The organism is Hymenobacter psychrophilus (assembly GCF_900107135.1).
Taxonomy (GTDB): domain Bacteria; phylum Bacteroidota; class Bacteroidia; order Cytophagales; family Hymenobacteraceae; genus Hymenobacter; species Hymenobacter psychrophilus.
In genome coordinates this window covers 282,060-339,730 of sequence record NZ_FNOV01000003.1, presented here as the reverse complement: position 1 = coordinate 339,730, position 57,671 = coordinate 282,060, and the positions used below count along the sequence as shown (strand labels likewise).

At 61.4% G+C, this 57,671-nt stretch carries 42 protein-coding genes, 1 pseudogene and 1 riboswitch (2 of these 44 cut by a window edge); of the genes and pseudogenes, 15 read left to right on the top strand and 28 right to left on the bottom strand.

The genetic code is table 11. The annotated features are described in order from the left end of the window. From sov to BLW21_RS06390, 8 genes are all read right to left on the bottom strand, one after another. Window positions 1-4,200 carry the 5' portion of a T9SS outer membrane translocon Sov/SprA gene (sov, locus tag BLW21_RS06425; RefSeq protein ID WP_245711825.1) on the bottom strand. 3,282 nt of this gene lie to the left of the window's left edge, so only the first 4,200 of its 7,482 coding nucleotides appear in the window; the start codon lies at window positions 4,198-4,200; its stop codon lies off the left edge, out of view. A gap of 154 nt (window positions 4,201-4,354) precedes the next feature. Further along, window positions 4,355-4,960 carry a Holliday junction branch migration protein RuvA gene (gene ruvA / locus BLW21_RS06420; protein WP_092738622.1) on the bottom strand — a complete coding sequence of 202 codons (606 nt, stop codon included), beginning with the start codon at window positions 4,958-4,960 and terminating at the stop codon, window positions 4,355-4,357. 260 nt (window positions 4,961-5,220) lie between these two features. After that, window positions 5,221-7,497, bottom strand: a complete 2,277-nt coding sequence (locus tag BLW21_RS06415; protein ID WP_092738621.1) for an NADP-dependent malic enzyme — start codon at window positions 7,495-7,497, stop codon at window positions 5,221-5,223. A gap of 157 nt (window positions 7,498-7,654) precedes the next feature. Continuing rightward, window positions 7,655-8,248, bottom strand: coding sequence for a hypothetical protein (locus tag BLW21_RS06410; protein WP_092738620.1), 594 nt, complete (start codon window positions 8,246-8,248; stop codon window positions 7,655-7,657). 245 nt (window positions 8,249-8,493) lie between these two features. Next, the gene (locus tag BLW21_RS06405; protein WP_092738619.1) at window positions 8,494-10,458 is read right to left on the bottom strand and encodes a LysM peptidoglycan-binding domain-containing protein; all 1,965 of its coding nucleotides are present in this window, start codon (window positions 10,456-10,458) and stop codon (window positions 8,494-8,496) included. A 178-nt stretch (window positions 10,459-10,636) separates the two neighbouring features. Next, on the bottom strand, window positions 10,637-12,076 hold the full coding sequence (gene gatA / locus BLW21_RS06400) for an Asp-tRNA(Asn)/Glu-tRNA(Gln) amidotransferase subunit GatA (protein WP_092738618.1): 1,440 nt from the start codon (window positions 12,074-12,076) through the stop codon (window positions 10,637-10,639). 134 nt (window positions 12,077-12,210) lie between these two features. Continuing rightward, complete coding sequence (locus BLW21_RS22035; RefSeq protein ID WP_092738617.1) at window positions 12,211-12,582, bottom strand: Sec-independent protein translocase subunit TatA/TatB; 372 nt, start codon at window positions 12,580-12,582, stop codon at window positions 12,211-12,213. Between the two features lie 12 nt (window positions 12,583-12,594). After that, the gene (locus BLW21_RS06390; RefSeq protein ID WP_092738616.1) at window positions 12,595-12,828 is read right to left on the bottom strand and encodes a Sec-independent protein translocase subunit TatA/TatB; all 234 of its coding nucleotides are present in this window, start codon (window positions 12,826-12,828) and stop codon (window positions 12,595-12,597) included. Between the two features lie 424 nt (window positions 12,829-13,252). On the opposite strand from BLW21_RS06390, the gene BLW21_RS06385 reads away from it, so the two are divergent. After that, a complete protein-coding gene (locus tag BLW21_RS06385; RefSeq protein ID WP_175470877.1) occupies window positions 13,253-14,110 on the top strand; it encodes a GAF domain-containing DNA-binding protein in 858 nt (285 codons plus the stop codon). 271 nt (window positions 14,111-14,381) lie between these two features. Here BLW21_RS06385 and BLW21_RS06380 read toward each other — a convergent pair whose 3' ends face one another. From BLW21_RS06380 to BLW21_RS06350, 7 genes are all read right to left on the bottom strand, one after another. After that, window positions 14,382-15,746, bottom strand: a complete 1,365-nt coding sequence (locus tag BLW21_RS06380) for a murein hydrolase activator EnvC family protein (protein WP_092738614.1) — start codon at window positions 15,744-15,746, stop codon at window positions 14,382-14,384. Next, complete coding sequence (locus BLW21_RS06375; RefSeq protein ID WP_092738613.1) at window positions 15,730-16,500, bottom strand: lipoprotein insertase outer membrane protein LolB1; 771 nt, start codon at window positions 16,498-16,500, stop codon at window positions 15,730-15,732. Before BLW21_RS06375 ends, BLW21_RS06380 begins: the two co-directional genes overlap by 17 nt. Then, on the bottom strand, window positions 16,493-18,307 hold the full coding sequence (locus BLW21_RS06370) for a tetratricopeptide repeat protein (protein ID WP_245711824.1): 1,815 nt from the start codon (window positions 18,305-18,307) through the stop codon (window positions 16,493-16,495). Before BLW21_RS06370 ends, BLW21_RS06375 begins: the two co-directional genes overlap by 8 nt. A gap of 119 nt (window positions 18,308-18,426) precedes the next feature. Further along, window positions 18,427-19,440 carry a sugar phosphate nucleotidyltransferase gene (locus BLW21_RS06365; RefSeq protein ID WP_092738611.1) on the bottom strand — a complete coding sequence of 338 codons (1,014 nt, stop codon included), beginning with the start codon at window positions 19,438-19,440 and terminating at the stop codon, window positions 18,427-18,429. A 132-nt stretch (window positions 19,441-19,572) separates the two neighbouring features. Then, window positions 19,573-20,007, bottom strand: coding sequence for a dUTP diphosphatase (gene dut / locus BLW21_RS06360; RefSeq protein WP_092738610.1), 435 nt, complete (start codon window positions 20,005-20,007; stop codon window positions 19,573-19,575). Window positions 20,008-20,086: 79 nt separating this feature from the next. Continuing rightward, on the bottom strand, window positions 20,087-21,586 hold the full coding sequence (locus BLW21_RS06355) for a polysaccharide biosynthesis C-terminal domain-containing protein (protein WP_092738609.1): 1,500 nt from the start codon (window positions 21,584-21,586) through the stop codon (window positions 20,087-20,089). 113 nt (window positions 21,587-21,699) lie between these two features. Further along, a complete protein-coding gene (locus tag BLW21_RS06350; protein WP_092738608.1) occupies window positions 21,700-22,488 on the bottom strand; it encodes an enoyl-CoA hydratase-related protein in 789 nt (262 codons plus the stop codon). A gap of 241 nt (window positions 22,489-22,729) precedes the next feature. Here BLW21_RS06350 and mscL point away from each other — a divergent pair, with 241 nt between their 5' ends. Together mscL and BLW21_RS06340 are read left to right on the top strand one after the other, a co-directional pair. Further along, window positions 22,730-23,155, top strand: a complete 426-nt coding sequence (gene mscL / locus BLW21_RS06345; RefSeq protein WP_092738607.1) for a large conductance mechanosensitive channel protein MscL — start codon at window positions 22,730-22,732, stop codon at window positions 23,153-23,155. A gap of 176 nt (window positions 23,156-23,331) precedes the next feature. Further along, window positions 23,332-23,811: a hypothetical protein gene (locus tag BLW21_RS06340; RefSeq protein WP_092738606.1), complete on the top strand. Its 480-nt coding sequence runs from the start codon at window positions 23,332-23,334 to the stop codon at window positions 23,809-23,811. A 113-nt stretch (window positions 23,812-23,924) separates the two neighbouring features. Here BLW21_RS06340 and infB read toward each other — a convergent pair whose 3' ends face one another. From infB to BLW21_RS06320, 4 genes and pseudogenes are all read right to left on the bottom strand, one after another. Continuing rightward, window positions 23,925-27,017, bottom strand: a complete 3,093-nt coding sequence (gene infB, locus BLW21_RS06335) for a translation initiation factor IF-2 (protein ID WP_092738605.1) — start codon at window positions 27,015-27,017, stop codon at window positions 23,925-23,927. 445 nt (window positions 27,018-27,462) lie between these two features. Further along, window positions 27,463-28,698, bottom strand: a pseudogene (gene nusA / locus BLW21_RS06330) (transcription termination factor NusA); the annotation flags it as partial. Window positions 28,699-28,829: 131 nt separating this feature from the next. Beyond that, a complete protein-coding gene (locus BLW21_RS06325) occupies window positions 28,830-29,309 on the bottom strand; it encodes a ribosome maturation factor RimP (protein ID WP_175470876.1) in 480 nt (159 codons plus the stop codon). A 294-nt stretch (window positions 29,310-29,603) separates the two neighbouring features. Further along, complete coding sequence (locus tag BLW21_RS06320) at window positions 29,604-31,292, bottom strand: T9SS type A sorting domain-containing protein (RefSeq protein WP_092738603.1); 1,689 nt, start codon at window positions 31,290-31,292, stop codon at window positions 29,604-29,606. 117 nt (window positions 31,293-31,409) lie between these two features. On the opposite strand from BLW21_RS06320, the gene BLW21_RS06315 reads away from it, so the two are divergent. From BLW21_RS06315 to BLW21_RS06295, 5 genes are all read left to right on the top strand, one after another. Continuing rightward, on the top strand, window positions 31,410-32,543 hold the full coding sequence (locus BLW21_RS06315; RefSeq protein ID WP_139255106.1) for an endonuclease/exonuclease/phosphatase family protein: 1,134 nt from the start codon (window positions 31,410-31,412) through the stop codon (window positions 32,541-32,543). Window positions 32,544-32,840: 297 nt separating this feature from the next. Continuing rightward, window positions 32,841-34,364: a cysteine--tRNA ligase gene (gene cysS / locus BLW21_RS06310; RefSeq protein WP_092738601.1), complete on the top strand. Its 1,524-nt coding sequence runs from the start codon at window positions 32,841-32,843 to the stop codon at window positions 34,362-34,364. A gap of 146 nt (window positions 34,365-34,510) precedes the next feature. Next, a complete protein-coding gene (locus tag BLW21_RS06305) occupies window positions 34,511-35,521 on the top strand; it encodes a M28 family peptidase (protein WP_092738600.1) in 1,011 nt (336 codons plus the stop codon). A 92-nt stretch (window positions 35,522-35,613) separates the two neighbouring features. Continuing rightward, window positions 35,614-36,939: an alpha/beta fold hydrolase gene (locus tag BLW21_RS06300; RefSeq protein WP_092738599.1), complete on the top strand. Its 1,326-nt coding sequence runs from the start codon at window positions 35,614-35,616 to the stop codon at window positions 36,937-36,939. Between the two features lie 181 nt (window positions 36,940-37,120). Further along, entirely contained in the window at window positions 37,121-38,413 is a 1,293-nt protein-coding gene (locus tag BLW21_RS06295; protein WP_139255105.1) for a MutS-related protein, read from the top strand. A gap of 46 nt (window positions 38,414-38,459) precedes the next feature. Here BLW21_RS06295 and BLW21_RS06290 read toward each other — a convergent pair whose 3' ends face one another. Beyond that, window positions 38,460-39,365, bottom strand: coding sequence for a S66 peptidase family protein (locus tag BLW21_RS06290; RefSeq protein ID WP_092738597.1), 906 nt, complete (start codon window positions 39,363-39,365; stop codon window positions 38,460-38,462). A gap of 76 nt (window positions 39,366-39,441) precedes the next feature. On the opposite strand from BLW21_RS06290, the gene BLW21_RS06285 reads away from it, so the two are divergent. Continuing rightward, window positions 39,442-40,602, top strand: a complete 1,161-nt coding sequence (locus BLW21_RS06285; RefSeq protein ID WP_092738596.1) for an alpha/beta hydrolase — start codon at window positions 39,442-39,444, stop codon at window positions 40,600-40,602. A 27-nt stretch (window positions 40,603-40,629) separates the two neighbouring features. Here the strand turns inward: BLW21_RS06285 and BLW21_RS21460 are convergent, their stop codons facing one another. From BLW21_RS21460 to BLW21_RS06265, 5 genes are all read right to left on the bottom strand, one after another. Then, window positions 40,630-40,806 carry a hypothetical protein gene (locus tag BLW21_RS21460; protein WP_175470875.1) on the bottom strand — a complete coding sequence of 59 codons (177 nt, stop codon included), beginning with the start codon at window positions 40,804-40,806 and terminating at the stop codon, window positions 40,630-40,632. Further along, on the bottom strand, window positions 40,761-41,903 hold the full coding sequence (locus BLW21_RS06280) for a homoserine dehydrogenase (protein WP_092738595.1): 1,143 nt from the start codon (window positions 41,901-41,903) through the stop codon (window positions 40,761-40,763). Before BLW21_RS06280 ends, BLW21_RS21460 begins: the two co-directional genes overlap by 46 nt. Next, a complete protein-coding gene (metX, locus tag BLW21_RS06275; RefSeq protein WP_092738594.1) occupies window positions 41,893-42,921 on the bottom strand; it encodes a homoserine O-acetyltransferase MetX in 1,029 nt (342 codons plus the stop codon). Before metX ends, BLW21_RS06280 begins: the two co-directional genes overlap by 11 nt. Window positions 42,922-43,012: 91 nt before the next feature. Beyond that, window positions 43,013-44,389, bottom strand: coding sequence for an O-acetylhomoserine aminocarboxypropyltransferase/cysteine synthase family protein (locus BLW21_RS06270; protein ID WP_092738593.1), 1,377 nt, complete (start codon window positions 44,387-44,389; stop codon window positions 43,013-43,015). Between the two features lie 357 nt (window positions 44,390-44,746). Beyond that, window positions 44,747-44,870, bottom strand: a riboswitch (SAM riboswitch). A gap of 347 nt (window positions 44,871-45,217) precedes the next feature. Continuing rightward, a complete protein-coding gene (locus BLW21_RS06265) occupies window positions 45,218-45,511 on the bottom strand; it encodes a LysM peptidoglycan-binding domain-containing protein (RefSeq protein ID WP_092738592.1) in 294 nt (97 codons plus the stop codon). Between the two features lie 234 nt (window positions 45,512-45,745). Between BLW21_RS06265 and BLW21_RS06260 the strand changes: the two genes are divergently transcribed. After that, a complete protein-coding gene (locus tag BLW21_RS06260; RefSeq protein WP_092738591.1) occupies window positions 45,746-46,165 on the top strand; it encodes a hypothetical protein in 420 nt (139 codons plus the stop codon). Between the two features lie 169 nt (window positions 46,166-46,334). Further along, a complete protein-coding gene (locus BLW21_RS06255; protein WP_092738590.1) occupies window positions 46,335-48,938 on the top strand; it encodes an erythromycin esterase family protein in 2,604 nt (867 codons plus the stop codon). A 30-nt stretch (window positions 48,939-48,968) separates the two neighbouring features. Here the strand turns inward: BLW21_RS06255 and BLW21_RS06250 are convergent, their stop codons facing one another. After that, window positions 48,969-50,057: a lysylphosphatidylglycerol synthase transmembrane domain-containing protein gene (locus BLW21_RS06250; RefSeq protein ID WP_092738589.1), complete on the bottom strand. Its 1,089-nt coding sequence runs from the start codon at window positions 50,055-50,057 to the stop codon at window positions 48,969-48,971. A 197-nt stretch (window positions 50,058-50,254) separates the two neighbouring features. Between BLW21_RS06250 and dxs the strand changes: the two genes are divergently transcribed. Further along, window positions 50,255-52,195, top strand: a complete 1,941-nt coding sequence (dxs, locus tag BLW21_RS06245; protein ID WP_092738588.1) for a 1-deoxy-D-xylulose-5-phosphate synthase — start codon at window positions 50,255-50,257, stop codon at window positions 52,193-52,195. Between the two features lie 213 nt (window positions 52,196-52,408). Further along, complete coding sequence (locus BLW21_RS06240) at window positions 52,409-52,957, top strand: YceI family protein (RefSeq protein ID WP_092738587.1); 549 nt, start codon at window positions 52,409-52,411, stop codon at window positions 52,955-52,957. A gap of 40 nt (window positions 52,958-52,997) precedes the next feature. Here BLW21_RS06240 and BLW21_RS06235 read toward each other — a convergent pair whose 3' ends face one another. Next, window positions 52,998-54,011 (bottom strand): SRPBCC family protein, encoded by a 1,014-nt coding sequence (locus BLW21_RS06235; protein WP_092738586.1) that lies wholly within the window; start codon window positions 54,009-54,011, stop codon window positions 52,998-53,000. A 79-nt stretch (window positions 54,012-54,090) separates the two neighbouring features. Between BLW21_RS06235 and BLW21_RS06230 the strand changes: the two genes are divergently transcribed. Beyond that, complete coding sequence (locus tag BLW21_RS06230) at window positions 54,091-54,846, top strand: alpha/beta fold hydrolase (protein ID WP_175470874.1); 756 nt, start codon at window positions 54,091-54,093, stop codon at window positions 54,844-54,846. 89 nt (window positions 54,847-54,935) lie between these two features. On the opposite strand, the gene BLW21_RS06225 is transcribed toward BLW21_RS06230, so the two are convergent. Beyond that, a complete protein-coding gene (locus BLW21_RS06225) occupies window positions 54,936-55,931 on the bottom strand; it encodes an aspartate-semialdehyde dehydrogenase (RefSeq protein ID WP_092738584.1) in 996 nt (331 codons plus the stop codon). Window positions 55,932-56,099: 168 nt separating this feature from the next. Here BLW21_RS06225 and BLW21_RS06220 point away from each other — a divergent pair, with 168 nt between their 5' ends. Continuing rightward, window positions 56,100-57,671, top strand: the 5' portion of a protein-coding gene (locus BLW21_RS06220) for a lamin tail domain-containing protein (RefSeq protein ID WP_092738583.1). The gene runs 1,035 nt beyond the window's last position; the window shows 1,572 of its 2,607 coding nt (coding positions 1-1,572); its start codon is at window positions 56,100-56,102; its stop codon lies off the right edge, out of view.

The window sequence follows — 57,671 nt, the reverse complement described above, 5'->3', positions numbered from 1 at the left end:
CAGACGCAGGCTCTGCTCGTTCTGCAGGCGGCTGGTGGTGCTGGAGCCGTACTCCTGGTCGCGCCGGATGTTGGGCGGCAGCAGGTACGGAATCGAGCCGGCGCCGGCCTGCTCCACGCGGCCGTTCTCCTCAATGCTCACCGTCGAAATGCTGAACTCGTCGGCGTCGGTGTCGGGGTTGAGGATGCCGCCGGGCTCGGCAATTTTGGTGAGGTAGCGGCGCCACTGGTTGGCCACAAATTGGGGCTGCACCACGCGCAGCACCACCGGCTGCTGCCAATTGGTCATGGCCAAGCGCAAAAACCGAATCGATTTAAAGCCGAACTCCTGGCCGCCGGGCGTGCCCACGGCCCGGTCGTACTGCCGGATCGGAATGCGGAACTGGTACCAGCTCACGGGCTCGCCGTTGGTGTCGGCGTTGGAGTTGGTCACCTTGTCCACGATGTAGTTCTGGCCCACGGTGAGGCTGCCGGGGCGCAGGCGCACGCGGTACTCGTAGTAGCGCTCAATCTCCGAAATCACGTTGTCGCGGTTCAAATCCTCCTTGTCGGGGTAGGCCGTCGAGCTCAGGCGGCTGCCCTCGGGCGAGTTGCCCTCCATGCCGTTGAAGTTCTTGTAGCGGGCCAGCACCTTGGCATCGGCCTGGTCGTAGCTGGGGTCGAGGTGGTGGCGGAAGTTGTCGCCGGCCGGGTCGGCTATGTCGGCGTAGCCGGGAGCAATAGTCTGCTCGGCCGCGTCAGCAATACCGTCGAGGCCCACATCCTGCTTGGCGCGGGCGCCGGCGGCGGGGTTGAAGGCATCGGTGAGGAAGGGCTGGCGCGACACCCGGCCCCAGACCGTGGGCGTGGCGTCGGGGCTGGTGTCGTCCACCGGAATGCCGTTCTCAAACTCGTACTGATTCTTGTCTTCCAGCACATCTTCCGACACCGAGCCCAGGTTCACGAACAGGTCGCCGCCGGTAGTGTTGTTGGCGTTGTGGCCGTCGTTGTCTAGCACGCGGCCGTTTTCGCCGGGCAGGAAGGGGTCCATGAGCCAGAACTCCAGGTACTCCACGTTGGCGTTATCGAAGTCGGTATCGAAGGTGATTTCGCGCGAAATAGCCGCCTGCCGGGTGGCGTTGGCGCCCGGAGTGGTATCGACAAAGAAGGTGGGCCGGGCCCGGTCGAACTGGGGCGTGTAGTTGTACTGGCCCCGCTGGTCGGGGAAGTAAGCCAAGTCGAAGGCCGTTTCGAACGAGTTGCCGTTGGCCCCCAGGTTGCGGTTCGGGAACACCTCGTCGCGCTTGATGCCGCGCACGTAGTGGTTCTTCAGGTCGTTGGCCCCGATGTTGCCCGGCTTGCTCTGGCCGTTGGTGTAGTAGGTCTGGTCAACGGTGTACCAGGCCAGCTTGGCGCGGTTGTAGCCCGACTCCAGGCCTGTAACCGGGCCCGTGGCCGTCGTCTGGCGCAGCGGCAGCGGGGTGCTGCCCAGGCGCCAGGCCACGGCCACGTTCAGGCCGCCCAGCGTGTAGGGTGTGCGGGCATTCTCGAAGTCGTCGAGGTACGACACGCCGTTTTCGCCGCCGCTGTTGCCGCTGCCGAGCTTGCTCTGGCTGGGCAGCAGCTGGGCAAACTCGCCGCTGAACGAGACGGTAGAAATTTCCTTGGTCGAGATGAAGGGTAGCGCGTTGAGGTAGCGCGTCAGGGCCCGCGACTCGCGCCGCATGTTCACGTCGAAGCCGTAGATGGTATTGTTGCCCGGCTCATCGCCAATGTTCACGCGGTTGATGCCGGGGGCCTGATTCTCGCGCAAGTGCAGTACCGTGGCCCCGAAATACATATCCGACGACACCCGGTAATCGAACCGAGCGCCCAGCAGCTTGCGGGGCTGCACCTGCACCAGGGCGTTTTTCTCGAACTCCACCCGCAGCTCGTTGGCCGAGTTGAGGTAGGCCGGGTTCAGGATTTTGACCTTGGACTGGTCGTAGAAAACCTGGTAATCGACGCCCTCCTGGAGCAGCGTGGAGCCCGAGCGCACGCGCACCGAGCCCTCGGCCACGCCAATGCCGGGCAGGTTAATCTCGTCGGTGCTGGTGGCCTGGAACCGGCCGCGCAGGTAGAACTTGTCCTTTTCCTGGCGTTGCTGGGCGTCGCTCTGCACCTGGTTGTACAGCTCGCGGTAGGCGTATTTGCGGGCCAGTTGCTGCTCGGTGGGCGAGGCAACGGTATCGAACTTGCTGGCCAGATAGCTGCCAAACGGCTCAATTTCGGGGAAGATGATGCGGCCCAGCTCGGTGTCGATGGTGATGCCGGGGAAGAAGTCGAAGTTGCCGTCGGGGTTGCGGTCGTTGTTGGGGTTCACGTTGTCGAGGTTGAAAACCTCAATCAGCGGCCGGTTGGCAATGTTCTGGCCTTCCTTGAGCGAAATCAGATCCACGCCCGTCACGTCGTCCTTGTATACAATCTGCAGCTCGAACTTGTCGCGGTTGAGCTGCTGGGCATTCAGGGGATAGATGTTTTTCATCATCAAATCCCAGGTTGGCAGGTTGCGGGTGAGCAGGTTTTTGTTCAGCGGGTTCTGCGTCGGGTCGGCCAGGCCCACGGCGGGGTTGGTGGCCTTGAGCATCTTCAGGAAAATTACCTGGTCGGTGCCCACCTGCGAGTAGTCGTTCTGAATCTCGCCAACGGTGTAGGTTTTGCCGTTGTAAATGTACTGGTACGACACGCCCAGCACCTGCTCGGGCAGCAGCTGGGTGTTCAGCGAGAGGTAGCCCAGCTGGGCATTGTAGGTATACTCGCGCGGGTCGAGCTTGCGGGCCCGCACGTGCTCAAAGTCGGTGTTCTTGTCCAGCCCCAACGCGCGCAGATTGTCGTCCACCTGCAAATCCTGCCGGAAATTGGGCAGGCCGCGGATGACGCTCAGCTCGGTGTTGGCCGGGTTGTCGGCCAGCGCGTTGGGGCCGGCCTGCTTGAGGAATTGCTGGCGGTACACGCGCGTGGGCTCAGCCACGTCCATGAGCGTGACCACGTTGCGCAGGTTGTCGCTCTGGCGGTTGTCGTTGGTCACCCACACTTCGAGGTAGGTGATGTTGATGCCGCTCTGGATGGTGGGCAGGTTGCGCAGCGAGCCGTCGTACCGCTCCCGAAACGCCTGGCTCAGGAAGTAGTGGCGGTCCTTCTCGTACTGGCTGGACTTGATTTCGAAGGGCCGGCTCTGGCCCCCGTTCTGGATGCGCACCTCGTCGGCCTGGCCGCGCAAAGTGCTAGCAATGGTGGTTACGCCCAGGCGGCCAAACTGCAACTGCGCCTTCACCCCAAACAGGTTCTGGGCTCCGGTGATGAGCGAATTATTGAGCGGCAAACTCACGTTGCCCAGCTCCACCTTGCGGATAATATCGGTGTCGAAGCCCGTGTAGTCGAGCTTCATGTTGTTTTCGAAGTCGAAGGCTGCCTTGGTGTCGTAGTTAAACGTCAAGCGCAGCTTCTGCCCAATCTGCCCGGTCAGATTGAGGTTCATGTTCTGGTCGAACTGGAAGTCGCCGGTTTTCTGCTGGCGCAGCGTCAGGGTGGGGTTTTCGTTGCGGTTGCCGCGGTAGCCCATGCGCAGCGTTACGGCGCCCTGGGGCCTGATGTCGACGTAGCTGCCCCCGAAAATGCGGTCGGCCATGGGGCCGAGGTAAATTTTGGGAATCAGGCGACGGTTGTCGGGCTGGTTGGGGTCGCCGGCCACGCCGCCGCCGCCCGACCGCTCGCGGAAGTAGTCGCGCACCGCCTTCTGCTGCTGCCAGCGCGAGTACTCCTCGAACGTCATGCGGCTGGGGTCGCGGAAGTTCAGGTCGAAGCCAATACCCTCGCGGATATCGAAGTTCTTCAGGCTGTCGTCGGGTTGCACCTGCAGTTGCACGTTATTGGGCAGGGGCAGCACCAGCGGCGAGCGGCGGCGCTGGTTGGAGAAGCGCGAGCCGCGGCGGTCGGCCGGGGCCACCCGGGGCCGGGTGCCGGGCTGGTAGCGGGTGGTATCGATGCGGGGCGTGTCCGCAGTCAGGGCGAAACCCAAGCCGCCGGCGGTTCGTAAACCGGCCGGTAGCCAGTCGGCCCACAGCTGGCCCAGCGCAAATGGGTTTGCCGCACCATCTGCCAACGGCGAGGCTTCCGACCACCAGGCCACCAACGAAACCAGGACCACAAAGGCGCTGGCGGAGAACTTCTTACTGGTAGTCAATCGTCAATATGCGTCGAGAGAGTTAGGGCCTAGTTGATTGGGCATAGTGCTTAGGTCGCTCAGATGGTGCTGTTGGGGTTAAGAAAGTTGAGGCTATGCCAACTGACTGTCTTTGAAAAAACCAGGCACTATCTACGACACACTAAGCGCTAATCTAATTAGACTTAAGAGCGAATTTAATCAATTCCTCTACCGTCAGGTCGTTGCCGTGCTTGCGCTGAATCTGGTCGAGCGACTTTTCGGCCGCCGCCCGGGCGAAGCCCAGCATCACTAAAGCGGCTAACGCCTCGGAACGGCTCGTATTGTGCGCCTTGGCCAGCGGAACGGTATCAATGCCGGCCTTGGCCAGCAGCTCGTCTTTGCGCAGCTTGTCTTTGAGCTCCAGAATCACGCGCTGGGCCGTTTTAGGACCCACACCCTTGATACTCTGGATGGCCCGCACATCTTCGTTGACGATGGCCAGCCGGATTTCCCCCACCGACATCGACGATACCATCACGATGCCTGTGCCCGGCCCGATGCCTGACACCGAAATCAGCTGCATAAACAGCGCCTTCTCGTTGGGGTCCAGAAAGCCGTAGAGCGTCTGCCCGTCTTCCTTGATGTGCTGGTAAGTGTAGAGCTTGATTTTTTCTTCCTCGGCCGGCAGTTTGGCGTAGGTCGCCAGCGAAATCCGGATTTCGTAGCCGATGCCGGTTACATCCAAAATAGCCTGGGCGGGGTCTTTATAGGCGAGCTTGCCGTCAATGTAAGCAATCATGCGAGCAGAGAGTAGATAAGGGGGGAATCGGCGCAACGCGGCCGTAGCCGGTTTGGTGCCAAGTTACACACTCCTTTTCGACCCGCATGAAGTGAAGGTGAAGGAAGTGGGGCGGTGCCGGAGCGCGGAAATAAAAAACTGTCATCCTGAGCGCAGCGAAGGACCTTACCCCGTCGAAACGACTTCGTATTAACGAATCGTTGTGACGGGGTAAGGTCCTTCGCTGCGCTCAGGATGACAGTTCTTCGTCTAGGTACTGCTTATAGCCCTTTTCCGCCGGGCTGCTGGGCATCGACCACGGCAATAGCGGCCATGTTCACGATTTCGCGCACCGAGGCGCCGAGCTGCAGAATATGCACCGGCTTGCGCATACCCATCAGCACCGGCCCGATGGCCTCGGCACCCCCAATTTCCTGGAGCACCTTGTAGGCAATGTTGCCGCTGATAACGTTGGGGAAAATGAGCGTGTTGGCCCCGCCGCGGGCGGCCAGGGGCGAAAACGGATACTGCTCCTGCAGCAGCTCGGGGTTGAGGGCCGTGTTGGCCTGCATCTCGCCGTCGAGCAGCAGGTCGGGGTAGCGCTGCTTGGCCTGGTCGGTGGCGCGGCGGGCCTTGTCGGGCAACTCGCCGGGGTTCGAGCCGAAGTTGGAGTAGCTGATAACGGCCACCCGCGGCTCGGTGTCGAAGAACTTTACGGCCCGCGCCGTCAGGCCGATAATGTCGACCATTTCCTCGGCCGTGGGGTCGATGTTGACGGTGGTATCGGCGAAGAAGAAGGGCCCTTTCTTGTGCTGGATGATGTACATCGAGGCCACCCGCTTGGCTCCTTCGGCTACTCCAATCACCTGCAACGACGGAATGATAGATTTGCCGTAGTCTTTGCTCAGGCCCGTAATAAAGGCGTCGGCCTCACCGGTTTCGAGCATCATCGAGCCGAAGTAATTCCGCTCGCGCAGTAGCCGGCGGCCCTCGTAGAGCGTGATGCCCCGGCGCTGGCGCTTCTGGTAGAACAGTTCAGCGTACCGCTCGCGGCGCTCATCTTCGCGGATGATGTCGATGATTTCGCAGCCCTCCAGGTCGAGGGAGGTTTCGGCGGCGATGCGCTCAATCTTGTTGCGGTTGCCGAGTAGAATAGGCAAGGCAATGCCCTCCTCGCGCAGAATCTGGGCTGCTTTAAGCGTTTTGTAGTTGTCGCCCTCGGCAAATACCACCCGTTTGGGGTTGCTGCGGGCCGCCGACGTGATGCGGTTCATCAGCTTCTGGTTCACGCCCAGCCGTGCCCGGATGTCGTCTTCGTAGGCCAGCCAGTCGGTGATGTGGACGCGGGCCACGCCGCTGTCCATGGCTGCTTTCGCCACGGCCGGGCTCACGGTAGTAATCAGGCGCGGGTCGAGGGGCTTGGGGATGAGGTAGGTGCGGCCAAACGACAGCGTGTTGTCGCCGTAGGCGCGGTTCACCATCTCGGGCACGGCTTCTTTGGCCAAATCCGAAAGGGCCTTTACCGCGGCCAGCTTCATCTCCTCGTTGATTTCGGTGGCCCGCACATCCAAGGCTCCCCGGAAAATGTAGGGGAAGCCCAGCACGTTGTTCACCTGGTTGGGGTGGTCGGTGCGGCCGGTGGCCATAATCAGGTCCGACCGGGTGGCCATGGCCAGCTCGTAGGGAATTTCCGGATCGGGGTTGGCCAGCGCAAACACTATCGGGTCGGGTCCCATGTTCAGCAGCAGCTCGGGGGCCAGCACGTTGCCGGCCGACAGGCCCAGGAACACGTCGGCGCCGTGCAGGGCCTCGGCCATGGTCGTAATCGGCCGCTCGGTGGCAAAGAACAGCTGCATGTCGGCCAGGTCGGTGCGCTGGGGCGTAATCAGGCCATCTTTGTCGAAGACCACCACATTCTCGCGGCGCACACCCAGCGCCAGGTACAGGCGCAGGCACGAAATGGCCGCCGCGCCCGCCCCGCTCACCACCAGCCGGATGTTCTCAATCTGCTTGCCCACCACTTCCAGCGCGTTCAGCAGCGCCGCCGACGAGATGATGGCCGTGCCGTGCTGGTCGTCGTGCATGAGCGGAATGTTCATCTGCTCGCGCAACGCCGTCTCAATCTGGAAGCACTCGGGGGCCTTAATATCCTCCAGGTTGATGCCGCCAAACGTGGGCTCCAGCGACTTCACGATGCGGATAAACTCGTCGGGGTCGGTGGCGTCGATTTCAATATCGAAGCAGTCGATGCCCGCGAACTTCTTGAACAGTACGCCCTTGCCTTCCATCACCGGCTTGCTGGCATCGGGGCCGATGTTGCCCAAACCCAGCACCGCCGTGCCGTTGCTGATAACGCCCACTAGGTTGCCCTTGGCCGTGTACTTGTACACGGCATCCTTGTCGGCGGCAATTTCCTTGCAGGGCTCGGCCACGCCCGGCGAGTAGGCCAGGGCCAGATCGAGCTGGGTACTGACGGGCTTGGTAGGTACCACTTCAATTTTGCCGGCAGGGGTGCGGGAGTGGTAATCGAGGGCGTCCTGTTTGTTTATCTTGAGCATGAGGCAGGGCAGAGGATGGGCTTCCGAAAAAAGGTCAAGGAAGCAAGATGCGGCAAAATGAGCCGGCTTCAAAGGTACAAGACCCACCCGGATACGAAAAGCCCCGAACCGGGCGTGGTTCGGGGCGAGACTAAGTGGAAAAATTTGGGGGACGTTGCTAAGGAAGCAGGCGAATTTCCGTAAAACTGCCATGTACCCGCAAGTTGCCCTCCCGTTGGGCGTCGGGGTTGAGGTCGGCGTAGTTGCGGAAGGCGAAAACGTCCCGAATGCCCGTAGCTTTCACTTCGTAAGTGCCACTGATAAGCTTGCGGGCCTCATCGTAGGTCGTGATAATCAGCGAGCCGTTGAGTTGGTTCTGGTTGCCGGATATGGTGTTATTAGACGTGTTGGTGGAAGGCGTGAAGCGGATAAAGGAAACCTGCACGTCGCCCTGGCTGGCATCGGGCTGGGAAGACAAGGAGTAGGTACCAACTAGCTCAGGCTTCTGGCGGCTTTTGGCTAGCGCAAACGTTACTCTGTCGGCCGGGCCGGTGGTCGTTGCTTCACTGCTGATGGTATGCAACAGTCGGTCAGAAAGCAGCTCCGCATTGGGTTTATCGGCCACATAGCTCACAGAGCGCTCCTCGGTTGAGCCCGCGTACGCAAAGTTCACGTTCAGTGTAGCGGCCTGAGCCGGCGTTGTAGCTACGGATTCTGGAATAGGGTCGCAGTCTTTGGTACAGGCGGTGCCCAAGAGCGAAGCCGTGAGCATAGTCGCGAGGAGTAGGGTACGGGGTGCCACAGGCGGAAACGTTGAGATTGGAGGATAGTGGACGGTTTGTAACAACCGTGCCAAAACAAGCCAAAAAAGTTCCCGTTCAACTGTTCTTATGTTTCCAATTCAACTAAAAACGCTATTACTATAGAGTCAGAAGGGTTATGTCCAGATTGGGTGACCACAAAAAAAGCGCTCGTAGGTGCTTTTTTTGCTTTGAATTAGTGAGTAGCTATACCTACTCAGCCACCTACTACCAGCTTCTGCCCCGGCTGCACGGCGTCCGATTTTAGGTTGTTCAGTTCCCGTAGGCGCTGCACCGTTAGGCCCTGGTAGCGGCGCGAGATGTTGTAGAGCGTGTCGCCGGGCTGCACTAGGTATAGGTGTGGGGCGGGGGGCAATGCCGGAGCAACTGGTGCGGCTGCCGGACGGGCCACGCGGCGGGCCGGAGCCTGGGCGGCGGCAGCCACTTCGCGGGTAGCTTCCATGAGGTCGGCTACGGCTTCGGTAGTGGCTGCTTCAGGCGTGGCTTTCAGTGTCAGCTCCTGGCCGGGCTGCAGCACGTAGCTGCCGAGCTGGTTCCAAGCCTTGAGCTGGGCTACGGTCAGGCCGTTGGCGGTGGCGATTTTCTCCAAGAAGTCACCCGGCTTCACTACGTAGCGGCCCGGCACTGTATCATCGTCGGTAGCCGCCGTAATAGCGGCCACCGCCCGCCGTACTTCGGCGGCTGGCTTAGCTGGGGCGCGGGCCAGCACTTCGGCCGCCGAATCGGGCTCCGGAACTGGCGCTGCTGTTTTGGCGGCCGCCATTCGTACCGGCACCACGGCTGGCTGAGCCGCGGCCGGCTCGGTTACTGACGGCAGCGGCCTAAATAGCACCAGCTGCTGCCGGCCGGCCAATGAAGAGCCGGTGCCCAGCTTATTCCAGCGGCGCACCTGGGCCGGGCTCACATCGTAGCGGGCCGCTACCGAGTTCACGGTTTCGCCACGCTTCACGGTGTGGCGCAGGCGCTCGAAGCGTGGTGTGGCCGGAGCAGTAGCAACGGCTGTCGTCGTCGAGGTAGCGGCTAAGCGGCGGCCGGGCAGCGGCAGTAGGCCACTCAGGGCCACGGGGCGCGGGGCCAGCGGGCGGGGCAGGTCGACCAGCGGACGGCAGTAATCAAACAGGACCTCGCGGCTGGCCGTGGCAACCAGGGCGGCGCGGGCAGTGGTGGGCAGTTGCAGCGTGTAGTTGCGGTAACCGTCCGGTAGGTAGGGCTTGCGCAACTCGGGGTTCAGGCGCAGCAGCGCCAGCGAGTCGGTATAGCCGATGGCCTGGGCCAAGCGGGTCAGGTCGAAGGGGCGGCCACCGAGCTGCAGCGTATCCATGGCCTGGGCGTACTGGTAGTTGAGCGTGGGCGCGTGCAGCTGGTGCTCCTTGGCGTACTTCATGCTGTACATGATGGCCGTGAAGGTGGGCACGTAGTTGCGGGTTTCCGCCGGCAGGCTGCTGTGTACTTCCCAGTAGGTGCTCTTGCCGGTACGCTTCATCACGCGCTGCATGTTGCCCGCACCCCAGTTGTAGGCGGCCAGCACCATTTCCCAGTCGCCGAACACCCGATACAGGTAGCGCAGGTGCTTGCAGGCCGCTTCGGTGGCCTTTTCGGGGTCCATGCGCTCATCCACCCAGTCGTCGCGGCGCAGGCGCAGGTCGTTGGCGGTGGGGCCCATGAACTGCCAGAGGCCGGTGGCGCCCACCCGCGACTTGGCGGTCGGAATCAGGGCCGACTCCACCACAGCCAAGTATTTGAGGTCGAGGGGCAGGTTGTATTTGGTCAGGTACTTCTCGAAGAGTGGGAAGTAAAGATTCTCGCGTTCCAGCACCCGCTGGGTGTAGCTCCGCTGCCGCTCGGTAAAGAGCTTCACGAAGCTCATCACGTGGTTATTGAACACGTGGGGCACGTCGGTTTCAAAACAGCTCACCCGGTCGCCCACCAAGTCACGCAGCTCGGGCGGGGTGCGCAGCCATACCAGCTTAGCCGAGTCGGGAGCCATCGGCAGAGCAGCCAGCGAATCGGGCAGCAGCAAATGGTTTACCAGGGCCGAGTCGGTGGGCAGGGCCGCCGCCGGGGCAACCGGGGCTGGCTGGGGCCGCCGCTGCGCCCGGACCGGCTGGACCAAGGCAACAGCCAGCAAAATAGGGACGGCGGCACGCAGCAACTTTATCATTCGAATTCGGGCAAGAGGACGATAACCGGCTAGGCCGGAACGCAAAACGCTGAGTTGAAACTCAGCGTTTTGCCAAAAATAACACAGAACATCAATAAAACCAGCTTTTTAACTTAAAGCTGTACTTTAAATAGCCGGGGATAAAGGCTCTATAGTCCGTTCTGCTACTGCCTCCACGCTAAGCCACTTCCGGGGCCAGCGTTTGGGCCAGCGAGTTGGCGAAGGCCAGTAGCTGCTGCTCGCGAAAGGCCCCACTCAGCACCTGAAGGCCAATGGGCAGGCCCTCGGAGTCGAGCCCATTGGGCACCGAAATGGCCGGGACGCCCGCTAGTGAGGCCTGCACCGTGAAAATATCGGCCAGATACATGGCCAGCGTGTCACGGTCTTCGTCGCCAATTTTAAAGGCCGTGGTAGGCGTGGTGGGCAGCACCAGAAAGTCGTAGTCGCGCAGCAGCTCGTCGGTTTTCTCCTTGATGAGCCGGCGTACCCGCTGGGCTTTGGTGTAATAAGCATCGTAGTAGCTGGCGCTCAGTACAAAAGTGCCCAGCAGAATCCGGCGCTGCACTTCCGGGCCGAAACCCTGGGAGCGGGTTTTCTTGTAGAGCGACTCCAGGTCCGTTACGTCGGGGGCGCGGTAACCGAACTTCACCCCGTCGTAGCGGCTCAGGTTGGAGCTGGCTTCGGCCGTAGTCAGGATGTAGTAAGTGGGCACGATGAAGTCGAGGTAAGGAAACTCCACGGCCTCCACCACGTGGCCCTGGCCGCGCAGCTGCTCCAGCGCCGTTTCGGTGGCCGCCTTTATTTCGGGGTTGAGGCCCGGGCGTACCAGGCAGTCCTGGATGTAGCCGATGCGGTACTGGGGCGCGGGTGCCAACTCCTGGCTGTAGGCGGGCACCGGCTGCTGGCTCACGGTGCTGTCGAACTGGTCGGGGCCGGCCATTACTTCGAGCAGCAGAGCCGCATCCTCCACCGAGCGGGTGAGCGTGCCAATCTGGTCGAAGGAAGAAGCGTAGGCCACCAGCCCGTAGCGGGAAATACGCGAGTAGGTAGGCTTGAAGCCGACGATGCCGCAAAACGCTGCCGGCTGCCGCACCGAGCCGCCGGTGTCGGAGCCAATCGAAGCTAGGCACATATCGGCCTGCACGGCTACGGCCGAGCCGCCCGACGAGCCGCCCGGTACCCGGTCGGGCGCAATAGCGTTGCGAACCGGTCCGAAGTAGGAGGTTTCGTTGGAGGCGCCCATAGCAAACTCATCGCAGTTCTGGCGGCCAATCAGAATGGCATCCTCATCGAGCAGCCGCTGCACGGCCGTGCCGGTAAACAACGATTTAAAGCCGTCGAGGATATGGCTGCTGCTTTGCAGCGCGTGCCCCTCGTAGGCCAGCACATCCTTCAGGCCGATAACCATGCCGGCGAGCTTACCGGCTGTACCAGCGGCCAGCTTGGCATCAACGGCCACGGCTTGGGCGCGGGCCTCCTCGGGCCACACTTCTAGAAAAGCGTTGAGGTTTTCCTGCCGGGCGATATTGTCAAGGTAGTGCTCAACCAACTGCTGGCACGATACAGTGCCGGCGGCAATTTCGCGGCGCACTTCGGAAAGGGAATCGAAACGTCTCAAGACGAAGAAATTAAAGGCGAGGCCTGCGAAGCGAGGCGGAAGCGCGAAAATAGCACCCCCACCGCTAAAAACAGAACCGCCGGCAGATTTTGGCTGCCGGCGGTTCGGGTAATGCTTACGGTTGAGCAGTTGAACTAGCTCGTCTGGTCGAGGCGTGGGCGCTCAGGCGCAGTGGCCAACGGCTCGGGCGTTACAGCTGGCGTAATGCCGCCGTCCATGGGCGGGGCCAGTATCGGAGCGGCCTCGGCTACCGGCGGGGCGGGCTGGTAAGCCTGCTCGGGCTGCTGAAACTGCTGCTGATAAGGCTGCTGGCCGGGCTGGCCGTAGTTCTCCACTTCGCTACGAATCTCGCGCGAAGCATCTTTAAACTCGCGGATACCCTTGCCCAGGCCCCGGGCCAACTCGGGAATCTTGTTGGCGCCGAAGAAAATCAGAATAACCACCATGATGAGCATGAGCTCACCACCACCAAGGTCACCGAGAAATAGAAAAACAGGCGTTTGCATAATTGGAGGGGGTTATTGGCGGGGTGCGGCCGGATCGTTGGGATTAGCCGGGTTCACAGGCCGGTCGCGGAATTCGGGCTTCTCTTCCTTCGAGGCATCTTTAAACTCGCGGATGCCCTGGCCCATACCCCGGAACAGCTCCGGAATGCGCTTGGCTCCGAAAAGCAGAATGATAGCTAGGCCGATGAGCAGGATTTCGGTACCACCGAAGTTACCGATTCCGAGCAGGAGGGTGGCAAAGTTCATATGTAGCAGACCCGAAGGCCGGAGTTAGAAGGTCAAAGGAGAGTATACGCAACCAGTACGTAGCTAGATTGGTAAAGGTACCGCATAATTCGAAAAACAGTTCCGCTCCTGTCTAGGTTCTTGCGCCGTACGCATCTGGCCGAGCGTTGTCATCCGTCCTTCACGTCGCGTGGTTACTTCCGGCCAGTAAAGGAGATAGTTGAGCCTGAAAAAGGACTTCTTTAACGGTTTCGTTCCATCTGACTGAAGCTAACTACGTTATTTAGTAAGTCGATAAAGTAGTCGGCTACTTAATTCTTGCCATAAATTTATGCTATTGGAAGAATCATCCTTTCCTAGTGAAGCGCAATCAGGTCTTTCACAGTCAGGCCTTTCGCGGGCGCAGGAAATCCGGCGGCTCGCGGCTCTGCAATCCTACGAAATTATGGATACTCCGGCCGAGGCTGCCTTCGACGATCTGGCCCGGCTGGCTTCTATCATCTGTAACACCCCCATCTCTCTGGTTTCTTTGCTTGATGGGGAGCGGCAGTGGTTCAAGGCCCGTACCGATCAGAACTGGCCGGTTAGTACGCCCCGCGAGTTGGCGTTCTGCCAGCAGGCCATCCAGGGCAAAACGCTCTATGAGGTAGAAGATGCCACGTGCCATCCCTTGTTCGAGCACAATGCGCTGGTAACCGGTGCGCCCAACATCCGCTTCTATGCCGGCTACCCGCTGCTCACGGCCCAGGGCGACGCGCTAGGTACGCTCTGCGCCATCGATACGGTGCCCCGCCGCCTCAACGACGGCCAGCGTGATGCCCTGGCCGTACTGAGCCGCGAGGTAGTGGCACACTTGGAACTGCGCCGCGCCCGCCTGGAGCTGGAGATGGAGCGCCAGAAGCTGGACGATCTGCTACGCCTGGCCAACGGCACAGCCGAAAGCCTGTACCTGAGCAGAAGCCACAACGAAATCTTTATTAAGCAGGATCACCGGCTGATACGCCTCAAAACGGCCGACATCCGCTACGTGGAGGCGCTGGGCGACTACGTGAACATCTACGCCGGCTCGGAGCGGTACACCATCTACAGCACCATGAAGGAGTTGGAAACCCGGTTACCAGCTCACGACTTCGCCCGGGTGCACCGCAAGTATATTGTGCGCCTCGACCGCATCATCGCCATCGAAAGCGACGCGCTGTTGATGGAGACTGACCGCGGGGCCGAAGGTGGGCCCAGTCTGCTGCCCGTGCCCATCGGTAACTCATTCAAAGCCGGGCTGCTAAGCCGGCTAAACCTGGTTTAACCCGAGTTGATAGCTCGGCCGTAACGCACAAACATATTCTTTCACCGAGATAAAAGGGTCGTTGGGCGAAATTGAAGCAGGGTAACTTATGCCCTCCAGTATCTTTCGTCTGGTTATCGGGCGTTTGCCTCACCAGCAGCGGTTAGCAATAACCGCCTGTTAGTGAAGGAGGAATTCCGGTAGCTAAGTTTGTTTTCATAGCTCGGAAAGCCCGGCTCCTTTGGAGCCGGGTTTTCTATTGTTGGTAAGGGCAGAGCATCTGGCATAATGCCTATTTTCGCCCGAGCCAGTTTTCGGGATTGAGGTTGGCGCTGTTGTGCCAGACTTGGAACTGTACTTCCGAAGTGCCCTCAGCATTGGTGGTTACGGTGCCCAGGCTCTGGCGGGCCTCAATGGTCTGGCCTTCGCTCACGCTCACGTTGCGCAGTTTGGCATACACCGTGAAGTAGTCGCCGTGCTGCACCATCACGATGTTGCCCATACCTGGCACGCTGGCCACCGTGAGCACTTTGCCGCTGAATACGGCCCGCACCGGCTCGCCCGAGTTGGTCTGAATATCGACGCCGCGGTTCTCCACTACCACATTTTTGAGCACCGGGTGGTTGTGGCGGCCGAAGCGCTGGCTGATGAAACCCTTGCCCACGGGCCAGGGCAGGCGGCCCCGGTTGTCGGTGAAGGAGGCGGCCAGCTTGGCCGTTTCGGGCGTCAGGGTAACGCGGTCGGTGCGCTCGGCCTTGGTGGCGGCCGCCTCTTCGGCGGCAGCAGTAGCCGGGGTGCGCGAGGTAGCGGTTGGGCTGCGGCCCGCGTTGGCGGCCACTTCGGCGGCGCGGGCCTTGGCCGCGGCCCGGCGTGCTGCTTCGCGGGCGGCGCGGGCAATTTCCTCGCGCACGCGCAGCGCAATCAGGTTATCGAGCCGGCTCACGGCCCGCTGGCGGTCGGCCAGCTCTTTACGCAAACCCTCTTCCTGCTGGGTCAGCTTCACAATCACCTGGTCCTGCTGCACCTTCAGCGTGGTCAGGGTTTTCTTCTCTGAGAGCTGGGTATTGAGCAGGGAGCCCTTTTGCTGGCGCTGCTGCTGCAAGCCGGTCAGCTGGGTGTCCAGTCGCTGCTGGGCGCGGGTAATCTGGGTGGCCTGGGCCTGGCGCACTTCGGTGTACTGGCGGATGTAGCGCAGGCGCAGCAGAAACTGGTTGAACGACTCGGCGGCGAACAAAAACATGAGCCGGTTGTAGCCGTTGGCCGTTTTCGAGCCGGCGTAAATCAGGCGGGCGTATTCGGCCTTGAGACGCTCCAGGCGCTGGCGCGTCTGCCGCACCTGGCCCTCGGTTTGCTGCACGTCGCCCTCAATATAGCGCAGCTCCGAACTGATATTCTTGATAACCCCCTGTTGCACCACCAGCTTCTCCTGAATAGCGTTGAGCTGGCCCACCGAGGCCTGCTTCTTCTCCTGGGTCTGGGCCAGAATGCGGCTGGTTTCCTTGATGCGTTTGAGGTTGGCGCGCCGCTCGCGCTCCAGCTGAGTTTTGCTTTTGGCAGCCGGCTTGCCCTTCTGAGCCCACGCTGAACCCGCCGGAGCAGCCAGCAGCAGCCCCGTAATCAGCAGCAGAAGCCCGCCGGTGTTACTTTTTGCGCGCATAGCCTTTGGGTACGGAGAACGGGAATTGCAGCCGGCCCTTGTCCAGGTCCACGGCCCGGTAGGTTAGCGTGATAACCGTGGGAGCCTGCTGCGGCTGCTGCACCTGCACCTGGGTTTCGAAGGCGAAGGGCTGGGGGTTACTTTCGAGCTGGCGGAAGTCTGCGTAGTCCACCGTCAGCTGGTGAGCGCGCACCGAATCCTGCACCTGTAGCTGCCGCGGCCGGCCCTGCGCCACATCTACCAGCTGCATAACCAGTAGCCCGGCCTGCTCGTAGCGCACGCGCTGCACCGTGCCCTCGGTGGTTACGGCCGGCTGGGTAGCGGGGCTGAGGGGGGCCAGGTAATTACCCAGCAGCAGGGCCTGCAGCATATCGAAGGTAACGGGCACGTTAAGCCGCTGGCTCAGGTAAGCGAAGTCGCCCGAATAATACTCCCGGTGCAGCTTGTCGATTACCTGCACCGAGTCGCGGGTGATGTAAAGCCGCCCGCCCTCAATGCCCAGCAGCGAGGCCGACAGCCAGATAGCACTGTCTTTACGGATGCGCAGGTTGACGTTGGCACTCTGGTCGCCGAACTGGGCCTTGCCCTTGGCCGTCAGGAACTGAAAGTCGAGGTTGGTGGCCTTTATGGCCTCCGGCATCGGGTTGGTGGTTGAAGGCCGGTTGGCATTTGGCAGTAGCTTTTTGGTGCAGCTGCCCAGCAGCAACGGTAGGGCTAACAGTACGCTCAGCAGTAGCGCAGGGCGGTTATTCATAGAGCTTCTTGTCCTTTATTTTACGGTTGATGAGCGCCGAGGCCCCGCCTTTCTGGTCGGCCCGCTGCCACTCGGTCACGGCCCGTTCCTTGTCGCCGAGCTGGAACAGCACGTCGCCGTAGTGCTCCACAATGGTAGCTTCGGAGGAATGGCGCAGGGCCGTTTCCAGGGCCCGGCGGGCGCCGGCGTAGTCTTTGAGCTGGTACAGCACCCAGGCATAGGTGTCGAGGTAGGTAGGGTTTTCCGGAAACTGCTTCACCAGCTTACCGGCCATTTCCTTGGCCTTATCCAGCTTCTCGCGCCGTATCGACAGAAAGTAGCTGTAGTTGTTGAGGGCCTGGGCGTTGTTGGCGTCGAAGGTCAGCGCCGCCTCGTAAGCGGCGTCCGATTTGGCATAGTCCTTCAGCTCGTGGTAAACGTCGCCGAGCTGGGTATCGAACTGGGCCAGTAGCTCGGGGTTGTCGGTGGCCAGCTTGCGGCCGTATTCAAGCGACTTGGCGGCCTTGGCGGGTTGCTTCTCCATCTGGTAGCCCACGCCGTTGTAGAACCAGAGTGGCGCCTGGTTCGGGAACAGCTCCAGGGCCTGGGCGGTGTGGGCCAGCAGCGAATCGGTCTGGCTCAGTTCGGCGTCAATCAGCACCACCTGCTGCCAGATCTGGTAGCGGGAGTTATCGAGCCGGATGGCTTTTAGGTAGTTGGCGCGGGCGGCGGCGCGGTTACCGGACACGGTTTCTATGTCGCCGGCAATGGAAAACGCTTTGGCCTCGCGCGGATGCACCCGCATGGTAATGGCGGCCAGCTCGCGGGCCGTTTCGTTAAGGTCGGGGCTAGGCAGCTGCTTGAGGTACTCAATCAGGATGCGCACCTTATCATCAATATCGAGGCTGGGGCTTTCGAAGGCCTGTTTCAGCTGGCGCTCCGACTCGGGCCGGTTGTTCTGCAGCCGGTACACGTCGGCCAGAATCATGCGGGCCCGGGGGTTTTCGGGGTCGAGACGCAACGCTTGGTTAGCCACCCGCAAGGCATCATCGAAGCGGCGGTTGGTGGCGTAGAGCTGGGCCTGCGCCAGCACGTAGCGCGGCTCGTCGGGGTTCGATTTGATGAGCATTTCGCCCTCCTGCAGCGCTTGGTCGAGCTTGTTCTGGCGCAGGTAAATCTGCTGCTTCTTGAACGAGATTTCGTCCAGCGGCCCAAATTTCTGTTCGGCCTGCCCGAAAGTGGTCAGCGCCTCATCAAACCGGCCCTGAGCCACGTACAAATCGGCCAGGTTGAAAAGGTAGTAATTCGAGTTGGGTACCCGCCCGATAAGGTCGGTATACACCTTGGTTGCCTCCTCATACTGCTTCTGCGAGGTGTAAATCTGGGCCAGCAGCAGATAATAGTACGGGTTCTGCGGGTCGAGCTTCACGGCGGCACGGCCGAAGTTGGTCGCGTCCTGCAGGTTGCCACTTAGCAGGTTAGCCTCGGCAATTTTGTAGTTGACGGCGGCATTGGCCGGGTTTAGGGCGTAGGCTTTCAGCAGGCGCTCCAGGGCCTTGTTGTAGTCTTCGAGTAGCACGTAGCGCACCCCGTCCACGAAGTAGGCTTCGCTCATCTCACGCTCCTTGGGCGTTAGTACGCGCTGTTGCCGGGTGGCCTCGGTGAGGGCTGCGCGGCGGGCCAGCTCGCGTCGGTCTTTGCGGCTGAGCTTCTCGGGCTGAGCTTCGGCCGGGCGGGCCGGCGGGGCAGCCTTGCGCTGGGCATACCCCGGCCCGGCCAGCAGCATACTCAACAGGAAGGACAGCAGCAACGCGCGGAATAGGGGCATAAGGAGAGTAAGCCGAAGAGAACGGTCCGCCGTGAAGATAAAGAAAAGGGCGGCGGTCGGCAGCTAAACAGCCCGAGGCTGCCGCTGCCAACCGCCGCCCGCCATCTGTCTAACGCTGCTTACAGCCGCATCGTATTATAGTCGCCCACGCTCAAATCCAACGATTTGCCGCTGAGCATGGCGTGCGAGCCAATCATGGAGCCCGCCACGTTGGCATGCTCCACCGTGGCCGACTGCTGCACAATGCTATTGGCTACCACCGAGCTACTAATGCGGCTGCCCGCGCCCACCGACACGTGCGGGCCTACTACCGAGTTGGTAATCTGCACGTTTTCACCCAGATATACCGGCTCAATGATAACCGAGTTGGTAACCTGGGCCGAGGCGGCCGTTAGCTTTTCGCCGCGCTCCTGCAGAAACTCCAGGTAGCGCTGGTTGGTGTACACGGTGGCGTCTTTGTTGCCGCAGTCGAGCCACTCGGTTACGCGGCCGGGCACAAACTGGGTACCCTTATTTTTCATGTTTTCAAGGGCATTGGTGAGCTGATACTCGCCTTTGTCCATGATGTTGTTGTCGAGCAGGTACTGCAGCTCGCGCTTCAGGTACTCGCCATCCTTGAAGTAGTAAATACCGATAATGGCCAGGTCCGACACGAACTCCTGGGGTTTCTCCACGAAGTCGGTAATCTGCCCCTGATCGTCGAGCTTCACCACGCCGAAGGGCTTAGGGTCTTCTACGCTCTGCACCCAAATGGTGCCGTCAACCGATGTATCGAGGGTGAAATCGGCCTTGAAGAGCGTATCGGCGAAAGCCACGACCACGTGGCCATCGAGGGCAGACTGGGCGCACAGAATGGCGTGGGCCGTGCCCAGCGCCTCGTCCTGGTAGCAAATCGTGCCCTTGCCGCCTACCGACTCAGCAATCTTAATGAGGTCCTGCTCTACCTCTTTCCCGAAGCTACGCCCAATAATAAAGGCCACTTCTTCTACTGGCTCGGCGCACACTTTGGCAATGTCTTCTACCAGGCGGTGCACAATGGGTTTGCCGGCAATCGGAATCAGGGGCTTGGGAACGGTGAGCGTGTGGGGGCGCATGCGCTTGCCCATGCCAGCCATCGGAACGATAATTTTCATTCAGTTAAAAATTAAAAGTGAAAAATTAAAAATTGCCAATGAATCATTATAAAAAAGGTCGTCTAATATCTGTTGATAATAGGTAAGACCACCGATTTCTAATTTTTCACTTTTAATTTTTAAGTAAAGAGTTCAAAGAATACCTGTGCTGCCGTAGCCGCCCGCGCCGCGGCCGGTTTCCGACAGCGCCTCGACCGGCTGCCAGGCTACCACTTCGTGGCGGGCCACCACGAGCTGGGCAATTCGCTCCCCGTCCTGCACCACAAACTCCTGGTCCGAGAGGTTAACGAGCAGCACCTGCAGTTCGCCGCGGTAATCAGCATCAATGGTGCCGGGGCTATTAACGAGGCCGATGCCGTGTTTGTAGGCCAGCCCGCTGCGGGGCCGCACCTGCATCTCGTAGCCCACCGGAATTTCCATAAACAGGCCTGTGGGAATGAGGGCACGCTGTAAAGGCCCTAACGTAACCGGCGCCGCGAGGTTGGCCCGCACATCGAGGCCGGCCGCATGGGCAGTCTGGTACTCGGGCAGCGCATGGCGCGAGCGGTTGATAACGGGAATCTGCATGGGGCAAAGGTAGGTTTTGAGCTGCAAGCTACAAGCACGTTCGAATAGCTTGCGGCTTATAGCTTACAACCCAAAAACATCAAACACTCCGTAGCCGCCGGCCCTCCACGGCCGCTACCAGACCCACAAAACCCAGCGTGAGCAGGGCGTGGAAGCCGTAACGGCCCCAGCCGGGCGCTACGGGTACGTACCAGCTGGTGGCAACTACGGCCACCGCTACCAGCAGCCATACCAGCAGCCGCGCCACCGGATAGGGCACCGGGAAGTGCTGCTCGCCCAGCCACCAGCACAGTGCGGCCATCATAAAATAGCAGGCCAGCGTGGCCAGCGCCGAGCCCATGTAGCCCAGCAGCGGAATCAGCAGGAAGTTGAGGGCAATGGTGAGCACGGCCCCGCCGAAGCTGATGTAGGTGCCGTAATACGTTTTGTCGGTAAGCTTGAACCACACCGACAGGTTCCAGTAGATGCCCAGAAACAGGTTGGCCAGTAGTAGCACCGGCACCACAGCCAGCCCCTGCAGGTACTCGCGCCCATGCAGAAACAGGCCCGCCACCAAGTCCAGGTTCACGCTTACGCCCACAAACAGCATGGCACAGCACAACGTGAACCACTTGAGCACCAAGGCAAAGGTGCGGGGCGAATTCTGATCGGTGCTCTGGGCGAAAAAGAACGGTTCGGCCGCGTATTTAAAGGCCTGGATAACGAGGCTCATCAGAATGCTGAGCTTGTAGCAGGCTCCGTAGATGCCCACCGCTGTGAGGCTGCTCTGGCCGGGGTAGAAGTTCTCGGGCAGCCATACGGGCAGCAGAATCCGGTCGAGCATCTCGTTAACCATGCCTGCCAAGCCCATCAGCATAATCGGGTAGGCATAGCGCAGCAGCGGCCGCAGCGGCTCCAGGTTCAGGCGGAAGCGGAAGTCGGTCAGCTCGCGGCCCAGCAGCAGCAGCGTAAAGGCGCTGGCCGCCGCATTCGAAATAAACACGTAGCCCACGCCAATACCCGGGTCGTAGATGGCCCGCACCAGCGGCTGCAGCACCGGCAGGTATTTGCCCGCCAGAATATCGGGACAGGCAACGATGAAGAACAGGTTCAGCGCCACGTTGAGGCCAATGTTGGCCAGCCGGATAGTGGCAAACTTACGGGCTTTGTTTTCGAGGCGGAGGCGGGCAAATGGTATGGCTGCCAGCGCATCAAGCCCCAGAATGGCAGCAATCCAATAGGCGTAGTGCTCGTGGCCGGGCGGCAAACCCAGCAGCCCCATCAGCGGGCTAGCCAACAGCAGCAGCAGCAACGTGAGCACCACGCTACTGAGCAGTAGCATGGTCAGCGTGCGGTCGTAGAGTTCCTGCCGGTCGGTGCCGGGGCGGTTGGCAAAGCGGAAGTACGTGGTTTCCATGCCGTAGGTGAACACTACGTTCAGAAACGACACGTAGGCAAACAGTCCCGTCACGATGCCGTACTCGGCCGCCGCAAACCGCGCGGTGTATAGCGGCACCAGCAGAAAGTTGACCATCCGGCCCACAATACTGCTCACCCCGTAGATAGCCGTCTGGGAAGCCAGCTTTTTCGCTAAACCCATTTCGTTTAATTAGTAATTGATAATTAGTAATTAAGAATTGCTGCTTTGATTCCAGTAGATGGAAGTGTATAGCATTATCTCCTCAATTCCAGAGAATTATTAATTACCAATTACTAATTCCCTGTAAAGGCCGCTTGGCGTTTTTCCAGGAAAGCGGTGGTGCCTTCTTTGAAGTCGTCGGAGGCGAAGCAGCGGGCGAAACCTTCGGCTTCGGTCTGGTAGCCGTGGCGCTGCTGGTCGTAGTAGGCATTCACCGAGTCGAGGCACAGGCCCACGGCCAGCGGGGCTTTGCCCAGAATGCGCGTGAGAAGCTGGCGGCAGAAGTCGAGCAGCTCGGCTTGGGGCACTACGTGGTTGACCAGGCCCAGGCTGAGCGCCTGGTCGGCCTTCACCATGTCGGCGGTCAGCAGCAGCTCGATGGCCTTGCCTTTGCCCACCAGCTGGGCCAGGCGCTGGGTGCCACCGTAGCCCGGAATCAGGCCCAGGTTCACCTCGGGCTGGCCGAAGCGGGCGGTTGAGGAGGCAACCCGCATATGGCAGGCCATGGCTAGCTCGCAACCGCCGCCCAGCGCGAAGCCATTCACGGCGGCAATAACGGGCTTGGCACCTGCCTCAATACGCCCAAAAATTTCCTGGCCCCGCTCGGCCGCCCGGCGCGCGGCCAGCACGTCGAGGCCCGCCAGTTCGACAATATCGGCCCCGGCCACGAAGGCCTTCTCGCCGCTGCCCGTCAGCAAAATACCGCGCACCTTCGCATCGGCCTGAGCCTGCCCGAAGGCTGTGCCGATATCCTCGATGGTTGCGGCGTTAAGGGCATTGAGCTTATCGGGACGGTTTACGGTGATGGTAAGGATGCCGGAAGCGGTGTCGAGGTCGTAGAGCAGGGTGGCGAAGGTGGTCATGGCGGGAGGGAGGGATAAGGTGATAGTACCTGAGCCAAAGATAGAACGAATTGAGGCGCCTTACCCACCCAGCCTGCGGCCCGGCCGACCGGCCAAAAGGTGGAGTTGAGCGAAAAGACGCGCCAGCCGAAGGGCCAAAGCAGCATATTTGACTTCGCTAACTCACCGGTACTCTTTTAGATAGGAAAAACTCTATCTTGAGACCGCAACTTTCTCCTTCATAGTCAACCAAATTCCGCATATGGGTTTCGTCTCCGAATTCAAAGAGTTCATTTCCAAGGGCAATGTGCTCGATCTGGCTGTTGGTGTTATCATCGGTGGGGCTTTTGGTAAAATCGTTACCTCGCTCACCGACGACATTCTGATGCCCATCCTGACGCTACTCACCGGTGGCCTCGACTTCAAGGAATGGTACCTCTCGCTCGATGGCAAAACCTACCCCACCCTGGAGGCCGCTAAGGCAGCGCAGGCTGCTACTATCAACTACGGCCTGTTTCTGAATGCCGTTATCACCTTCCTGCTGATGGCCTTTGCCATCTTCTGGCTCGTGAAAATTGCCAACCGCTACAAGAAGCCCCAGGAAGTGGTGGCCGTGGCCGATCCGTTGCCGACTAAGGAGGAGATATTGCTTACCGAAATCCGCGATACTTTGCGTAACCGGGCATAGGCTGTACCACGCCTGTTGCTACCAAGCCGGCGCTGGCTGCCTCCTGGGCAGATAGTGCCGGCTTTGTCGTGCGCCGCCAGGCCAGGAGCCGGCAACTTTACGGGCGCTTTGAACTAACTTCGTTGGTGGCCAGTTCGTTTGCCATATTCCCTACTGCCATTGTTTTCGCTGCTTTGATGAAGAAATTACTTTCCCTACTGGCCCTGGCTGCCGTTACCTGTGCCGCTTCCCCTGCTGCCCGCGCCCAAACTGCCGTGCTCGACGGCCAGACCCGCGAAGAAGCTCAGGCCCGGCAGGCAACCCAGAAACAGACCCGTAAGCGCGGTAAAGCCACGACCGATGATGTGGCCAACATGCAGCGTCGCATGAGCATGAATGCTGAAGAGAGTAAGCGCGACCAGCAGCAGGAGCTGCTCGAAGCCCGCTCGGGCGCGGGTAATTCCAGCCTCAGCCGCGCCGCCGGCCCCGACCGCCAATACGACCGGGGCACCGGCGGCTTCACCGTGCGTAAGTATCGCGACAACAGGGTAGGGGCCAAGCCGCCTAAGCGCGGTGCTACCCGGGCAGCCGGCTACGTCGACCCCAAAGGGAAGCCCATGACGGACAAGCAGCGGAGTAATCGTAACCGCAATAAAAAGCGCTTTTTGTTCTTTTAAACTGGTTCCGTTAGCAGCAGGCCATTAATTGTCAAAGCAACTGTGCTAAAAAGCATCGGCCCCATCCTGTAACAGGATGGGGCCGATGCTTTTTACAGCAAGCCGGAAGCTCCTTAGAGCGTCCGCTTGATTTCCTGCTCCTCGAAGCCTTCGATATTGTCGCCCTCCTGGAGGTCGTCGAAGTTCTTGAGTGAGATACCGCACTCGTAACCCTGGCGTACTTCCGACACGTCGTCTTTGTAGCGCTTGAGGTCCTTGATGTCGCCCGAGTACACCACAATGCCGTTGCGCACGAGGCGCACCTTGGTTTTGCGGGTAAACGTGCCGTCGGTCACCATACAGCCGCCAATAGCACCTACTTTGGTGATGTTGAACACCTGACGGATTTCGGCGTTGGCCACGACCACTTCCTTCACCGTTGGGGCCAGCATGCCTTCCATGGCATCCTTCACCTCGTTGATGGCGTTGTAAATGATCGAGTAGAGGCGGATATCAATCTGCTCCTGCTCAGCTAGTTTACGGGCACTAATGGAAGGCCGCACCTGGAAGCCGATGATGATGGCATCGGAGGCCGAGGCCAGCAATACGTCGGATTCCGAGATGGCACCCACCCCTTTGCTGAGAATGTTGACGGCAATTTCCGGGGTGCTGAGCTTGAGCAGCGAGTCGGACAGGGCTTCCACCGAGCCATCCACGTCGCCCTTCACAATCACGTTCAGCTCCTTGAACGAGCCGATTGCCAGACGGCGACCAATCTCGTCGAGCGTAATGTGCTTCTTGGTGCGCATGCTCTGCTCGCGGGCCAGCTGCTGACGCTGGGTGGCCAGTTCGCGGGCTTCGCGCTCGGTTTCCATTACCTGGATTTTGTCGCCGGCCTGGGGCGCACCCGTCAGGCCGAGCACCTGCACCGGGGTAGCCGGGCCGGCTTTCTTCATTTTCTTGCCACGATGGTCGGTCATGGCTTTCACACGGCCAAAGTGCGGACCAGCCAGCACAATGTCGCCTACTTCCATCGTACCGGTTTGCACCAGGATGGTCGTTACGTAACCACGGCCCTTGTCGAGCGAGGCTTCGATAACCGTACCCACAGCCTTGCGGTCAGGGTTGGCCTTCAGCTCCAGAATCTCGGCTTCGAGCAGCACTTTCTCCAACAGGTCATCAATGCCGGCACCAGTTTTAGCCGATACTTCCTGGCTCTGATACTTGCCGCCCCACTCTTCTACCAGAATGTTCATCACCGACAGCTCTTCGCGCACCTTATCGGGGTTGGCGCCGGGCTTATCAATCTTGTTGAGGGCAATAACTATGGGCACACCAGCCGCTTGCGCGTGGTTAATGGCTTCCCGGGTCTGGGGCATTACCGAGTCGTCGGCCGCTACCACGATAATAGCAATGTCGGTGACTTTGGCACCACGGGCTCGCATAGCGGTAAAGGCTTCGTGACCCGGCGTGTCGAGGAACGTTACGCGCTTATCCGACTTGGTCATCACGTCGTAGGCGCCTATGTGCTGGGTGATACCACCGGCTTCGCCTTTGGCTACCGTGGCACTCCTGATATAGTCAAGCAGCGAAGTCTTGCCGTGGTCGACGTGACCCATGATGGTCACAATGGGGGCGCGGGGCTGCAGGTCAGCCTCGTCGTCCTCAATCTCGGCTACCGTTTCCTCTTCTTCAGCCGACAGGAACTCAATATCGTAGCCGAACTCATCGGCAATTACGGTAATGGCTTCGGCGTCGAGGCGCTGGTTGATGGAAACGAACATGCCCATGTTCAGGCACACCTTAATTACTTCGTTCACCGACACGTCCATGAGCGACGCCAGGTCGTTGGCCGAGATGAACTCGGTTACTTTCAGCGTCTTGGAGTCCAGCTCGTTCTGAGCACGCATCGCCTCGCGGTCGTCAGCGGCGTTGCTCCGCTTGTCGCGGCGATACTTAGCGCGGTTCTGCGACTGACCACGGCCGCCGCTGAGCTTGGCCAGCGTAGCCTTGATCTGCTCCTGAATCTGCTTGTCGTTCTGCTCGGGCGTGAGCGGCGCGGCGTTCGGACGCGGCGTGCCCGGCCCACGGTTGCCGGCGCGGTTAGCGGCCGGACCCGTACCAGTCGGACGGGCGCCCTGACCGGTGCCGGTCGGACGAGGTCCACCCGTCTGGCCGGGGCCATTCATCGGGATGCGCTGGCGCTTTTTCTTGTCGGCGCTGAGGCCACTCTTACGCACGTCGGACGAGGCCACCGGGCGCGCTCCACGACCACCGCGGCGCGACGAGTCGGTAGGTAGCTCAATTTTACCCAGTACCGTCAGGCCCTTTAGCTGATCGGCTTTGGCAACGATAGTGTTGTCTTCGGCGGCGGGGGCGGCCGGAGCCGGCGTAGTTGCGGCCGGAGCAGCAGCAACCGGTGCGGTTGGAGCGCTGGCAGCAGGCTTGGCTTCGGCTTTAGCGGCTTCGGCAGGCTTTGCTGCGGCCTCCGGTGCTTTCGCCTCGGGGGTCTTGGTCTCAGCGGGGGCGCTAGTTACCGGCGCTTTGGCCTCCGGAGCCTTAGCTTCCGGCGCTTTTGCTTCGGCAGGAGCGATTGTCTCCGTTGCCTTGGCTTCGGCTACCTTGGGCTCTGCAGCTTTAGGAGCCGACGTTTTGGCTTCGGGCGCTTTGGGCTCGGCGGGCTTCGCGGGGGCCGCTGGCTTTTCAGCCTTGGGGCGCACGGGGCGGCCTTTCGAGTCGAGCTCGATTTTGCCCAACACCTTCAGGCCTGGCACCCGGGGGGTGTCGGCCGCTTCAGGAGCAGGAGCCGGAGCCGGCTCCGGTGTTGGGGCAGCGGGTTTGGCGGCTACCGGAGCTTCCGGGGCCGAAGGTGTGGCGGGGGCCGGTGGGGTGGGAGCAGGAACAGGCGTAGCAGCAACCGGCTCAGGCTTCGGCTCGGGGGCCGCAACAGGCGTTGGCCTGGCAGCCTCAGACGCACGGGACTGAGCCGCAGCGGCTTCCAGCTCGCTCTGGCGCTTGGCCTGGCTGACTTTTTCGGCTTCCTTCTTATCCTGCACCGACGAAGCAAAGGCCTTATTGAGCTGGGTTACCTGCTCGGCCGTTAGCTTGGTCGTTGGTTTGTTTTCGATGGAATGCCCTTTTTCCGTCAGATAATCCACAATCGTGGAGATGCCAACGTTCAGGTCTTTGGCCGCCTGATTTAGCCGTTTAGTTGATGCTTCCGCCATTCTGTGCTCGCGAACGATGCTCTTATTCAGTTGCAAAGGTACTACATTAAATCTTGCCGGGCGACGTTGAAATCAAGCCACCCGGCCCGATTTCAACGCCCTTGCCGTACCGGCCGCCGCGCACTCATTGCGCGGCGCCGGAATTTGGTGAATCGTCGTTTTTAAGCGGCTCCGATTCCGTGTCGGCATCCGTTACCGGCTGCTCTTCACTGGTTTCGGCGGGCGCCTCACTCATTTCGGCTACTTCGGCCGTTGGTTCAACCGCATCTTCAGCGCCCGACGGCTCATCAGTTGCTGCGTCGCCGGCCTCGTCGTTGCTGACGATGTTGGCGACTGCGTCGGTGTTGCTGACGTCGTCGATGGCATTGTCGGCAGCTCCCGTTTCTTCAGCGGTGGCCTCCTCGTCATCGGCGAAGCGGGGCTTGGGAGCCGCTTCGGCTTCGTCGTCGAATTCGTTGCGGATAACCCGGAACAACTCCTCTACGGTTTCCTCCTCCAACTCGGTGCGGCGCACAATGTCTTCTTTGTTCACCGCTAGTACGGCGCGGCCGGTATCGAGGCCGATTTTCTTCAGCTCATCGATAATCCAAGCTTCCACTTCGTCGCTGAACTCGTCGAGGGCAATGTCCTCTTCGAAGTCGCCCGCATCGCGGAATACGTCGATTTCCATACCCACCAGCCGTGAAGCCAGCTTGATATTGGCACCGCCGCGACCAATGGCCAGGCTTACCTGGTCGGGTCGCAGGAACACCGATACGCGGCCGGTCTGCTCGTTGATTTTCATCGACGTGAGCTTGGCCGGCGACAGGGCCCGGGCGATGTACAGCTCCAGATTGTCGGTGTAGTTGATAATGTCGATGTTCTCGTTTTCAAGCTCGCGCACCACGGCGTGAATACGTGAGCCTTTCATGCCCACGCAGGCACCGACAGGGTCGATACGTTCGTCGTAGCTCTCCACGGCTACTTTGGCCCGCTCGCCGGGTTCGCGCACGATGTTTTTGATGGTGATGAGGCCGTCGAAAATCTCGGGTACCTCCTGCTCCATCAGGCGCTCGAGGAAAGCTGGGGCAGCACGCGAAAGAATAATTTTGGGCGTGCCGTTGAGCACATCCACGCGGTGTACCACGGCGCGGATGTTGTCGCCCTTGCGGTAGCGGTCTTTCGGAATCTGCTCGGTTTTAGGCAGGCTCAGCTCGTTGTCGTCTTTATCAAGGATGAGCGCCTCGCGGCCCCACACCTGGTACACTTCGCCTACTACAATTTCGCCCACCTGATCCTTATAGGTCTGGTAGAGCAAGTCGCGCTCCAGGTCCTTCACGCGCTGAATCAGCGTCTGACGGGCCATGAGCACGGCACGGCGGCCGAAATCCTCCAGCTTTACTTCCTCGGCCACTTCTTCGCCCACCTCAAAGTCAGGCTCAATCTTCTGGGCTTCGGCCAGCGGAATCTTATCGAAATCCCAGATATCCTCCGAGTTATCGTCCACAATTTCGCGGTTGCGCCAGATTTCCAGGTCGCCCTGGTCCACGTTGAGGATGACGTCGAAGTTGGAGTCGTCGTCGTACTTTTTGCGAATCATCGTGCGAAACACTTCCTCCAGGATGCTCATCATGGTGGGCCGGTCGATGTTTTTCGAGCGGGCGAATTCGGCAAACGATTCAATCAGGACGCTGCTGTTCATTTTTTAAGCTTTTAGCTGTCAGCTTTTAGCTGTTAGCTTTCCATCGGGGAGGGCTAACGGCTACTGCCAAAAGGTGAATAACTCAGAAACAAGGCTATCAGCTAATGGCTATCAGCTAACAACTCGAAAACTCATTTGAAGGAGATAACCACTACCGCCTCGGTAATGCCCGCGAAGGGCACGACTACGACGGGCAGGATTTTCTGCTTGTGCTTATCCTTGATAATTTCGGCCAGCTCGATGCCTTCGCCATCGGGCAGAATGGTTTCGAGCTTGCCGGTTTTCTCGGTGCCGTCCTGCAGTTTCAGCTGCAGGGTGCGGCCTACGTGACGGGCGTACTGGCGCGGGTCGCGCAGGGGCTGGTCGGCGCCGGGCGAGGTTACTTCGAGCGTGTAGCTCAGCTCGTCGCCGTAGTGCTCCTCGATGCGGCGGGCCAGCCGGCGGCTTACCTGCGCACACTCATCAATTCCCAGGCCCTGCTCGCCATCGAGCGTAACGGTTACTTTAGGCCGCACGGAATCCGAAACAGTCAAATCTACCGCGAACAGGGTGCCTTCGAGGGGCAGACTATCGCGCAGCATTTCCAGCAGCAGGTTACGGTCGAGGGTCATAGGCAGCGGGCCCGGGTAAGGGGCGGTAAAAAGAAAGAGGGGACGATACGTCCCCTCTGGTCTTACTTTCATCGTGTGGGGCAAAGGTACAACAAGAAATTGCCGCAAACAAGCCAGCATTTAGTCGTCAGTCCGTAGCCATTAGTGTCTGAACTGGCCCCAGCGGCATGTGATGGGCGTCTTGTCGGCTGCACATCAACAGCCAACCTGCGGCTGGTGCAACACCATTAGTCAGCTCTTGGTGGTACGGCTCAAACCGGCACTTAAGGCCAACGCTGGCGCGGGGTGCAGCGGCTACTCTACCAGCAGCCGCTGCACCCCGCGCCAGCGGCTGGTGCGCGCCCGTACCGAGTACACCCCCGGTACCAGTTCGGCCAGCGGTACGGGCACCGTTCGGGTAGCCGGGCCGGGGGCTACAGTCAGCGTCTGCACAAGGCGGCCCAATGCGTCGCGCACTTCCACTGCGGTAGGTTCGGGGGAGGCGGGCAGCTCCAGCGTCGTCTGCCCGTGGGCCGGGTTGGGATAGAGCACCAGCTGGCCCGCTCTGGCCGCTGCCGCCGCGCTGGTAACGAGCGGGGGCTGGTTGAAAAAAATGTCGATGCCGCGCGGATTGACGGGATTGAATATCTGTTTGGACGTGTACACGTCCAGGGCGCCATCGCCATTCAGGTCGGCCGCGTCGGCCGTAAAGAACAGGTCGAAGCCAATCAGAATGGCCGAGGCGGGCGCGAACTGGCCGCTGCCATCGTTGAGCAGCACCTGCGTGATGCCCCGGTCGTTGGTGGCCAGCAGGTCCAGGTCCAGGTCGCCGTCCATATCGGCCGAGCTAACCTGCCAGGTCGGACTCAGGGCCGATACGTTGCGCACGGCCAGCAGTCCGCCCGCCCCATCGCCGGGAACCAGGCTCAGGCTGGCCGTTTCGTAGCTGGTGCACACCACATCGGCGTGGCCGTCGCCCGTAAAGTCGCCCACCGTCAGCTTTGCCGAAAACCCATTAACGGCAAGGGTTGCGCCGGCCGAGAACTGGCCGTTGCCGTCGTTGAGGTAAACGCCCAGCAACTTGTCGGAAACCAGCAACAGGTCCAGGTCGCCATCCGCGTCCATATCGGCAACGCCGATGTCGCGCCCGGGCAGCGTGGCCAACTGCCGCGGTTCCAGTACGAAGTTGCCACTGCGCGTGCCGAGCATCAGTTGGAGTACCGAGCCCGCTCCCTCGGCGTCCATGAATACCGCGTCCGTCAGGCCGTCGGCGTTGAAGTCGCCGGTGACGAATTGCACCTTCGAGAGCATGCCCCTGAACACCGTCGTGCGGTTCGAAAAATCGCCCTGGCCATTGCCCAGGTTCAGGCCGACTTCCGATACCTGACGGGCGGTACTGGCCAGGATGTCGAGGTTGCCGTCCCCGTTGAAATCAGCCAGGAGTAGGTCGCCGGCGTTGTTGGTAATCGGAATGGGCTGTGTGGGAGTGGTCAGGAAGTTGCCCTTGCCGTCATTAAAGCAAATCCGGCCCCCCACCGCTTCACCGATTATCAGATCCTGGTCGCCGTCGTTGTCCACGTCGCCGGCTATTACGGCTGCCGGGAAGGTATTGATGTTTGGGCTGGCCGTCTGGGGCGGACCGAAGGTGGCCCGTCCGCGGCCGGCCGCGGCCCGGAACTCCAGCACCTGCGCCGGGCGGCTCACGCTGGCCGGCACGCTCACGCTCACCCGCTCGCCGGGCGCAAATGGCTGCTCGGGCCGGAACTCCACCTGGCTGGTACCAGCGCCGCTGAGCGTGCCGGCCCGTTGCCCCCGTCGTTGGTCGGTGTTCACGCGGATGGGGTCCGGGTTGGCTACCGGGCCGGAAAACGTGAGGCGAACGGGGCCGCCGGGGCTGGCAGTCAGCGTCTGGCGGGCCGGCAGGCTGCTGGTCAGGGCGGGGAGTTGGGCGTGGCTCAGCAGCGGAAAGCCGCAAAGCAGGCTACAGAGTAAGAGTTTAGGCATACAAAGCGAAGCAAGAAGTGATTAAGAGCCCGCAATATCTGCAACGGCGGCGGCAACTCCCGGCGCGGAAGGGCTACCTTTACCCGTCTGCTTCAGGTTCGTAGAAAAGTGTTGCCCGTGCGTCGTTCGTTTGCTTTCAAGTGCACTTTGCTGGTGATGGGATGGGTGCTGCTGGCCATTGCCTGTGCGCAGATACCCGCTTACACCTTCTGGCCGGCCATTTTTGGGGCCCTCACGCTGCCCGTGGCCCTGGGCCTGAACCTGCTGGCGGCCGGCTACTGGCTGCTGCGCCGCTGGCCGGTGGCGCTGCTGCCGCTGGCGCTGGCCGTGCTCACGTGGCCCCATTTCCAGCGCGGACTGGCCCTGCACCCGTTGCGCCTGACCACGGCCGCCGAGCCGGCCACGGCCGGCCCCGTGGTGCAGGTGCTGTCGGCCAACGTGCGCATCTTCAACGTGTACCCGCAGTTGCGCAACGAGGGCCTGCAATCATCGAAAGAGATGGTGCGCTGGCTGGCCGAAAGCAAGGCCGACGTGCTGTGTCTGCAGGAGTTTTATAATGAGCCGGCCGGCACCAAATCGGCCGATGGCAATGTGTTCCGGACCGTGGAGAAGCTGGGCAAGGGGGCCGGGCGCGAGGCGTTTCTGTCGAAAACCCTCACCAACAGCGCCGGGGCCGAATTTGGCATGGCCATTTTCTCGCGCCATCCCATCGTCAATAAAGGCACTATTCAGTTTGGCAAGCTGACGCAGAACCATGGCATGTGGGTGGATGTGCGCCTGCCCAGCCACGACACCATCCGGGTGTATAGCTTCCATTTGCAAAGCATGAGCATGGAAGAGCGCGACATCGTGGACAGCTACTCCAGCAAGTCGGGTCTGAAAAAGAAGGGCCTGGGGCTGCTGCGGCGCTTTAAGCGCGGGGCCGTGCTGCGGCATGCGCAGATTGATACGCTGCTGGCCCGCTTCGCCAAGTGTCCGTACCCAATGCTGCTCTGCGCCGACCTCAACGACGTGCCCTACAGCTACAGCTACGACCAGCTGGCCGACAACTTCCAGAACGCCTGGACCAGCGTGGGCAACGGCGTGGGCAGCACCTACAACGGCCGCATCCCCTTCCTGCGCATTGACAACCAGTTCGCCAGCCCTCGCTGGCAGGTGCGCGACTTTTGGGTGAACTACGAAATTCCCTACTCCGACCACTTCCCGACTACGGCTACTTACCAGTTGAAGCCGAAAGACGAGCCGCAGTAACCGGGGGCCGTTCAGTCAGCCCGCTATTTTATACTGGTTACCCGTCTTTATAAACTGCTGATTGAACTTTATAGACTGACTGGCTGGAGTTTTGTGCCTTTTGAGTTGGCTTTTAGACTTTGTTCTCTATAATTCGGGCCGGTTCGTAGTTGTTTTCCGGTCCCTCTGCACTCTGCGAAACTGCCGTTACTTTTGCACTACACACGCTCACGCCCAAACGCCGCTTTAGCAAGAGTGGAATTATCTGTCAGGAAACGAAAGCTATCAGCTGAAAGCTAGTAGCTAATAGCTCAAAATATGACTCAGCCTCTCGCGCTCTACAATACGCTTACCCGCCAGAAAGCCCCGTTTGAACCCCTGAACGCGCCTTTTGTGGGCGTGTACCTATGTGGGCCCACCGTGTACAGCGAGGCACACGTGGGCAACGCCCGCGGCCCGGTAGTGTTCGATGTGCTCACGCGCTACCTGCGCTACCTACAGTACAAAGTGCGCTACGTGCGCAACATCACCGACGTAGGCCACCTCGTAGACGATGCCGACGAGGGCGAGGATAAAATCGGCCGGATTGCCCGCGCCCGGCAGGTAGAACCCATGGAAGTGGCCGAGGGATACACCAACCTCTACCAAGACCATATGGTGGCCCTGGGCTGCCTGCCGCCCGACATCACGCCCCGTGCCAGCGGCCACATCATCGAGCAGATTGAGATGGTGCAGCAGATTATGGCTAACGGTTTCGGGTACGAATCCAACGGCTCGGTGTACTTTGATGTGCCGGCCTACAACGCTGCTGGCCGCGAATACGGCAAGCTCTCGAACCGGGTGGTGGAAGAGCTGCTGGCCGGCTCGCGCGACAACCTCACGGGCCAGGACGAGAAGCGCAGCCCCCTGGATTTCGCCCTCTGGAAGCGGGCCGATGAGCGCCACCTCATGCACTGGCCTTCGCCCTGGAGCGAAGGTTTCCCCGGCTGGCACCTCGAATGCTCGGCCATGAGCCGCAAGTATCTCGGCGCCGAGTTCGATATTCATGGCGGCGGACTGGATTTGATGTTTCCGCACCACGAATGCGAAATTGCCCAGAGCCAGGCCTGCGAGCACCCGACCAACGAGGCCCGGGTGTGGATGCACAACAACATGATTACCATCAACGGCCAGAAAATGAGCAAGGCCTTGGGTAACTTCATCACCATCAGCCAGCTTTTCAGCGGCGAGAATGAGGTGCTGACCCAGGGCTACTCGCCCATGACGTCCCGCTTCTTCCTGCTCCAGGCCCACTACCGCAGCCCCGTCGATATCACCGACGAGGGCCTGCAAGCCGCTGGCAAGGGCTACCGCAAAATAATGAACGGCCTGCGCCTGCTGGCTAAACTTGAGGCTGAAAATTCAGCGCGCCCTACAAAAATAGACAGGTTAGAAGCCGACACCAGCACTGCCGATACCGAACTGCGCAAGCTGGCTGACGACTGCTTTGCCGGCCTCAACGACGACCTGAACACCGCCCGCACGCTGGCCAGCCTCTTCAACCTGCTGCGCAAGCTCAACGGCTACGCCGCCAAACCCGATACGCTGGCCCAGCTGAGCCCCGAAGCGCTGGCCGAAGCCACTGCCACCTACCGCACGCTGGTGCAGAACGTGCTGGGCCTGCACGACGAGCCCCGTGCCCGCGCCGAAGACCTGCTGAGCCTGACGCTGCACTTCTACCAGGAAGCTAAAACGGCCAAAGACTACGGTAAAGTCGATGAAATCCGGGCCGCGCTCAAGCAGCAGGGCATCGTGGTGAAAGACTCCAAAACCGGCGTCGACTGGGCGTATAGCGAGGAGTAGCGGAACAAGCGGCGAGCGATAGGCCGCAAGCGCCAAGTTTCAACTCTCAGGCTTGCCGGTTCTGGCCGCAGGCTAGTAAAACAGAACGCTTGCGGCTGGTAGCTTGCGGCACCCTTCTTATCTACCTATCTCAAGCATTTAGCGCCATGAAAACCATTTTCCGAATTGCCCCAGCCGCGCTGGCGGGACTGCTGCTACTCACCGGCTGCCCCGGTAACAAGGATGCGGCCGACAACCCGGCCGCCGCCGAAGCTGCCCTGCCCAAAACCCCCGCCTTCAACGCCGACTCGGCCTACGCCTACACTGCCCGGCAGGTAGCGTTCGGACCGCGGGTGCCCAACACGACGGCCCACGTGAAAACCGGCGACTGGATAATCGGGCAGTTCAAAAAATACGGCCTGACGGTGCAGGAGCAGCCTTTTGAGGCCAAGGCCTTCGATGGCAATATCCTCAAATCGCGCAACATCATCGCCCGCTTTCACCCCGCCGCCCCGCGCCGGGTGGCCGTGTTTGCCCACTGGGACACCCGCCCCTTCGCCGATAAGGATACCGAGAACAAGAATGCCCCGCTCGACGGCGCTTCCGATGGCGCCAGCGGCGTGGCCGTGGCCCTGGAGCTGGCGCGTGTGCTGGCCGCCCAGCCCGATACCCTGGCGCCGGGCGTGGGCGTCGATTTCATCCTGTTCGACTCGGAGGATTACGGCTACGATGGTGTCACGCAAGCCGACAAAGAGAACCTGCTCGGCAGCCAGGACAGCTGGTGCCTGGGCTCGCAGTATTGGGCCAAAAACGTGGTGCCGGCTAACTACAAGCCTAATTTCGGCATTTTGCTAGATATGGTAGGAGCCCAGGGAGCCAAGTTCAGTCGCGAGGGACTCTCGCGGGTGAAGGCTCCCGATGTAGTGGAGAAAGTCTGGAATACGGCCTCCCAACTGGGCTTCTCCGACTATTTTATCTACGCTGACTCCCCCGAAATTGACGACGACCACCGGTATACCAACGAGGCTGGCGTGCGCACCATTGACGTTCTCGACTTCCTGCCCAGCGGCGATTTCCAGCCCTATCACCATACCACCAAGGACAACATGAGCATCATCGACCGGCGCACCCTGAAGGCCGTGGGCCAGACGGTGCTGACGGTTATCTACGGCGAGTAAGGCGGCTACCTTCCAAATTGAAATTGCGGGGTAAGAGCTCCGGTGACGTAAGTTGCCGGAGCTTTTTCATTATCCCCTGTTTCGCCCCACTTATGCAACGTGCGCTACTCGCAACCAGCCTGTTTTGTCTGACACTCACCGCGCCGGCCCGGAGCCAGCAGGTGCTTCAGCAAGCAGTTGTGGATGGTATTGCCCAGAAGGTGGATGCCAAGCCCTATGCCGGGCTGCCCTACCGGCTCACAGCGCGCATCAGCGTGGATACTGCGCAAGCCGGCAAATCCGACGCATGGATAATGGTTTCGGCATGGGGCGCAAAGCAGCAGTTTTTAACAGTTGCCTATTTGCCGGAAAAGGCAGTGGAGAAGCAATGGCGTGTTTATACCGTTCGCGGGAAGGTGCCCAAGCAGGTCGATTCGTTGGAAATTGCAGGGCTGGCCTATCTGGATGGCCCATTCGGGTTCGATGATTTCAAGCTGGAAGTGGAGCGCCGCAAGGGCCAGTGGGAGCCCGTGTTGCTGCGTAATTCCGACTTTGAAGGTGCCCTCCCCGCCTCAGCAATGGGTATTCCGGCTGGTTGGCGGTCGTTTTACCCCACCCCGAGCTTCGTTCGCCAGGTAGCCACTGACGGCACCGGCAACCGCTATTTCAGCCTGCGGGGGCTCCATATTGTGAACTACGGCCGCAACCCGGCCGCCGGGCGCTTTGCAACGGTAAACGGAACGCGGATCTACTACGAAACCTACGGCCAGGGAGAGCCGCTGCTGCTGCTACACGGCAACGGCGAATCCATCAGCAGCTTCCGGCAGCAGCTTGGGGCGCTGGCCCGAGAGTACCGGGTAATTGCCGTCGATACCCGCGACCAGGGGCAGTCGGCCGCTACCAAGGGCCGGCTGAGCTACGATCTGTTCGCCGATGATATGCACGCGTTGTTGGAGCAGCTGCAAGTGCCGGCTGCGCACGTTGTGGGCTGGAGCGACGGGGGTAATACCGGCCTGAGCATGGCCCTGCGCTACCCCGCCCAGGTGCGCAGTCTCGTTACGATGGGGGCCAACCTCTACGCCGACACGACGGCCGTCGACCCCGAAATGCTGCAGAAAGTCCGAAAAGACAGGCGGATGGCTACGTTGCTTAGCCCGTTCAACCAGAATTTTCGAAAAGCTCGCCGGCTTAACACCATGCTGCTGAACTATCCGCAGATGACACCTGTGCAGCTCCGCACCATTACGGCCCCGGTGCTGGTGCTGGCCGGCGAGAAAGATATTATCCGGGAGGCCCACACCCGGCTCATCGCCCAGAATATTCCCAGGGGCGAGGTCATTATTCTGCCCGGCCTGACGCACTACGCCCCCCAGGGAAACGGCCCGCTCTTCAACGAAACCGTGCTGGCTTTCCTGCGCCGGCAGCGGAGCGGACAGTAAGCAATTGCGAGCGGGCCGAAGGGGGTTGCTCGCCTGAAAATACCTCGGCAACGCAAGCTACCGGGGCGTTGCGCGTTATGGCCGTGCCAGTGTTTTTTGCTGCTTGATTGTCGGATTTTACCTCTCTGAATAAAGCCTGTTGGCTGCCAGCCGTCAGCTAAAAGCCAACAGCTCCAACAATATGCTTCTCGTTGATGACCTGCGGCTTGATGCCGACATCCTGCCGCTGTTCAATTTTACCTACTGCCACGAAGCAGAAACGGCAGTGCGCCAACTGCTGCGGGAGCTGCCACCCAGCGCGGAGCTGGTGACGCAGAAGCAGGCCGTGTTTCGGGCGCTGCTGGCGCAGTGGGATGCCATCGGCGAGTTCAGCTACTCCCGCATCCAGCTGGCCGAGGTGCAGCGGTTTCTGCACGAAGTGGTGAGCGGGCAGCTGGTGCTGGAAACCAACCGGGTGCGGCTGGCGGCGCGGCTGCTGGTGTCGGAGGAAGCGCGCTACCGCACCCGCGCCCGCTATGTGCAGGCCATAGCGTTTCTGCACCGGCTGGAGCATCACTACTTCCGCCGCCTAAACCCCACCGATTTTCCGCCTTTCGCCCGCGTCCGCCTCGCCACCATTACTCGGTTTCTGGAACGCTTCAGCCTGAGCTCGGCCGCCGAAGCTATTACTCAGGACCAGTTTTCGGCGGGCCGGATGGTAGATTTCGCCCGCCAGCTGCACGCCGTTGATGAGCAGGAACTGGCCGCGTTCTGGGCCGCCTTTTTCTGGCTGGAAGCCTGCTGGTCGGTGGCAAAGGGGCTGTGGCAGCAGGGCTTCGTGTTTCCCGAGTTTCAGCCCGCCGGCCTGCACCTGGCCGGTTTCTACCACCCGCTGCTGGCGTCCCCGGTGAAAAACACGCTCGACCTCGACCCCAACGATAATGTGCTGCTGCTGACGGGGCCGAACATGTCGGGCAAATCGACCCTGCTCAAGGCCCTGGGGCTGTGCGTGTACCTGGCCCACGCGGGCCTGGGCGTGCCGGCCGCCGTGGCCCGGCTGCCGTTCTACTCGTCCATCGTCGTGGCCATCAACCTCGCCGACAGCCTCAGCGGCGGCTACAGCCATTTTCTGGCCGAAATCCGCAATCTGAAGGCCGTGCTGGAAGCTGCGCAGGGACCGGACCGTGTGTTTGCGGTGTTCGACGAGCTGTTTCGGGGCACCAACGTGGACGATGCCCTCGACATTACCCGCGCTACCGTGGCCGGACTGGCCGCCTTCCCGCACTCGTGCTTTCTGATTTCCACCCACCTGCTCCAGCTCGAAAGCCAGCTGCCCGCCCAGCCTGGCCGCCGCACCTTCTGCATAGAATGTCGCCTCCGGGAGGGCCGGCCGGTGTTTTCTTACCGCCTCCAACCCGGCTGGTCGAGCCTGAAAATCGGCCGGATTCTGTTTGATAAGGAAGGCCTGCCGGAGCTGCTGAAGGGTAGCGCCTAGGCCAGCGCACGTCGTTTCCTGGTCTGAACTGACGGCCGGGCTCCAGCTACACCGTCATCAGCCGCGTGCCCCCCTCGTCCACCGTCAGCCGCACCAGCTGGCCCACTATCAAGGCCATATTCTGCGGCTCGTGGCCGACGGGAAAGCCGTGGGCCACCGGAAACTGGTAGCGGGCGGCGTAATGGTGGATGATTTCGTTGGGGGCAAGGCCGAAGGGAATGGCGTTGTCCTGGGGATTGGTGAAGTGGCCCACCACCAGCCCGGCCAGCCCGGCCAGCTTGCCGGTGCGGTCGAGGTGTACCAGCATCCGGTCGATGGCATAGCAGTACTCGTCAATGTCTTCCAGAAACAGGATGCGTCCGCGCGTATCGGTGTCGGAGGCGGTGCCGGTGAGGGTTTGCAGAATGCTCAGGTTGCCGCCTACCAGCTCGCCCGTGGCCGTGCCAGGCCGGTTGAGCGGGTGCGCCGGCACCCCGTAGGCCAACTCTTCGCCAAACAGCGCCCGCCGCAGGCTTTCCAATGATTCAGCCCCGCCTTCCTGGTTGAATAACAGCGGCATTACGCCGTGAATGCTCTGGAAGCCGCGGGCCAGCAGGTGGCAGTTGAGGGTGGTGATATCGGAAAAACCGGCCACCCATTTGGGCGCTTCAGCGAAGCGCGCAAAGTCTAGTCCGTCGATGATGCGGGTGGTGCCATAGCCGCCGCGGGCGCAGAAAACAGCCCGGATTTCGGGGTCGTCGAGCTGCTGCTGCAGGTCGCGCTGGCGCACTTCGTCGGCGCCGCCGAACTGGTGCTGGCTGATGTTGGTGCTCGCGCCCAGCCGCACGCGCAGGCCCCAGCCTTCGAGCGTGGCCACGGCCGCGGCCAGCTCGGTGTGCGAAGCTGCCCGGGCCGGGCAGACAATGGCCACCTGGTCGGCGGGGCGCAGTGGGGGCGGAGCAAGAGTAGACATGGGTCAAAAGTAGCTGTCCGTTGATAACCGACAACTCAAACGGCACCTCTTTCCTACTATCCTTCGTTACTAAACCGTGCGTTTTCTACTGCTTCTCTTCCTGACGATTGGCCTCGCGACTCCGGCTCTGCAAGCCCAGCCCGCCCCGCCCGACACAACCAAAGGCCGCTACCACCGCCCGCTGTTCGCTCAGGTAAAGGTGCGGCGCAACGTCGAATTCGCCCAGGTTAGCGGCCTGCTGGGCCAGACCCAGCCGTTGTACCTCGATTTCTACGAGCCCAGTGGCGACACCGTGCGCCGCCGGCCGCTGGTACTGCTGGCCCACGAGGGCGCCTTCGTAACCGGCACCCGCGACGATGTGGTGATGACGGAGCTGTGCACCCGCCTGGCCCGGCTCGGCTACACGGCCGCCAGCATCGACTACCGGCTGCTGTTCTTCCCCTTCGACAGCGTGGGCATTGGCCGGGCCGCCATCCGGGCCACCCAGGACATGCGCGCCGCCGTGCGCTTCTTCCGCCACGATGCTGCCAAGGCCCGGCAGTTCAAGGTAGATGGCCGCTATATTTTTGTGGGTGGCTCTTCGGCCGGGGCCTTTATGGCGCTGCAAACGGCCTACCTCGATAAAGCCGCCGAAGTACCTGCCTACCTGAACCTGGCGGCGCTCGGAGGCCTCGAAGGCAGCGGCGGCTATGCTGGCTACAGCAGCCGCCCGCGGGGCGTCATCAACCTGTGCGGGGCGCTGGCCCAGGCCGGCTGGCTGCAGGCCGGCGACGTGCCGCTGCTCAGCATTCAGGGCACCCGCGACGGAATTGTGCCCTACAACCGGGGCCTGATTGGCGGCCCGCTACCCGCCCAGGTAGTGGCGGGCAGCGCGGTGCTGCGCCGCCGCGCGCAGGCTGTGGGGGTGCCCAACGTACTGCGGCCCCTGCGCGGTGCCGGCCACGTGCCCTACTCCTTCGAGCCTACTTACCTCGATTCGGTATTCGTACCCATGCGCGACTTCCTGCGCCCCCTGCTCGGGGCTGGTGCGCCCGGGCCGCTGCTGGCCGCCGCCCTTAACCCGCGCCGCGCCGGTGTGGCAACGGCCGCGTTGCTGCCGCGCCGGGTGCAGTTGGCCTTATCTACGATGTTGGCCGAGGATACGAAAACGGCGCTGGAGAATAGGCTGCCGCGTACTGAGCAACCTCTGCCCGCCGTGCTGCCGGCCGCAACTGGAGCAACCGAGCCACCGGAGTAACTATTGTGTTTCTACCTCTTTTCGTGCCTACCAACTCCCAGGCTCATCCTTTTCCAGAACCGGAGCAGGTTCGCCGATGGGCCGGAGCTGTCCAGTGCGCATGATGAACGCACCGTACTCGCGCAACAGGTCGCGGTGAGTGATGAGGTGGGCCAGCGCTACGTAACCGACAACGTAACCGTCCTCATCTGCTTCTTCCGACACCTCGCTGAAATCGAGTATATCAATGAGGCGGGGCTCATCGGTGCGCAGGTAGATTTCGATTTCCAGGTCGGTGGCATGGGTGGGTCGGTGGTTTTAGCGTAGTGGTAGGCGAAGCCCTGGCGCAAAGCGGCCAGATCGGCCAGCACGGCCGAGCCCGTGGGGTGCCCGCCGGCCCCGCGGCCTCGCAGAAACTGCTCGCCCGCGAAGTCAGCCTCAATTACTACCCCGTTGAACTCCTCATCGACCCCAAACAGCGGCGACCCGGGCCCCACCAGCTGCGGGGTCACCAGGGCCGTAACGCGACCGTCGGGTAGACGCTGCAGGCCGGCCACTACCTTTATTTTCTGGCCCTGGCTGGCGGCAAAGGCAATGTCGGTAGCAGTAATACTTTCGATGCCTACGTTGAGGATTTGCTCGGGCGCCAGGAACAGGCCATAGGCGTGGGCGGCCAGCAGCACGGCCTTGGAGCGCGGATCGAAAGCGCCCATATCGAGGCCGGGGTCGGTTTCGGCGAAGCCCAACTGCTGGGCCTGGGCCAGGGCCGGGCCGTAATCGGTGCCGTCTTCACCCATCCGCGTAAGCACGTAGTTGGAGGAGCCGTTGAGGATGCCCGTCAGCCGCCGCAGGGGTTCCGTGCCGAAGTAGGCATCGAGCGTGCGGATGACCGGAATACTGCCGCCCACGGCCGCCTCATACAGCAGCGTACCGCCGCGGGCACGCTGCAACTCTATTAAGGCAGGCAGGTGGCGGGCCAGCATGGCCTTGTTGGCCGTTACCACTCGGCGGCCCCGGCGCAGGGCCGCGGCCACCAGGATAAAGGCCGCGTCGGCATCGTCAATTACTTCCACCAGCACGTCGAGCGAATCGTCGGCCAGCAGCGCGTCGGCATCGAACTCGAACCGTTCAGCCGGGAGTGGGCGGGCTTTACGGGGGCTCTTTACCACGATGCGGCTGATAACGAAACCGCTGGCCGGATGCTGCTGCAGGATATCGTAGAGGCCCTGGCCCACGCAGCCGAAACCAATGAGGCCGATGCGCCAGGGATGAGCAGGGGCAATGGGAGCGGGAGCAGCGGCGGAAACAACGTCAGTGGGCATAAGTCAGGGAGTGAAACCGTTCGAGGAAATGGGTGATTTGAGCGGCTTCCAGCAGGAAGCCATCGTGGCCGTAGGCGGAGTCCATTTCGGCGTACATGGCCCCCGGAACGTGGCGGGCCAGCAGCAGCTGCTCAGTCACCGGAAACAGGCCGTCGGAGGTGATGCCGATAACCAGCGTGCGGGCCCGCACCCGGCTTAGTGCCGCCGCTACTCCGCCCCGGCCGCGGCCCACATGGTGGCTGTCCATGGCGCGGGTCAGCGTCACGTAGCTGTAGGCATCGAAGCGGGCCGCAAGCTTGTCGCCCTGGTAGCGCTGGTAGGCGGCGGCCCGGAAATTGGTGAGCGGCTCGTCGGTCGGCTCGGTTTGGGTACGGTCGTAGGCCTGGTAGCTGCGGTAGCTGAGCAGGGCCACGGCGCGGGCCGCCTGCAGCCCGGCCGCGCCCCCGGCCGGGCTGTTCTGCTGGAAGGTAGCATCGGCAAAAATGGCCAGCCGCTGCGCCTCGTTGAAGGCAATGCCCCAGGCCGAATGCCGGGCGTTGGTGGCCAGCAGCACCAGGTTTTCGAACACCTGCGGCTGCTGCACCGCCCACTCCACCGCCTGCTGCCCGCCCAGCGAACCACCAATCAGCGTGTGCACCCGCGCCAGCCCCAGCTCCGCCCGTAGCGCCTCGTGGGCCGCTACCATGTCGCGAATAGTCAGCAGCGGAAACTCTTGGAAAGTAGCCCGGCCGGTAATAGGGTTGGGGGTGAGCGGGCCGGTGCTGCCGTAGCAGGAGCCCAGCACGTTGGCGCACACGATAAACCAGTCGGCCGGGTCGAAATACCGGCCCGGCCCCACCAGCCCGGGCCACCAGTCGGCCACGTCGGCGTTGGCCGTCAGGGCGTGGCACACCCAAACTACATTGTCGCGGGCGGCATTCAGCTGCCCCCAGGTCTGGTAGGCAACTTCCGGGTGGGCCAGCCGAACGCCGTTTTCGAGCGGCAGGGGCTGTGGGAGTTGGAATTGATGGGTGGGCATTTTTTTAGCTTTTAGCTGTCAGCTGCTAGCTGTCAGCTTTATTTTTGAAAAGGCTATCAGCTAAAAGCGAATAGCTAACAGCTCAAAAAACTTACACCTCCAGCGGCTGCTCGTGCTCGGCTACCGGCTCGGGCAACGGCTCATCCTGAATAGTATCGGGCGTGGCGGCATTTTTTACGGCATCGAAGGCCTGCTGTAAATCGGCTTGGATGTCGTCGAAATGCTCAATGCCGACCGAGAGGCGCAGCAGCGTGGGCGTTACGCCGGCGGCTTTTTGGGCCTCTTCGGAAAGCTGCTGGTGGGTGGTGGCGGCGGGCTGGATGATGAGCGTTTTAGCGTCGCCGACGTTGGCCAAGTGGCTTATCAGCTTCAGGCTGTCGATGAATTGCGTGGCCGAGTGCTTGCTGCCTTTGAGGGCGAAGGTGAGTACGCCGCCGTAGCCGCGCTTGAGGTATTTGCGGGCCAGCTGGTGGTAGGCGCTGGAGGGCAGGCCGGGGTAGTTCACGGCCTCTACCTGGGGGTGCTGCTCCAGCCAGGTGGCAATGCGCAACGCGTTTTCCACCGTGCGCTCCACCCGCAAACTCAGCGTTTCGAGGCCCTGCAGCAGCAGGAAGGAGTTGAACGGACTCTGCGAAGGACCAAAGTCGCGCAGGCCCTCCACCCGGGCCCGGATGATGAAGGCAATGTTGCCAAACGGCCCGTTCTTGCCGAATACGTCGCTGAACACGAGGCCCTGGTAACCTTCGGAGGGCTCGGAAAACTGCGGGTACTTGCCGTTGCCGAAATCGTAGGTGCCGCCATCCACAATCACGCCGCCCACGCTCGTGCCGTGGCCGCCAATCCATTTGGTGGCCGACTCCACCACAATGTTGGCACCGTGCTCCAAGGGCCGGAACAGGTAGCCGCCCGCCCCGAAGGTGTTGTCCACCACCAGCGGCAAGTCGTGCTTGCGGGCAATGGCGGCAATGGCCTCAAAATCGGGGATGCTGAAGCTGGGGTTGCCGATGGTTTCGAGGTAAATAGCCTTGGTGCGCGCGTCAATCTGGGCTTCGAAAGCGGCCGGCTCGTCGCCGTTGGCAAAGCGAACGTCAATGCCCAACCGCTTGAAGGCTACCTTAAATTGGTTGTAGGTGCCGCCGTAGAGGTGGGTCGAGCTGATGAAGTTGTCGCCGGCCTGCACGATGTTGTTGAGGGCGATGAACTGCGCGGCCTGCCCCGACGACACCGCCAGCGCCGCCACGCCGCCTTCCAGCGCCGCCACCCGCTGCTCGAACACATCGGTCGTGGGGTTCATCAGGCGGGTATAGATGTTGCCGAATTCCTTGAGGGCAAATAGGTTGGCCCCGTGTTCGGCATTCTTAAACACGTAGCTGGTAGTCTGGTGAATGGGCACGGCCCGTGAGCCGGTAACGGGGTCGGGCTGCTGGCCGGCGTGGAGTTGCAGGGTTTCGAAATGGAGGCTGGACATGGTTTTTTGGATTTTTATTGTTGATTTTTTATTTACTGGTGGCCGGTTTTCGCACGTAAATCCGCAAAAGCAACTGGCAAAGGCCGCACCGGGACGGAGCCGGAGCAAGCAGAAAAGGCAGGAAGAGTAGGGGAGGCCGCTAAGGGCCGGATTCAGGCTCTCAGGCTAGCAACAGCCGCAACAAGTGCCGCAACAGCCGCGCATTCGCATTTGGGCGGCGGTCGGAACAGCGGCCGGTAGGGTCGTAACGGCCGAAGCCAAAACGCCAGAAGCCCACGGCGAAGCGGCAAACCCGAAGGCGGCCGGAGCGGTGGGGGAAACAGGGGCGAAAACGCGGGAGTGGCTCATGGGACTTGGAGGTTATAGGCCCCGCCGCCGGACGGTTAAGTCGGGCTGGTCGGGCAGGCATTGGCACCTTTCGCGCGGTCGAAGGTTGCCAGTGGGTCAGGGAGCCTGTGCTCTCGCCACTTCTGTATAAATCCTATGAAAACTGCCCTGCCGCGAGCGGGGTAGTACCGGGTTGGTGTTGCAAAGGTATAGCCGCAATTTTCTGTAATGCAAGAGAAATACGAATTATTTTCATTCGCTCTATATTACCTGATTGCCACTAACAGACTTGCTTATAGTACTGATAAATAGAGATATATGGTTGGGTGCTAAAGGAGGGATGGTCTGGCATGGCTGCTTTGGCTGGTTTGTGATTCGTCTTCAAGCGGGCGGCGAAGCGCCGGAAGAGAGTTCTTGTACCACCGGTTCGGCTGTGACGGACATGAAAAAAGCTACTCCGGAGGGAGTAGCTTTTTTGAATATTTCCGCGAAACGGATGGCTTAGGCCTTGGGCAGAGTCAGCACTTGGCCTACTTCAATTTTGTCGGGGTCGGAGCCGATAGTGGCCTTGTTGGCATCGTAAATCTGGTGCCACTTGCTGGCGTCGCCGTAATGATTCTTAGCGATTTTCGAGAGCGAGTCGCCACTTACTACGGTGTACGTGTCGCCGGCGGCCGTAGTGTCGGCGGCGTTGGCGGTATTGCCGAAAAAGTCGGTGGTGCCACCGGTCTGGGGCGTAGTGGGTTCAACCGGTTTTTTTTCGCCTTTGTCGGATAGAAAATCAAAGAGTCCCATGATAGGTAGTGCGTTAGGTGGAGGAGAAAGAAAGCGCCCGGCTACTACGGTGCAGTTTGGTCGCCGGCCCTTCTTACGCCGTGTCAGGCAATAAGTTGTGCCCTGCGTTTCGGCAGGTTGCTATCGGCTCGGGCACCGAACATCTTGGGCAGCGCCACCGTAAGAGGCCCATTGCTGGCGGCCGGCATCGGTCGTTTTTTTGCCCATTCCTCACCTATTTCTTTCTCTCCCATCATGAAATCTCTTACTTCCTCCGCCTCGCGCCTGTTAGCTGGCCTGTTTGTATTCGTACTACTCTTTACGGCCGCCTGCGGCAGCAAGGAAGGTAAAGTCGAAGGCGTAAACATGCTTTACGGCAAAGACAGCAAAACCTGGAAAACCGATAAAGAAACCACCGCCGCCGGCGATAAAATGAAGCAGACCGACGCCATGGACGACCAGCGCGTGACCTTCTACGCCAACGGCCAGTACAACATGAGCTCGGGTGCCCAGACCATGAACGGCAAATACACCTTCGATCAGGCTGCCCAAACCATTATGATGATGCCCGAGGGTGCCGGCCAGTCAAATACCTTCACGGTAGTGACCCTGACTGACGACAAACTGACGCTGAAAGCCCCCGACGGCTCGCAGCTGCACCTGGAAGGCGAGTAGCCTTCGGCGCAAAACCATTAAGCTAAGAAAAAGCCCCTTCTGCTTCGGTAGAAGGGGTTTTTTCGTTCTGGTTTCTACCTGCACCCTTTCTCCGCTGACTAGCTATAAAGCAGAAAATAGTTTGACTACTTTGCTGTGAAATTTAGTTTCTCGCAGCATCCGGGTAGTTATGAACCGAACTTTATCGGCCGCTTTTGGCCTCCTGCTGGTTGCGCTGGGTAGCGGCCCCGCTCTGGCCCAAACTGCCCCGTCGGCTGCCACTGCTCCGGTGCCGCTGCCCACCCACACTATCCGCAGCATCGACCCCACGGACACCGACTTTACGGACCTGGAGTTTCTGCGGCGGGAAATTGGGGGCGCACGGGTGGTGATGCTGGGCGAGCCGACCCACGGCGAGGGCAACGTGTTCGAGGCCAAAATCCGGTTGATGCGCTTTCTGAAAGAGCAGATGGGCTTTACCACGGTGGCTTTCGAAAGCGGCTTTTACGAGCTGGACCGGGCCCAGCGGGAAATACAGGTGGGCACCGCGGCCCGCGAAGCCATTGAGGGCAGCGTGTTTCCCATCTGGACGACGACCCGCGAATTCCAGCCGATTATGTCGCTGCTGGGTAAGGGTGGTTTGCGGGTAGCCGGGTTCGACTACCAGCTGAGCGGAGGCTATCAGGAGGAGCTGGTAGAGGAGCTGAAGGCGTTCCTGCGGCCCGAAAAAGGAGCCGATGCCATTGCCTATGATTACCTCGACGAGTGTATCAGCGCGATGGGGGAGCAGTTTCGGTTTCCGCCTTCCCACCAACCGCTGCTCTTTACTATGCAGGTCGGAAAAGCCCGCAAGCTGCTCGAAAAGGTAGCGGCTGGTGCCGACCAAAAGCGCCGGGTGCGGGCCGCTTTCTGGCTCCAGAACCTACGGAGCCTGCAAGCCATGGTCCACGATTACGCCACCAACGACCCCGGTGCCATCGATTCGGCCGACTTTAAAGCTATTCACAGCAACCCGCGCGATGCGCAGATGGCCGACAACCTGCTCTGGTATCTGCGCCAGCATGAGCAGGAAAAAGTGATTTGCTGGGGTGCGCTGCCCCACTTGGCCAACAAGGTAGAAGTGCTCAACAATGCCGAAATGCAGCGCTACCAGCCCATGGGCCGGGCGGTGAAGGCGGCGCTGGGTGAAGAGGCGGTGTATGTGTTGGGAACCCTGGCCGGCAATGGCACCCACGGTTTCCTGCGTTCGGGGGGCCACAAGCCGGTGCCGGTGCCAGCTACCGGCACGATGGAAGCCGAACTGCTGAGCCGGGGGCAGGACTACAGCTTCGTGAGCCTGAAGCATGACGCGCCCAATCGCCAACTGACCACTTACGCTTTCCAGTATGAGCCTTTAACCGGCCCCTGGAGCCAGGTAGTGGATGGTTTTCTGTTTTTGAAAATCATAAACCCCGCGCACCTAGCCGACCCGGCAACCGGGGCCGTAGCCGCCGAGTCGGCCGCCACCGGGGCCGGGGCTCGACAGTCGGGAGCCCTGAACCCGGCCCGGCAGCCGGCGCTGGCGGGCAGAGCCAGCGGGGCCGCCTTCGCGCTCAGCGGCATCGTGCTCGACCGCAAAACCAGCCAGCCAGTGCCCTTTGCCACCGTGGCCGTGCCTGCCCGCAGCGCCGGGACGGTATCGGATGCTCAGGGAAAATTTCGCTTCGACGTCCGTCGGGGCGAGTTGGTGCAGGTAAGCAGCATCGGCTACGAGCCGGCCACGTTAGCCGCCGCGGCCGGAGCTGCCACGGTGCGCCTCGCGCCGGCCACCTTTGCCCTGAACGATGTGCGGGTAAGTGCCCAGTCGCAGAATCCGAAGCGCATTATGCAAAAGGTGATTCGGGCGGCGGAGAAAAACTACGAGCAGCAGGACTATATGGCGCGGGTGTACACGCGTCGCCGGCTCATCAACTTCGATACGCTGCGCCACGAACTGGAGTATGTCAGCCACATTTTCGAGCCGGCAGGCTTCCGCAAGTTCGTGAGCGGCTTTTTGAACCTGGGGCCCAAGCCGGTGCATAAGGTGCTGGAAAAGCGCGTAGTGGTGCAATCGGCCCGGCCTTTGGGGCCTTTCGATTTACTGGAGGGCGGCCAGGGGTTCCTCACGGCTTCGGCCGATCCGGTGCGCATCTCCCCGCTTTTTAAAGCCAAAACCCTGGGTAAGTTTGCGCTGCGGCTGGACTCGGTGGAGCAGCGCAACGGCGAAACCTGTTATGTTATCCGCTTCGCCGCGAAGCGGGCCACGCTCCGCAGCACCGGAACCTACCAGCAGGCGGGCTACTCGGGCAAGGTGTATGTACGGGAAAAGGATTACGCCGTACTTCGCTACGAGGCGCTCTGGCAAGCCGACACGGTGGGCCACAATGCCACCGCGCACAAATATTACGGCCGCAAAAACCAAATTTCCCGGCTCTATCCCCAGGTGTATTCCGATAGCCGGACGGCACACGTAGTTACTTACCAGCCGGCTGCCAACGGCCGCTACTATGTGGCCAGCAGCGTGGCCCAGGGCCTGAGTATTGGGCGGATACTGGGCAAGGCATCCTTCTACGAACAGAAGTATTGCGAGGAATATTTCGAGCCGCTGCCGCCAACCGCGCTGGCTGACCGGCCGGTTAATGAGGACAAACCCGGGATAAAGAGCTTTGAAATCTGGCAGGCCGATAACACGCCCTACCGCCCCGAGTTCTGGCAAACCTACCACCGCCCCGTGCCCGCCGAGCCAGCCCCGACGCTGGAAGCTACCCAGCCATAGCGCCCGACTTACCCTTTGCGGGGGCGTTGGCTACGAGTGCATGGTTTTCCGGGCTTCCTGCTTGCCGTAGATGCGGGTAATCCAGCGAGGCAGGAACACGGCCCCAAGCACCAGGTAGAGGTAGTAGGTGGTGATGCGGTAGAGCAGCACCATAAAGTTGGTCATGGTGGCCGTGCCGATAAACTTGCCGAAAAACGTGGGGAAGGCGCCCTCGGCCACGCCCGCGCCGCCGGGTGTAATGGCAATCAGCAGGATGACTTTGTAGGTGAGGTTGCGGCCGAAAATCAGCCAGAACTCTGTCCAGCCTACGTCCACGAAGGCCCCAATGAGGCAGCCGATGACCAAGTAGCGGGCCGACCAGACGAAGAACGTGCTCAGGCAGGCCCGCAGCCAGTAGGCGCGGCCGTTGCCGCGCAATTCGGCCGAGGCCTGCACCAAATCGTGGCCCAGCTGGTAGGCGCGGCCCCGGAAACGCCGCAGCATCCGCGCCGAAAACAGCCGCACCAGCAGCCGTCGCACGGCCCGGGGGTTGATGAAAATGGCGTACACCATCAGCAGGGCGTAGGCCGTTACGAACACGTAGCTCAGAATGAAACCGATGCGCAGCGTGGCAATCAGCCCCCCGTGCAGGGCCTCGTGCGGGTACAGCGCCTCGCCCCCGATAAGGACCACGAGCGGCACCATAAGCACGTAATACATATTGTCGAGCATGGCCGTAGCCATGATATAGGCCACCGACCGGCCCAGCGGGATGCCCTCCTTGTGCAGCAGTACCGGGGCTACGGCTGTGCCACCCACCGCCGAGGGCAGGATGCAGGACGAGAATTCCCAGAGCATAATCACATCGAGCGAAGCGCGCCAGCTGAGTACTTTCTGGGTGAGGTAGCGGATGCGGTATACATAGCCGGCGTCGCGGGCCAGCAGTACCAGCACCATCACCAGCAGCCACACAGGCTTGGCATTGGCCAGCGCATCGAGGTCGCCGGGTTGGTAGCTGCGCCAGAACATGAAGCCTACCACGCTCAGGCCAATCAGCACCGGCAGCACAATCCGCGAGGGCCGGAGCTTGTCGAGCAGTTGCTGGTCTTCGGAGGAGGTGGCGTTGCTGAGCTCGGGCATGGGGCAAAGGTAGCGGGTTGAACGGGGTTGGGTGGCAGAGCGAGAGGAAGGAGGGATTCATTCCCCACTTCATCTGCCGGAACGGAAAACCCGTAACTTTGCTCGTTGCCCGATGCCGGGTCGGCTCCGGGCATAACTTTCAGGCCGGGCCGGCTGTTGCCCCGCTACTTACCCCCTTGTTTCCTACCCCTGCGCGCATGATTGTTGAACCCGGGCCCCTGCTGGCGGAAATTAACTCCCCCGACGACCTCAAAAAGCTCAGCCCCGACCAGTTGGTGCAGGTGAGTCAGGAACTCCGACAATTCATCATTGACTCGGTTTCGATTTACGGCGGCCACTTCGGGGCTTCGCTGGGCGTGGTAGAGCTGTCGGTGGCGCTGCATTACGTGTTCAACACGCCCTACGACCAGCTCGTGTGGGACGTGGGCCACCAGGCCTACGGGCACAAAATCCTTACCGGCCGCCGCGACCGGTTCCCGTCTAACCGCCGCTACCACGGCATGTCGGGCTTCCCCAAGCGCAGCGAAAGTGAGTACGACGCCTTCGGGGTGGGCCACAGCTCCACCAGCATCGGGGCGGCGCTGGGCATGGCCGTGGCCTCCGATTACAAGGGCGAGTTCGACCGCCAGCACATTGCCGTGATTGGCGACGGGGCCATGACGGCCGGCATGGCCTTTGAGGCACTCAACCACGCCGGGGTGGAGAAATCCAACCTGCTGGTCATCCTCAACGACAATTGCATGAGCATCGACCCCAACGTGGGCGCGCTCAAGGAATACCTCACTGACATTACCACCTCCCGCACCTACAACAAGGTGCGCGACGAGCTCTGGAACGTGCTGGGCAAGCTCAGCAAGTTCGGCCCCAACCCCCAGCAGATTGCCCGCCGGGTGGAGCAGGCCATGAAGGCCACCCTGCTCAAGCAGGGCAACCTGTTCGAGGCCCTCAACTTCCGCTACTTCGGCCCCGTGGATGGCCACGACGTGCAGCACCTGGCCACCATCCTGGCCGACCTCAAGAACATTCCCGGCCCCAAGCTGCTGCACTGCGTGACGGTGAAGGGCAAGGGCTACGCCTTGGCCGAAAAGGACCAGACCCTCTGGCACGCCCCCGGCCTGTTCGACAAAATCACGGGCGAGATTTACAAGAAAGTCCCCGAGAAGCCCCAGCCGCCCAAATACCAGGACGTGTTCGGGCACACGCTGGTGGAGCTGGCCGAGGCCAACGACAAAATCATGGGCGTGACGCCGGCCATGCCGTCGGGCTCCTCGCTCAACATCATGATGAAGGCCATGCCCGACCGCGCCTTCGACGTGGGCATTGCCGAGCAGCATGCCGTGACCTTCTCGGCCGGCCTGGCCACCCAGGGGCTGGTGCCGTTCTGCAACATCTACTCCTCCTTCATGCAGCGGGCCTACGACCAGGTGGTCCACGACGTGGCCCTGCAGAACCTGCACGTGGTCTTCTGCCTCGACCGGGCCGGTTTCGCCGGCGCCGACGGTCCCACCCACCACGGCTGCTACGATCTGGCCTACATGCGCTGCATCCCGAACATGGTGGTCTCGGCGCCCATGAACGAGGAGGAGTTGCGTAACCTGATGTACACGGCTACGCTGCCCGAAAATGCCGGGCCCTTCAGCATCCGCTACCCGCGGGGCGAGGGCGTGATGCCGGAGTGGCGCAAGCCCCTGAAGAAAATTGCCATCGGCACGGGCCGGGTAGTGCGCGAGGGCGAAGGCGTGGCGGTGCTCAGCATCGGCCACATCGGCAACTACGCCGCCAAGGCCACCGAGCAGCTCCGCACCGAGGGCCTCAACCCCGGCCACTACGACCTGCGCTTCTGCAAGCCCCTGGATGAGGAAATGCTCCATAATATCTTCCGCCGCTACCGCGCCATCGTGACGGTGGAAGACGGCTGCGTGCAGGGCGGCTTCGGCGCGGCCGTGCTCGAGTTCATGGTCGACCACGGCTACAGCCTGCCCGTCCGCCGCCTCGGCATCCCCGACCGGGTAGTGGAGCACGGCACCCAGGACGAGCTCTATAAGGAGTGCGGCTTCGACGCCGCCGGCATTGCCACCGCCCTGCGCGAGCTGAGCGGTAAGGTGAGCGTGCCGGTGGCCGATAAGGTGCTGCTGTAAATAGAACCACTGCTGAAACTGAAAAGCCCCGCCGGATTCGTCCGGCGGGGCTTTTTTGTGTTGAACAGGCCAGCCAAGGGAGATAGTAATGAAAATATAAATCCGTGTACATACATCAATTATAAATAATGTACGTACATTTGTTGAGTGTTCGGCGCTGCTCCCGGGTGGGTCGGATATTTTCAGTGTCTTTTCAACCAACCAGTTACCACCATGGCTACGACCAAATGGGCGCTTGACCCCACCCACTCCGAAGTTCAGTTCAAAGTAAAGCACCTCGTTATTTCCACCGTTACGGGCTCGTTTAAGCAGTTCGAAGGTGAGGCAGAAACGGAAGGTGATTCATTTGAAGGAGCCAAGGTGCGCTTCTCAGCCAAAATCGACAGCATCGATACCAACCAGGAGCAGCGCGACGAGCACTTGAAAAGCGCCGAATTCTTCGACGCCGCCACATACCCCGAAATGACCTTCGTTTCGACTTCCTTCACCAAGGAAGATGAGGGCGAGTACAAGCTGACTGGTGACCTGACCCTGCACGGCGTAACCAAATCGGTGACCCTGGATGTGGAGTACGGCGGCCAGGCCGGCGACTTCTACGGCAACACCAAGGCCGGTTTCGACGTGACCGGCAAAATCAACCGCAAGGATTTCGGCCTGAGCTGGAGCGGCATAACCGAAGCCGGTTCCATCGTGGTGAGCGAAGACGTGAAGCTGATGGCCAGCGTGCAATTCACCAAGCAGGCCGAGCCCGCTACCGTATAAAAATCGCCCTTCAATGGCCTGCAAAGCGCCCGTCACTGCTTCAGTGGCGGGTGTTTTCGGTGGTGTTGAGGCTTGCCAAGGCCGCGTCGGTTTCGCAGCGGCGGCGGATGACTTCCAGGATGCGCCGCTGGATTTCGCTCATCACGTAGCCCGTCCAGAGGCCGGCGTAGGGGTTGAGGCGGGTGCTCAGGCGCTGGCGGCTGTAGAGCACCAGGCGGGTGCGACCGGGGCCGGCGGGTTCCAGTTCGTAGGTGCCGCGCAGCACGTCGAAAAACCGGCCGCCCACCGTCACGTGCTCGTCAAAGGTGGTGGGCGGGATGGTAGCGGTATTGGGCACGATGCTGAATGAAATACGCCGCTGGGGCTCCCACACGTCGATGGTTTCCAGAAACTCCACCCCCCGCTCGAAGGTGGCGCGGCGCACTCCCCCCACGCCCTCGTGGCTGAGGGTAGCTTCCACGGGCCGCGGAAAACCCAGTCGGTCCACCAGACTCGGGCCCAGGTCGCGGGCCGAAATAGGTGGCACCCGCACGATGTGCCGCCACACCACGGCCGCCGGGGCCGCAATGACCACCGTGTTTTCGATGCGCCGATATTCGTCGGGGGCCGTGAACTGGCTTTCGAGGGGGGCCAGCACGAAGGGCAGCAGGGCGAAGGCGGCCACCACGTAGGTTTTGGTTTTATCGTCGCGGTTCCTGGTAAAGTCATAATAGGCGAGGGCACCCAGTCCGGCCGTGATGATGAACAGTGGGAAAATCATCAGCACGCAAATCATGCCTTCCAAGTGGAATAGCAGCGCCGTGACTAAGAATAGCAGCACTGTCAGGAACGGCCCGAACACCAGCCGCCACCATTTGGAGGCGGTGCGCGGTGTAAAGTGAGCCGTCACAGCTCCCAGTGCCATCGGTACCAGTAACAGGAAGCAGAGCATCAGCAGGCCCCCGGCATCGTTGAGGTAGTTGGTGGCGAAAACAAAGCGCCCAAGCAGAGCGAGTAACAGGCCCGCGCTGCTGGCAATCAGGTAATGATAGTACTGTTGCTTGATAAAGGCCATGCGGGAGAGAGATAGGAGGAACGGATGCAGCAAAAGTGCGTATTTGCTTGGATTCCGCCGACTTTTCCACCTACTACTCATGCCCGCCGCCCCACAGCCCACCCTCGTCTTCCTGCACGGCTTCGCCGAAAGCCCCGCAATCTGGGCCGATTTCACCCGCGACTTCCCCAGCCGCTACCGCCTGCTGATGCCCGCGCTGCCCGGCCACGGCCCCAACCCGGCCCCGGTAACCGACTACGCCATGGAGGCCCAGGCGCAAGCCGTACTGGCGCAACTCGATGCGGCCGGCGCCGATAAGGTGGTGCTGGTGGGCCACAGCATGGGCGGCTACGTGGCCCTGGCCCTGGCCGAAGCCCACCCCGCGCGGGTGGCTGGCCTCGTGCTCTTCCACAGCACTGCCCTGCCCGATAATAAGGAGAAAAAAGCCGCCCGCGACGAAAGCGCCGGTTTCGTGCGCCGCCACGGGGTCGAAAAGTATATGCGCTCCGCCATCAGGCCCCTGCTGGCCCCCGGCAACCGCAAGCAGCTGGCTGCCGAACTGAAACAGCTGGAAGACTTGGCCGCCACTACGCCCGTAACCACTATTCTGGGTTGCCTCGAAGCCATGAAGCACCGCCCCGACCGCACCCAGGTGCTACGTGACGCCAGGTTCCCGGTCCTGTTCATCGGCGGCCACGACGACCCGGCTGTGCCCCTCGATACGCTGCTGCCCCAACTGGCGCTGCCCGCCCAAAGCCACGCCCTGCTGCTCCGCAACGTGGGTCACTTAGGCTTCATGGAGGCGCCGGAGCTAACGCGGCAGTCGGTACTGGATTTTTGCGCCGCTATTTGTTAAGCGCCACCAATCAGCGTTAGGGGAACGTCATTCAGCGCATGCGCTGAATGACGTTCTTCAGCTAACAGCTAACAGCTAACAGCTAACAGCTAACCCAGTAGGCCCATTTTCAGCATGGCCTCGGCAATCTGCACGGCGTTGGTAGCGGCCCCTTTGCGCAGGTTGTCGGCCACCACCCACATGTTGAGGGTGCGGGGCTGGGTTTCGTCGCGGCGCAGGCGGCCCACCAGCACGGCGTCGCGGCCGTGGGCATCCTGAGGCATGGGGTAGATGTTGTTCTGCACGTCATCCACCAGTTCCACGCCCTCGGTCTGGCGCAGCAGCTCGCGCACGTCGGCCAGGTCGAATTCCTGGGCAAATTCGACGTTTACGGCTTCCGAGTGGCCGCCCATAACGGGCACGCGCACGGTGGTGGCGGTGAGGCGAATGGTGTCGTCGCCGAAGATTTTCTTCGTCTCGTTCACCATTTTCATCTCCTCCTTGGTGTAGCCGTTGTCTTGGAACACGTCGATGTGGGGCAGCACGTTCAGGTCGATGCGGTGGGGGTAGGCGGGGTTGGCGGGCGTCTGGCCGGCCCGCTCCTGCAGCAGCTGATCGACGGCCTGCTTGCCGGTGCCCGTTACACTCTGGTAGGTGCTCACCACGATGCGCAGGGCCTGGTAGCGCTTGTGCAGCTCGTTGAGGGCGACTACCAGCTGAATGGTGGAGCAGTTGGGGTTGGCAATGATTTTATCGTCGGCCGTGAGCGTGTGGGCGTTGATTTCGGGCACCACCAGCTTCTTGGCCGGATCCATGCGCCAGGCCGAGGAGTTGTCGATAACCACGGTGCCCACCGCGGCAAAACGGGGCGCTTCCTGCAGCGAAATAGCGCCGCCGGCCGAGAAGATGGCCACTGCCGGGCGGGCGGCAATAGCGTCGTCCATACTCACCACCCGGTACTTCTGGCCCCGGAATTCGATTTCCTGGCCCACCGACCGGGCCGACGCCACGGGCAGCAGCTCCGTGACCGGGAAGTTGCGCTCGGCCAGCACTTTAAGCATCTGGGTGCCTACCAATCCGGTGGCGCCCACTACGGCTACTTTCATATGCATTTTTGGTTGAGCGGTAAAGGTAAAGCAGTTATATTTCCTATGCACTTCTATCTGTTTTCTGGCTGAAGCCTGCAGAGAGATGCGCGGAGGTTGGAAGGCGGTCTTCCCCCTTGCCTCCGCGCGTTCCTGTGAGGGTTTCGGCAAGAATTTTTTCTATCTAGCATGAAAAAATTACTACTATTTCTGCTTGTTCTAAGTAGTCTAACGGCCCGGGCTCAGCTAACCGACGACTTCACCGACGGCGACTTCAGCCAGAACCCCACCTGGACCGGCGACGAAGCGGCGTTTCAGGTGAATGCGGCCCGCCAGCTGCAAAGCAACGGCCCGGCCGTGACGGGCACCCAGCTGCAGCTGGTTACGCCCTGCCAGGCCAGCACCGGCACCAGCTGGACGTTCTGGGCCAATCTGAAGCTGGCCACCAGCAGCGGCAACTACGCCGACGTATGGCTGATGGCCGACCGCGCCGACCTGAAAGCCAGTGGCACCCGCGGCTACTTCGTGCGCCTGGGTGGCACCCCCGATGAAGTGGCCCTATTCCGCCAGGATGCCACCGGCAGCCCCGTGTACGTCGTCAATGGCCAGGACGGTACCCTCAACTCGACCACCAACAACCTGGTGCGGGTGCGCGTGACGCGCTCGGTACAGAGCATCTGGACCCTGGAGCGCGACCTGACGGGCGGCCAGAGCTACGCCGCTGAGGGCAGCGGCACCGATGCCACCTACCAGCGCAGCGCGTTTTTCGGCGTGCTGCTCACCTACTCATCGGCCAACAGTAAGGCCTTCTACTTCGATGATGTGCAGGTGCTCGACAACACCCCACCCGCCACCGTGCAGGCGGCCGGCGTGGGGCCACGGGCCCTCGATGCCACGTTCAACGAGGCCGTGGCCGCCACCCAGAGTCCCGCCAGCTACCAGCTGCCCGGCGGCCCGGCCGTAATTGCCGCCCTCCGCGACGCGGCCAACCCGGCCTTGGTGCACCTCACGCTGGCCGCCGACCTGCCGGCGGGCGGTGGCACGCTGGAAGTGCGCCAAGTGGCCGACCTCTACGGCAACGTGGCGGCGGGCCCGCTCACGGCTGCGTTCAGCTTCGCGGGCGTGCTGGCGGTGCCGCAGTTCGGCCAGCTGCTCATCACCGAAATCATGGCCGACGAAACGCCGGTGGTGGGGCTGCCGGCCTCCGAGTACCTCGAAATCCACAACCCCTCGGCCACCCGCACGCTCGATCTGGCAGGGGTGCGGCTGAGCAAAGGTGGCAGCACGGCCAACCCGGCCGTATTTCCGGCTGGCGCCACGCTGCTGCCGGGCGAGTACGCGGTGGTGTGCGGCAGCACCCGCGGGGCCCAGTTTGCGGCCTTCGGGAAGGTGTTTGCCCTGACCAATTTCCCCAGCCTCAACAACGCCGGCGACCAGCTGGTACTGACGGGCCGCAGTGGCCGCACGGTGTTCGAGGTAACCTACTCCGACAGCTGGTACAAGGACAGCCGCAAAAAAGAAGGCGGCTGGAGCCTGGAAATGGTGGACGAGGCCAACTTCTGCGGCGGCATCGAGAACTGGACCGCCAGCAACGACCCCAGCGGGGGCACACCCGGCCGGGCCAACTCGGTGCGCACCCCCAACCCCGACCGCACCGCGCCCAGCCTGCTGCGGGCCGTGGCCCTGTCGCCCACGCTGGTGCGGCTGTTTTTCAGTGAGAAGCTCGACAGCGCGGCCGTTTCCAACCCCGCCCGCTACACG

Coding starts and splice junctions, on each gene's coding strand:
- ruvA (WP_092738622.1), bottom strand. CDS start 4,960: ATGATTGCTTACATTGACGGCAAGCTCGCCTATAAAGACCCCGCCCAG.
- BLW21_RS06415 (WP_092738621.1), bottom strand. CDS start 7,497: ATGCTCAAGATAAACAAACAGGACGCCCTCGATTACCACTCCCGCACC.
- BLW21_RS06410 (WP_092738620.1), bottom strand. CDS start 8,248: ATGCTCACGGCTTCGCTCTTGGGCACCGCCTGTACCAAAGACTGCGAC.
- BLW21_RS06405 (WP_092738619.1), bottom strand. CDS start 10,458: ATGATAAAGTTGCTGCGTGCCGCCGTCCCTATTTTGCTGGCTGTTGCC.
- BLW21_RS22035 (WP_092738617.1), bottom strand. CDS start 12,582: ATGCAAACGCCTGTTTTTCTATTTCTCGGTGACCTTGGTGGTGGTGAG.
- BLW21_RS06390 (WP_092738616.1), bottom strand. CDS start 12,828: ATGAACTTTGCCACCCTCCTGCTCGGAATCGGTAACTTCGGTGGTACC.
- BLW21_RS06385 (WP_175470877.1), top strand. CDS start 13,253: ATGGATACTCCGGCCGAGGCTGCCTTCGACGATCTGGCCCGGCTGGCT.
- BLW21_RS06380 (WP_092738614.1), bottom strand. CDS start 15,746: ATGCGCGCAAAAAGTAACACCGGCGGGCTTCTGCTGCTGATTACGGGG.
- BLW21_RS06375 (WP_092738613.1), bottom strand. CDS start 16,500: ATGAATAACCGCCCTGCGCTACTGCTGAGCGTACTGTTAGCCCTACCG.
- BLW21_RS06370 (WP_245711824.1), bottom strand. CDS start 18,307: ATGCCCCTATTCCGCGCGTTGCTGCTGTCCTTCCTGTTGAGTATGCTG.
- BLW21_RS06365 (WP_092738611.1), bottom strand. CDS start 19,440: ATGAAAATTATCGTTCCGATGGCTGGCATGGGCAAGCGCATGCGCCCC.
- dut (WP_092738610.1), bottom strand. CDS start 20,007: ATGCAGATTCCCGTTATCAACCGCTCGCGCCATGCGCTGCCCGAGTAC.
- BLW21_RS06355 (WP_092738609.1), bottom strand. CDS start 21,586: ATGGGTTTAGCGAAAAAGCTGGCTTCCCAGACGGCTATCTACGGGGTG.
- BLW21_RS06350 (WP_092738608.1), bottom strand. CDS start 22,488: ATGACCACCTTCGCCACCCTGCTCTACGACCTCGACACCGCTTCCGGC.
- mscL (WP_092738607.1), top strand. CDS start 22,730: ATGGGTTTCGTCTCCGAATTCAAAGAGTTCATTTCCAAGGGCAATGTG.
- BLW21_RS06340 (WP_092738606.1), top strand. CDS start 23,332: ATGAAGAAATTACTTTCCCTACTGGCCCTGGCTGCCGTTACCTGTGCC.
- infB (WP_092738605.1), bottom strand. CDS start 27,017: ATGGCGGAAGCATCAACTAAACGGCTAAATCAGGCGGCCAAAGACCTG.
- BLW21_RS06325 (WP_175470876.1), bottom strand. CDS start 29,309: ATGACCCTCGACCGTAACCTGCTGCTGGAAATGCTGCGCGATAGTCTG.
- BLW21_RS06320 (WP_092738603.1), bottom strand. CDS start 31,292: ATGCCTAAACTCTTACTCTGTAGCCTGCTTTGCGGCTTTCCGCTGCTG.
- cysS (WP_092738601.1), top strand. CDS start 32,841: ATGACTCAGCCTCTCGCGCTCTACAATACGCTTACCCGCCAGAAAGCC.
- BLW21_RS06305 (WP_092738600.1), top strand. CDS start 34,511: ATGAAAACCATTTTCCGAATTGCCCCAGCCGCGCTGGCGGGACTGCTG.
- BLW21_RS06300 (WP_092738599.1), top strand. CDS start 35,614: ATGCAACGTGCGCTACTCGCAACCAGCCTGTTTTGTCTGACACTCACC.
- BLW21_RS06295 (WP_139255105.1), top strand. CDS start 37,121: ATGCTTCTCGTTGATGACCTGCGGCTTGATGCCGACATCCTGCCGCTG.
- BLW21_RS06290 (WP_092738597.1), bottom strand. CDS start 39,365: ATGTCTACTCTTGCTCCGCCCCCACTGCGCCCCGCCGACCAGGTGGCC.
- BLW21_RS06280 (WP_092738595.1), bottom strand. CDS start 41,903: ATGCCCACTGACGTTGTTTCCGCCGCTGCTCCCGCTCCCATTGCCCCT.
- metX (WP_092738594.1), bottom strand. CDS start 42,921: ATGCCCACCCATCAATTCCAACTCCCACAGCCCCTGCCGCTCGAAAAC.
- BLW21_RS06270 (WP_092738593.1), bottom strand. CDS start 44,389: ATGTCCAGCCTCCATTTCGAAACCCTGCAACTCCACGCCGGCCAGCAG.
- BLW21_RS06265 (WP_092738592.1), bottom strand. CDS start 45,511: ATGGGACTCTTTGATTTTCTATCCGACAAAGGCGAAAAAAAACCGGTT.
- BLW21_RS06260 (WP_092738591.1), top strand. CDS start 45,746: ATGAAATCTCTTACTTCCTCCGCCTCGCGCCTGTTAGCTGGCCTGTTT.
- BLW21_RS06255 (WP_092738590.1), top strand. CDS start 46,335: ATGAACCGAACTTTATCGGCCGCTTTTGGCCTCCTGCTGGTTGCGCTG.
- BLW21_RS06250 (WP_092738589.1), bottom strand. CDS start 50,057: ATGCCCGAGCTCAGCAACGCCACCTCCTCCGAAGACCAGCAACTGCTC.
- dxs (WP_092738588.1), top strand. CDS start 50,255: ATGATTGTTGAACCCGGGCCCCTGCTGGCGGAAATTAACTCCCCCGAC.
- BLW21_RS06240 (WP_092738587.1), top strand. CDS start 52,409: ATGGCTACGACCAAATGGGCGCTTGACCCCACCCACTCCGAAGTTCAG.
- BLW21_RS06235 (WP_092738586.1), bottom strand. CDS start 54,011: ATGGCCTTTATCAAGCAACAGTACTATCATTACCTGATTGCCAGCAGC.
- BLW21_RS06230 (WP_175470874.1), top strand. CDS start 54,091: ATGCCCGCCGCCCCACAGCCCACCCTCGTCTTCCTGCACGGCTTCGCC.
- BLW21_RS06225 (WP_092738584.1), bottom strand. CDS start 55,931: ATGAAAGTAGCCGTAGTGGGCGCCACCGGATTGGTAGGCACCCAGATG.